Below are 57,127 nucleotides of genomic sequence, written 5' to 3'. Positions count from 1 at the left end.
AACCGATCTCCGACGTCATCTCCCTCGTCGCGCCGGGCGACCCCGCAACAAGCCTGATCAACCTGGACACAGCGCTGAACCTCGGACACCACGATTCGTCGGTACTGCGTGTGATCATCTGGCGGGAGGCAGAAACACACACCGACGTACGCACCCACGTGCGGACCCTCCGCGCGCACCTCCACGACACGACGATGCGCGTGCTCCAGGCGAGTTCACCGGTGCCCGTGTCCGTCAGCGCCGTGCGCACTGCGGCAACGACATGGGTGTCGGCGATGCTCTCCGCCGCCACGACCGACCGCCTGTTCGGACGCGACGGACTACCGCGGGCCCACGAGGAACTGCAGAACATTGCACGGCTGATCGCGGCAGGCATGTCGGGGATGACACCGTTGCCGAGGATGCTGGCCCCCGCGTGGACGTGACGAGGCATCGGGCACGGAACACGAGTCAACCGATCGGGTTCGGCGCCGGCCCGAGCAACTCACGACCGGCCGCGAAGGCGCGGGCGCCGGCCGGAAGGGTCCCGCGCTCGCCGCTGAGGAACACCTCAACCCGCCCCGATCCCGTCGATTCACGGCCGAGTGCGTCGATGCGTCGGAGCGTCTGCTGCGCGACCGCTTCGGCGCTGTCGAACAGACGCACCCCCGCCGGAAACTGCGCGGCAATCGTGTCCGCGACCAGCGGATAGTGCGTGCACCCGAGGACGACGCCCTGGACATCGTCGGGTGTGCGCTCGACGGCCGACGCGATCGCAGCGGATGCGCCGGCGCGGTCGCCGCGATCGATCGCATCGGCGAGACCGTGGCACGCGACCCCGACGACCTCGCTGCCGTTCGCGAACTGTGCGATCAGATCTGCCTGGTACCGGCTCGCGGTGGTCGCCGCAGTCGCCCAGATCGCGACCGATTCACACGCGGCAGCTGCCGGTTTGATCGCGGGAACCGTGCCCACAACGGGCACACCGGCCCCGAGATCGGCGCGGACATGCTCGAGAGCGGTGACCGACGCCGTGTTGCACGGCAACACCACGACCTCCGCGCCCCGCTCAACTGCCCGCCGCGCCGTCGTGACCACACGCTCGATCACCCAATCGGACGGCTTCGGACCCCATGGTGCGCCTGCGGGATCCATCGACAACATCAGATCGAGGTCGGGACGCAGGCGTCGCAACCACGCTGCCGTCGGCAGCAGCCCGAAACCCGAGTCGATGGAAGCAACGATCACCCCACGAATCTAGCGGGTACGGGCCACCGGGCTCACGCCATGGTGGCGAGCAACTCCTCGATCGGTGCGCCCGCCGCGATCTTCATCCGATTCTTCATCACCTGAGCCGGCATCCCACCACCGACGACACCGACGAGCCGCCCGTCGCGTTCATAGAAGGCGAGGAACTTACGGCCGTCGTCGCGCACGACGTGCACCGTGTCGTCGCCGCGTACCGCGCCGAGCCCCTGGATCTTGATCTCGTACTGGTCGCTCCAGAAGTAGGGCACCGCAGACGCGACACCCACATCTCCCGAGACCAGAGCCTTGACGAGCACTGTGGCCTGCTCACCCGCGTTGGTCCAGTGCTCGATGCGCTTGCGTGCCCCGTCGGGAAGCTGCCACGACGCAACGTCGCCGACCGCCCAGACATGAGGAGCCGACGCGCGACCCACCTCGTCGCACACGACGCCGTTGTCGAGTTCGATGCCCGAACCGTCGAGCCACTCGGTGACCGGGATCGATCCGATACCCAGCACCACCAGATCGACGTCGACCTCGGAACCGTCGCCGAGCACTGCGGAGGTGACGCGCTCACCGCCGCGCAGTTCGGACAGACCGATTCCTGCCCGCACATCGACACCCTCTTCGGCATGCAGCCGCGAGACCAACGAACCGACCTCGGTGCCGAGAACGGACGCGAGCGGAGTCTCCTGGGGCTCGACGAGCACGACCTCGACGCCCTTCGCACGCAAGCTGGCCGCCACCTCGCACCCGATGAACCCCGCCCCGACCACGAGAGCACGTGCTCCCGACACCACCTCGTCACGCAGCGCACGGCTGTCGTCCATCGATCGCAGGACATGCACACCCGCGAGTGCCTTCAGACCCGGAATCCGGCGCGGCCGCAGTCCCGTGGCGATCACCAACTCGTCGTACCGCAGCTCGGACCCGTCGGCCAGCGTGACCGTCTGCGCACCCGTGTCCACGGACGCAGCCGGGCTGTCGAGCCGCAGATCGATCGCCTGTTCCTCGAAGAACTCCCGCGGGCGCAACGTGGTGTCGTCGCGGTCGCCACGGAGGACGTCCTTCGACAGCGGAGGACGGTCGTACGGCAAGTGCGCCTCGTCGCCCACCAGGACCAGCTCCCCCTCGAACCCTGCGCGGCGCAATTCTTCCGCGGTTCGCACACCGGCGAGCCCCGCTCCGACAACGACGATCCGATCAACTGCCACCTGAGTCCATCCTCCTGATTTCGTGACATGTGCCACGCGAGTGCTTCGGGTCTTCATACCAAATACAGGTGACGGTGAACAGAGCGTCGATCCTTCTGCGCGGCACATCACGTCCGGTCCGGCGGATAATTAGAGTCGAACGTACAACGCAGACCCCCACACGCGACCGGCACAGCCTCACGCGACACAGCCACGAGGGAGTTTTCATGACGAGCGACAGCGGCGCAGGACTCAGCCGCGTGCAATTCGGAGCCGGTTCGTCTCCCGGCCCCGTCGACACCCAGGGACGGACGATCATCGCGGACGCCGTCGTCGCCAAAATCGCGGGAATCGCAACCCGCGAGATCAGCGGGGTGTTCGACGTCGGAGCCGGTACCGCACGCGTCGTCGGCGCCCTGCGCGACCGGATTCCAGGCGCTCGGATCAACCACGGTCAGGGCGTCGCAGTCGAGGTCGGCGAGAAGCAGGCCGCGATCGACATCGGCATCGTCGCCGAATACGGGGTCGCGCTTCACGAACTGGCCGTCGCCATCCGCCACAACGTGATCGTGGCCGTCGAGCGCATGACCGGACTCGAAGTCACCGAAGTCAACATCACGGTGTTCGACGTCGTCCTCCCGGACGAAGCAGCAGACGCCGCAGCAGAACAGAAACCGCGCGTGCAGTGACCTCGAACGGCGGGACCTCGAACGGCGGGACCTCGAACGGCGGGACCTCGAACGGCGGGACCTCGAACGGCGGGACCTCGAACGGCGATGCCCCCATCCGGGCCGGCCGCGACACCGCCGATCTCGTCGACGACATCGCGAACACGGTGCTGAGCATCGCCGGAATCGCCGGTCTGCACGGTGGCGAGTTCGGTGAAATCGCCACGTACCTGCCGGGTCGCCGCGTCACCGGTATCCGGCTGGGCCCCGGTGGAAACGAGATCCACGTGACCGCCTTCTACCCCGCCGACCTTCCCGCACTCGGAGAAGCAGTGCGACGATACGTCGAACCCATCGTCGACGGTCCGGTCCGCGTGGTGTTCCAGGACATCCGGCGGCCCCACGCCGACCCGGTCTCCGCAGAGAAACAGGTGCCATCGTGAACCACACCCCAACGACCAACACCGTTGTCGGACTCATCGCAGGCCTGCTGCTCGCCCTGGCCGGAATTCTGGGCGGATTCAGCGGGCTGCTGTTCGCGGTACTGCTGGGTGCCCTCGGCGCTGCCATCGGTGCACACCGCGACGGCATCCTCGATCTGGGTGCGCTGCTGCGAAGCCGTGGCCGTGGCTGATCCTGCAACACCGACTGCGCCCGCCGACCCGGAATCGGTCGATCTCGCAGGATCACGCGGCAGCCTCACCATCAAGGACCGTGCCATCGAACGGATCGCCGCCGCTGCCGCGCTGCAGGTACCCCACGTGGTCCGGCAAAGCAGCAACCTGAGCCTGCTCACAGGTCGCGAACTACCCCGCGCCGAGGTGAGCACCGCGGGCAGCGCCGTCGCGGTCAACCTCTACATCGCGGCGGAATGGCCCTACGATGCCGCTGCGCTCACGCGTCGTGTGCACGACGCCGTCGCGTGGCATCTGCACGAGTACACCGGTCTCGTGGTGCACGAACTCAACGTGCTGATCGTGTCGACCGCGCGAGCCGTCGAAGACGAGCAGAGCGAGCAGTCCGTGCCCGTCGAATACCTGGAATCAGACATCGTCGCCGGGCACACCGGGCCCCGATCCGACATCCCCGTGGTGTCGCCGCTTCCGCCGCTCGCCACACCTGCCGCAGCCCCCGCCGCGGCGCTCATCGCGATCGGGGCCCTCGGTCTCGCATTCGTCGCGGCACGGGAACTGCTCATCGTCCGCGGCACCTACGACGGTGCGCCGTGGATCCGCAACTCCTTCGAATGGTTCGGCCGGCTCCACTGGCATCCGTGGATCGCACCTGTGGCCGTGGTGCTCGTTGTGCTCGGTCTCGCCGCGATCGTGGTGGCGTTGAAGCCGCGCAGGCGAACCCACCTGCCGTTGAGGCTGTCCGGCGAAGTTCCGACCGTCTGGATGCGGCGGACCGATATCGCCCGGATGTGCAGCGCACGCGCATCCGCATTGCCCGGTGTGCTCCACGCACGGACCGTCGTCGACCGCAGGCGAGCGCTGATCCGTGTGGTCGCGGCGTCAGACAGTGCACTCGACGATCTGAGCGCCACCATCCGCACCGAAGTGGAACCGCGGCTGGCGCTGCTGGCAGATCCGATTCCGCTGGTGCTGAAGGTGTCGCGCCACGACGCGCACACCCCCACCACCGAAACGGGAACCCTGCCGTGAAACTCCGCACCGTACTCGTCAACCGGTTCTTCGCCTTCGCCGTGGGGTGTGCACTCCTCGGCACAGGTACGTTCGCACTGGCATGGGTGTGGCGGGTGCCGTTCGCACGCGAGCGACTCGCCGACCTCGACCGGCCGCTCATCATCGACCTGCCCGAGCAGCCGTGGTGGACGCCGGCATTGTGGACCGTCGTGGCCGCGGGATGCGCGATCGGGATCGTGCTGCTGGTCGTGAACCTGTCGCGGCGACGGACCTCGACTGTGGAACTGTACGACGAGGTCACCGACGCGACGCTCGGCGTCGACCTCGGCCCGGTCGCAACCGGAGTCGCGAGAGAACTCGAGACATTTCCCGGTGTCCGGTCGGTGCGTGGCCGTGCGGTCGTGGAACGGCACCTGCCGACGCTGTCGGTGACCGTCCACGCCGAGTCCGGCATCGATGTCTCCGAATTCACGGCCGCCGCTGAGGACGCCGCGCGCCGTGCCGCCGCCGCGGTCGGCGGTGCTCGTGTCGCGACCCAGGTGCTGCTGCATCTGGACCCGGCCGGCGAGATTCGCTGAGCTGCCGTCCGGGCCGACTGCCCGCTGCGGAACAACTCTTCTGCTCTTGAAACGCCGAACGGCGTCCACCCCGAAGGGTGGACGCCGTTGGGCGTCAGTGAGTACTAACTCACGCGATGATCTTCGTGACGCGACCGGCGCCGACGGTGCGGCCACCTTCGCGGATCGCGAAGCGGAGGCCCTCATCCATGGCGACCGGCTGGATCAGCTTGACGGACATCTCGGTGTTGTCACCGGGCATGACCATCTCGGTGCCCTCGGGAAGGGTCACAACGCCCGTCACGTCCGTGGTACGGAAGTAGAACTGCGGACGGTAGTTGTTGAAGAACGGCGTGTGACGGCCGCCCTCTTCCTTGTTGAGGATGTAGGCCTGGCCCTCGAACTCCGTGTGGGGAGTCGTGGTGCCCGGCTTGATGACGACCTGGCCGCGCTCGACGTCCTCACGCTTGATGCCACGAACCAGCAGGCCGACGTTGTCGCCCGCCTGGCCCTGGTCGAGCAGCTTGCGGAACATCTCGATGCCCGTGACCGTGGTCTTGGTGACGGTCGGCTTGATGCCGACGATCTCGACCTCTTCGTTGACGTTGACCACGCCACGCTCGATACGGCCGGTGACGACCGTGCCACGACCCGTGATGGTGAAGACGTCCTCGACGGGCATGAGGAACGCCTTCTCGGTCTCGCGGACCGGATCCGGGATGGAGTCGTCGACGGCCTGCATGAGGTCGACGATCGACTGGACCCACTTCTCGTCACCCTCGAGAGCCTTGAGAGCAGAGATCGGGATGACCGGAGCGTCCTCGTCGAACTCCTGCGAAGCGAGGAGCTCGCGGACCTCCATCTCGACGAGCTCGAGGATTTCCTCGTCGTCGACCATGTCGGCCTTGTTCAGGGCGACGAGGATGTAGGGCACGCCGACCTGGCGAGCGAGCAGCACGTGCTCGCGCGTCTGCGGCATCGGGCCGTCAGTGGCGGCGACAACGAGAATCGCGCCGTCCATCTGAGCAGCACCGGTGATCATGTTCTTGATGTAGTCCGCGTGACCCGGAGCATCGACGTGCGCGTAGTGGCGCTTGTCGGTCTGGTACTCGACGTGGGAGATGTTGATCGTGATACCACGAGCCTTCTCCTCGGGAGCCTTGTCGATCTGGTCGAACGCGAAGCTCTCGTTGAGATCCGGGTACTTATCGGCCAGCACCTTGGTGATCGCAGCCGTGGTCGTCGTCTTGCCATGGTCGACGTGACCGATGGTGCCGATGTTCACGTGCGGCTTGGTCCGCTCGAACTTCGCCTTCGCCACTGGAATGTCCTCCTGGACTGTTGTTGCGTGCAGTATGCAGCAGTGCGGTTTTGTATTACTTGGTCGTGCAGACGACCGGTTCCAACCCGAAGGTTACTCGCCGGTGGCCTTGGCGATGATTTCCTTCGAGACGTTCGACGGAACCTCTGCGTAGGAATCGAACACCATGGAGAAGTTCGCGCGGCCCTGGGTCTTCGACCGCAGGTCCCCGATGTAACCGAACATCTCCGAGAGCGGAACCAGCGCCTTCACGACACGGGCACCACTGCGTTCCTCCATGGCCTGGATCTGGCCACGGCGGGAGTTGAGGTCGCCGATCACGTCACCCATGTACTCCTCGGGTGTCGTGACCTCGACGGCCATGAGCGGCTCGAGGATCACCGGGGCAGCCTTGCGGGCCGCTTCCTTCAGTGCCTGAGAGCCGGCAATCTTGAACGCCATTTCGGACGAGTCGACGTCGTGGTACGCACCGTCGAGGAGCGTGACCTTGACGTTCACCAGCGGGTAACCCGCGAGCACGCCGTACTGCAGGGCGTCCTGCGCACCGGCGTCGACCGACGGGATGTACTCGCGCGGGACGCGACCACCGGAGACCTTGTTCTCGAACTCGTAGGTCGCGCCGTCCTCGCCCTTGAAGGGCGCGAGGGCGATGATGACCTTCGCGAACTGGCCGGAGCCACCCGTCTGCTTCTTGTGGGTGAACTCGTGCTTCTCGACAGCCTTGGTGATGGTCTCGCGGTACGCGACCTGCGGCTTGCCCACATTGGCCTCGACCTTGAACTCGCGACGCATGCGGTCGACGAGGATGTCGAGGTGAAGCTCGCCCATGCCGCCGATGACGGTCTGACCGGTCTCTTCGTCGAGCTCGACGGAGAACGTCGGATCCTCTTCGGCGAGCTTCTGGATCGCGGTGCCCAGCTTCTCCTGGTCGGACTTGGTCTTCGGCTCGATGGAGACCTGGATGACCGGGTCCGGGAACGTCATCGACTCGAGAACGATCGGGTTCGCCTGGTCGCACAGGGTATCGCCGGTCGTGGTGTCCTTCAGGCCGATCATCGCGTAGATATGGCCGGCCACGGCCTCCTCGACCGGGTTCTCCTTGTTGGCATGCATCTGGAAGAGCTTGCCGATGCGCTCCTTCTTGCCCTTGGTGGCGTTGAGCACCTGGGCGCCCGGCTCGACCCGGCCGGAGTACACGCGGACGAAGGTCAGCTTGCCGAAGAACGGGTGCGCAGCGATCTTGAAGGCGAGGGCCGAGAACGGCTCTTCCTTGCTCGGCTTACGCGTGAGGACGGTTTCCTCGTCGTTCAGCTTGTGGCCGACGACCTCACCGATGTCCAGCGGGGTCGGCAGGTAGTCGATGACCGCGTCGAGCATGGGCTGAACGCCCTTGTTCTTGAACGCGGTGCCGCAGAGCACGGGGTACAGCTCGGAGTTCACGGTCAGCTTGCGGATGGCGCCCTTGATCTCGGCGACCGTGAGCTCCTCACCGCCGAAGTACTTCTCCATGAGCTCTTCGTCGGACTCGGCGACGGTCTCGAGCAGCTTCTCGCGGTACTCGGCGGCCTGGTCGACGAGATCGGCGGGGATCTCCTCGACCGTGGCCTCGGTGCCGATCGGGGTGACGCCACGCCAGGTGAGCGCCTTCATCTCGACGAGATCGACGACACCGTCGAAGTCGTCCTCGGCACCGATCGGAATCTGCAGGACCAGCGGCTTGGCGCCGAGACGATCGATGATCGTCTGCACGGTGAAGAAGAAGTCCGCGCCCATCTTGTCCATCTTGTTGACGAAGCAGATGCGGGGGACGTCGTACTTGGCAGCCTGGCGCCAGACCTGCTCGGACTGGGGCTCGACGCCCTCTTTACCGTCGAACACGGCGACGGCGCCGTCGAGGACGCGCAGCGACCGCTCGACCTCGACGGTGAAGTCGACGTGGCCGGGGGTGTCGATGATGTTGATCTGGTTGTTGTTCCAGAAACAGGTGACCGCAGCGGAGGTGATGGTGATACCACGCTCCTTCTCCTGCTCCATCCAGTCGGTGGTGGAAGCACCGTCGTGGGTCTCACCGATCTTGTAATTGCGACCGGTGTAGAAGAGGATGCGCTCGGTAGTGGTGGTCTTACCGGCATCGATGTGCGCCATGATGCCGATGTTGCGGACCTTGTTCAGGTCGGTCAGCACTTCCTGTGCCACAGGTAAACCCCGCTCGTAGCTCGTGTCGGTCCTTGGGTGCGGACCACATGTTCTTATGTTGTCAGCCGGCCTTTACGGGACCGACACAGATGTGCGAGCAGCCGGCCGGGGGATCATACGACGATCCACCCGACCGGCGTCGACTCACCAGCGGTAGTGCGCGAACGCCTTGTTGGCTTCAGCCATCTTGTGCGTGTCCTCGCGACGCTTGACAGCGGCACCGAGGCCGTTGCTGGCATCGAGAAGCTCGTTGGCGAGACGCTCGACCATGGTCTTCTCACGACGCTGACGCGAGAAGGTGACCAGCCAGCGCAGGGCCAGCGTGGTGGAACGACCGGGGCGAACCTCGACCGGCACCTGGTAGGTGGCGCCACCGACACGACGGCTGCGCACCTCGAGGGCAGGCTTGACGTTGTCGAGCGCGCGCTTGAGGGTGACGACCGGATCGGTGCCGGTCTTCTCGCGAGCCTGCTCGAGCGCCTGGTAGACGATGCGCTCGGCAGTGGACTTCTTGCCGTCCATGAGGATCTTGTTCACGAGCTGGGTGACCAGCGGCGAACCGTAGACCGGATCGGCGATGAGGGGGCGCTTCGGAGCGGGTCCTTTACGTGGCATCAGCCCTTCTCCTTCTTCGCTCCGTAGCGGCTACGTGCCTGCTTGCGACCCTTGACACCCTGGGTGTCGAGCGAGCCGCGGATGATCTTGTAACGCACACCGGGGAGGTCCTTCACACGACCGCCACGCACGAGCACCATCGAGTGCTCCTGGAGGTTGTGACCCTCACCCGGGATGTATGCGGTGACCTCGACCGAAGTGGTCAGGCGCACGCGAGCGACCTTACGAAGTGCCGAGTTCGGCTTCTTCGGGGTGGTGGTGTAGACGCGGGTGCACACACCACGACGCTGCGGGCTGCCCTTCAGGGCCGCGCTCTTGACCTTGGCGGTCTTGTCGCGGCGACCCTTGCGGACCAGCTGATTGATAGTTGGCATCTATCGGCTTTCTCGTTGTCTGGAGCTGCTCAGGCGAGCAACACTGGCTGTTCTGAAATTAGGGATCCATCGGTTGGGACAAGGAAGCAACTGTCCCGCACTCGCACCCCGTACGTACACGAGGTCGGGTGTGTCGCGTACCCCCACACAGGCAGCCGGGGACTCGCACCTGCAGATATCTACAGACCGCGCGTACGGCATCGCCTCGCATAGGCACACAGATCGGCCCGGGCATGCCGGACACGACCCACAACGATACCCGGCGGCGGCGCATCCGGTCAAAGCGAGACGCGACGAATGACCGCGCACGTCAGCGCGGCATGAGCGAGAAGTCAACTGCTGAGGTTGAGGGTGAGCCGTGCCAACGTAGCAGCAGCCTCACACGGGTCGGCGCCACCGGTCGTGTACTGGACCCACCATCCGAAGATCCCCGTGGTCGCCGCACCGGCGGAAACACCACAGGACAACGGGTCGTTCGGTCGACGCATCTGCAGTGCCCGCCTACCTTCGACGGTAGTGTTCTCGACCGTGTAGCCCAGCTCTTCGCCCGCCTTGCGCTCATGATCGAGCGACCCGGTCTCGAACCAGTTGAACGTGACCTTCACTACTCCCGCCGGGCCGTCTCCCTCCCAGCGACAGATGGCGCCGAAGAACCCTCGGTACACCGCCGCGGCACCCACCGTCTCTGCGATCTTCTCGTCGGCGACGGCGTCGCACTCGGTGAGCAGTTTCGTGAACTCCGCCGACAGCCCCGGCCCGCCGCCCGCTCCCTGCGGCACCGCGCGGCCTTCGATGCTGCGCGCACATCCGGCGACCATCAGCAGAGCGGCGCAGAGCGCCACGACGCTCACGACGATGCGACGCGACCTGGACTGCACGGCAACGGTCTGTGTGCCCGGCGTGTGGGTGCCTGCTCTCATGACTGCGCCCTCTCCACGCTCAGTTCGGCGAGATCCCGCGCTACTGCGCACGAATCTGCCGTCGGCGTGAAGTTCGCGTAGGTCACCGACCAGTGGATGAAATCGCCACCGAAATCCACACCGATCTCGCACAGAACGGTCTGGCCGAGTTCGTTCTGAGCCGACCCCATGAATCCGGGATGACCACCGACCTCGACGTCCGCGGCGGGGCGGCCGATCAGATCCGAACCCGCACGCTCACGGCCGATCGGGCTGCCTCGGTACCACGAGAAGCTCACGCTCGGCCCTCCGACGTACGTCTCCCACTCGCATCCCACCGAGTTCCGGGTGACCATGGAGAATTCGCCCAGCGCAAAGGCCGCTTCGACCTCGTCGTCCGAGATCGAAGCACATTCGCCGAAGAACGGCCCGGGTTCGGTGACCTGTAACGCAGTCGTGTCCGGGCCACCACCCGCGTCGTCTTCCGGTGATCCGCACCCGGCCACCCACACCGCGGCGAGCGCGGTCATCGCCACGATCGCCGACATCCTCCCGGTGCGCCCGGACCCCTCGACAGGCATGTGCACAGACACTACCCAGCCGTACGTCCGCTCGCTTGTCGACTACGCGTATCGACCAGGATGGTGTCGAGCTGAGCCGCCCAGTGCCGGACGATCTCGGCGCGGCGACGCGAATCGTCGGTCAGGACATCTGCAAGACCCAGTCCCCGCGCAAGGTCGAGTGTCGCCTGGACCATGCGGTGGACGACAGGGTCGGAGTCGTCGGCTCCGAGTTGCTCGATCGCGGCGCGGTGCGCAACCCGGCCGAACCGCTCTTCGAGGGGGACGATGCGTTCACGCAGGGCGGGATCGGCCGCGGCCGCCGTCCACACCTGCAGCGCCGCCTTGAACAGGGTTCCGGAGTACTGCTCGATGATGCCCGCGACGACCCGCTCGGTGCGTGCGACGCCGGAGACAAGGTCGAGGTTCTCGTCGCGGATCTGATCCATACGACCGTCGAACATGAACTCGAGCGCCGCGGTGATGAGGTCCTCCCGGGTCGGGAAATGGTGTTGCGTCGCACCGCGTGAGACACCTGCACGCTGTGCGACGACACCGACCGTCGTCTCGCTCCAACCGGATTCGGCCAGGGTGTCGATGGTGGCCTCGAGCAGACGTCGACGTGTCGCTCTGCTTCGGTCCTGCTTCGGTTCGCGCGTCATCCGTACCCTTCCTCCGGTCCCGAGACCGTCTCTACATATCGCGGGTCCGTACACTCGTACCCCAGGACGAGACAGAAGGGCAGTTTCACTGTGGCAACGTTGGTGAGACGCGAAGATTACTTCGACGCTGCGATCGAGCTTCTCTCGTCGGACGATCACGGGGCTCTCAAGCAAGCGCAACTGTGTGCGCACCTCGACGTCACCACGGGCTCTTTCTACAACTACTTCGCCAGCTGGGCGCAGTTCCGCAAGGAGTTCCTCGAGAACTGGCTCGAACGGCAGACTATCCGGCTCGTCGCGACTGCGCGCCTCGAAGCCTCCCCCGCCCGACGTCTCGAGATCTTGATCGAATTCGCGTGCGGTCTCCCCCACAGCGCCGAATCGTCGATCCGCGGCTGGGCGCACACCGACGCAGAAGTCCGTGTGGTGCAGGCCACCGTCGATTACCAGCGGTATCTGGTGGTGGTGGAGGCGACGTCGGCGATCCTGGGCGCCGGTAGTGTCGCCGAGGGCTTCGCCCGCACCTCGCTCTACTGCCTCGTCGGTTATCAGCAGACAGTTCCGCTGCCCGAACCGGACACGCTGAGGTGGGGACTCGAACGGATACTGCGCGAACTGCTGGACACAGCGGAACGCTGACTCGGACGGTCCCGGTCCAGGTCCCGACGACCGGTCCGTCACGGCCCGGCCCACGACGGCGGGCGTCGCTGCAGGAAGGCCGTCACCCCCTCGACTGCGTCGACCGAACCGAACAACCGCGCCGATTGCGCGGCAAGGTCTGCGCCGTGCCGTTCGAAATCCTCGAGGATCTGCCGCGTGAGCAGCTGCTTCGACTCCGCGAGCCCCTGAGGTGAGCACTCGCGGAACTCTGCGAGCAGTTCCGCGACTGTGCCGGAAGGGTCGTCGGCGGTGATCGTCACCAGCCCGTACGCGAGGGCCTCCTCCGGACCGAACCGCTCCCCGGTGAGGAAATACCGTGAGGCGGCCCGCGGCGAGAGTCGCGGCAACACCGTGAGGGAGATGATCGAGGCAGCCAGCCCCAGACGCGCCTCGGTGAGCGCGAAGGTGGTTCGCGGACCCGCTACGACGATGTCGCAGGCACCGACGATCCCCATCCCTCCGGCCCGGACATGGCCGTCGATCTGTCCGACAACGGGTTTGGGTGTTTCGAGGATCTGTCGCAGCAGATCGATCATCGTGCGGGTCCGGTCGGCGGCCGCGTCCGCCGGCGTCCCTCCCGAGTCCGCCCCTCCGGCCTCGCGTAGATCCGCTCCGGCACAGAACGTTCCGCCGGCATGCGTGAGTACGATCGAGCGCACGTGTGGATCCGTGGCCGCGTCGTCGAGCCCTTGCCGCAGCTGTTGCAGCAGGGTCGACGACAGGGCATTACGGTTGTGCGGCGAGTCCAACGTCAGTGTCGCGACACCGTGCGCGACGTCGTAGCGTACGAACGGCTCGGCAGATTCGGTGTGCGTCATGACATTCCTGTCCTAGTAGGAGCGCGGCAGTCCCAGCGAGTGCTGCGACACGAAGTTCAGGATCATCTCGCGGCTGACCGGGGCCACCCTCGCGATCCTGGCGGCGCCGAGCATCGCGGCGAGTCCGTATTCCTGGGTGAGCCCCCCTCCGCCATGCGTCTGGATGGCCTGGTCCAGGCTTGCTATGGCAGCCTCACCCGCAGCGTATTTGGCCATGTTCGCGGCTTCGGCTGCGCCGAAATCGTCGCCACTGTCGTAGAGCGAGGCGGCCTTCTGCATCATCAGCTTTGCGAGTTCGACCTCGATCTTGCGCTGCGCCAGTGGGTGCGCGATGCCCTGATGCGCGCCGATCGGTTCCTTCCACACGGCGCGTTCGTTGGCGTACTTCACCGCGGCATCGAGGGCGAAGCGACCCATGCCGACGGCCATCGCGGCACCGAGGATGCGTTCGGGATTGAGTCCGGCGAACAACTGCGCGAGCGCCGCGTCGGGTTCGCCCACGAGTGCGTCCGCGGGAAGGCGGACGTCGTCGAGGAAGAGGGCGAACTGGCGGTCGGGCTCGATGATGTCCATCTCCATCGGGGTCTTGACGAACCCGGGGGTCTCGGTAGGCACGATGAACAGTGCGGGACGGAGCTTTCCGCTGGTGGCGTCCTCGGTGCGCGCGACAATGAGTACCGCGTCCGCCTGGTCGACGCCGGAGATGAACACCTTGTTACCCGACAGGACCCAATCGTCGCCGTCGCGCTTGGCGACGGTACCGATCCGGTGGGAGTTCGAACCCGCATCGGCTTCGGTGATTCCGAACGCGATGATCTTCGATCCGTCGGCGAGCCCGGGCAACCACTGTTGTTTCTGGTCGGCGGTGCCGTACTTGGAGATGATGGTTCCGCAGATGGCCGGCGACACGACCACGAGCAACAGGCCGCAACCGTGCGCCGCGAGTTCTTCCTGCACCAGCGCCAATTCGTAGATTCCGGCACCGCCGCCGCCGTACTCCTCGGGGAGATTCACGCCGAGGAACCCGAGTTTCGCTGCTTCCGACCACAGTTCGGTCAGTGGTTCGTGCCTGCGTGATTTCGGCAGCACGTAGTCGACGTAGTTGTAGCGCTGCGCCAGAGCCGCTACGGACGATCGGAGTTCCTGCTGTTCTTCGGATTCGGTGACGATCATTCACGTACTCCTGAGGTTGCGGATTGTTCTTCGCCCGACTGCTGATCCTCGCTGGACACCACTGCCAACACTGCACCGACATCGACCTGAGAACCGACTCCGACGTTGAATTCGGTGAGGGTCCCCGCTCCTGGAGCGGTGACGGTGTGCTCCATCTTCATCGCTTCGAGCCACAGGATGGGCTGACCGGCGGCCACGGTGTCGCCGAGGGCCGCGCCGAGCCGGATCACCGAGCCCGGCATGGGGGCGAGCAGCGTGCCCACCGCGCGGTGCGATGCAGGGTCGGTGAATCGAGGAACCACCTCCAATCTCACCGGTCCGAGTGACGAGTCGACGTGGACGGTGTCGCCGTACCGGGCGACGGCGAACTCGCGGCGCACCCCGTCGCGGTCGAGGACGACGCGGCTGGGAGAGCACTCGACAGCGACGACGTCGGCGAAACTTTCGGCGACCAGCCCGTTCCGCATACGGCGATAGCGGATCGTGTGCTCGTCGTGGATCCCGGTGTACGTCTTCGACTGCGGCGCCGACGCCACGTTGCGCCATCCGGTGGGGAGTCCCGCATCGACCGTTGCGGCGGCGCGGTTGCGCTCGGAATCTGCGAGAGCGGCGGCCAGAGCGGAGATCGCCTCCGCTTCCGGGCCTGCGACCGGATCCGACAACGCGGCGAGACCGTGCGTGGTGAAGAATGCAGTGTCCGTGTCGCCCGCAAGGAATGCGGGATGCCGCAGGACGTTGACCAGCAGGTCGCGATTCGTGCGGATGCCGTGGATCTCCGCTCCCACGAGGGCCTTCGCAAGCAGCCTCGCAGCCTGCGTCCGGGTCGGTGCGTAGGAGATCACCTTGGCGAGCATCGCGTCGTAGTGGATCCCCACGTGCGATCCGTCGACGACACCCGAATCCAGACGGACCCCGCTGCTGCGCAGGACCCCGAACTCGGTGTCTGCTCCCGGAACGGCGATCCGACGCACGACTCCCGTCTGCGGCTGCCAGTCGTGAGCGGGATCTTCCGCATAGAGGCGGACCTCGATCGAATGTCCATGCACCGGGGGCGGCTCGGGATCGAGTCGGCCACCGGCAGCGACATGCAGTTGCAGATCGACCAGGTCGAGACCGGTCACGCACTCGGTGACGGGGTGCTCGACCTGCAGACGGGTGTTCATCTCGAGGAAGTAGAACTCCCCCGATTCACCGGAGGCGAGGAACTCGACGGTGCCCGCGCCTTCGTAACCGATGGCTTCGGCGGCGCGGCGCGCAGCGTCGAGCAGATTCTCGCGCATGCCGGGGACCACGCTGACGAGTGGAGAAGGCGCTTCCTCGACGACTTTCTGATGTCGGCGCTGGATGGAGCATTCCCGCTCACCGATGGTCCACACGGTGCCGTGCCGATCGGCGAGGACCTGCACCTCGATATGCCGACCGGTTTCGAGGTAGCGCTCGCAGAACACCGTCGGATCGCCGAACGCCGAGTGTGCCTCGCGGCGGGCGGCCTCGAGTTGCGCGGGTAACTCGTCCGCCGACCGCACGATCCTCATGCCGCGTCCGCCCCCGCCGGCGGAAGCCTTGATGAGCACCGGCAGATCGGCGTCGGTGATCCGGGCGGGGTCGAGTTCCGTGAGCACCGGAACCCCGGCGTCTGCCATGAGTTTCTTCGCCTCGACCTTCGATCCCATCCGGGAGATCGAGTCGGGGCTCGGTCCGACCCAGGCCAGGCCTGCGTCGAGGACAGCCTGCGCGAAATCGGCGTTCTCGGAGAGGAATCCGTATCCGGGATGGATCGTATCGGCCCCCGCGGCGTGCGCGGCCGCGATGACGGCGTCGGCCCGAAGGTACGTCTCGGCCGGTGCGACGCCGGGAAGTCGGACCGCGGCATCGGCATCGGAGACGTGCGGACTGTCGGAATCGGCGTCGGAGAATACCGCGACGGTGCCCAGTCCCGCGCGACGGCACGAGGCGAACACCCGGCGGGCGATCTCTCCCCGGTTGGCGACGAGCACGGTCTCGATGGTCGTGTCGTTCACTGTCTGCCTCACATCCGGAAGACGCCGAAGCTGTCGGCGCCTTCGATCGGTGCGGTGGCGATGGCCGACAGGCACATGCCCACCACGGTGCGGGTGTCGCGGGGGTCTATGATCCCGTCGTCGTAGATGCGTCCGGACAGGAACATCGGGAGCGACTCGGCTTCGATCTGATTCTCGATCGCGGCGCGCATCGCCTCGTCTGCAGCCTCGTCGAACGCCTGGCCGCGGGACTCGGCAGCGGCGCGGCCGACGATCGAGATGACACCGGCGAGCTGCGCGCCACCCATCACCGCCGATCTCGCGCTCGGCCACGCGAAGAGGAAGCGTGGGTCGAACGCGCGACCGCACATGCCGTAGTGCCCCGCACCGTACGAGGCACCGAGCAGGATCGAGATGTGAGGCACGGTCGAGTTGGCTACCGCGTTGATCATCATCGCGCCGTGTTTGATCATCCCGCGTTCCTCGTACTCCCTGCCCACCATGTAGCCGGTGGTGTTGTGCAGGAACAATAGTGGCGTGTTCGCACGATTGGCGAGCTGGATGAACTGGGCGGCCTTCTGCGATTCCTCGCTGAACAGGACGCCGCGGGCATTGGCGAGGATCCCGACGGGGAATCCGTGCAGTTGCGCCCACCCCGTGACGAGCGACGACCCGTACAGGGGTTTGAACTCGTCGAAGTCGGAATCGTCGACGATCCGGGCGACCACCTCGCGCGGATCGAAGGGGCGCTTGAGGTCGTCGGGGACGATCCCGAGCAGCTCCTCGGCGTCGTAGCGGGGTTCGAGCACGTTCGGCGCCGCCGCGGGACCCTGCTTGCGGTGGTTGAGCCGCCGCACGATGCCGCGCCCGATCCGTAGCGCGTCATGTTCGTCGACCGCGAAGTAGTCGGCGAGACCGGATGTGCGGGCGTGCATCTCGGCGCCGCCGAGCGCCTCGTCGTCGGATTCCTCACCCGTGGCCATCTTCACCAGGGGCGGCCCTGCGAGGAACACCTTGGACCGTTCCTTGATCATGACGACGTGGTCGGACATGCCCGGAATGTAGGCGCCACCTGCTGTGGAATTGCCGAATACGAGAGCAACGGTGGGAATACCGGCAGCAGACAATCGTGTGAGGTCGCGGAAGAGCCGACCGCCGGGAATGAACACTTCCTTCTGTGTGGGGAGGTCGGCGCCACCCGACTCCACCAGCGAGATCAGCGGCATCCGATTCTGCATCGCTATATCGTTGGCACGCAGACTCTTCCGTAGCGTCCATGGGTTGCTGGTGCCACCGCGTACGGTCGGGTCGTTCGCAACGATCACGCATTCGACACCTTCGACCACACCGATGCCCGTGACCACGCCGGCGCCCACGGGGAATTCGGTTCCCCAAGCGGCGAGAGATGACAGTTCGAGGAACGGCGAGTCGGGGTCGATCAGCAACTCGATCCGCTCTCGTGCCAGCAGTTTGCCGCGATCGTGGTGTCGTCGTACGTACTTCTCGCCACCACCCGCGAGCGCCTTGGAGTGCTCGGTGGCAAGTTCCGAGAGTCTCGAATTCATCGACGCCGCGGCGTCGCCGAACTCTGCGGATCCGTAATCGAGGGCCGATGCCAGTGTGCTCACCCGTGGTACCCCAATCGCTTCGCGGCGAGTTCGATGAGAATCTCGCTGGTGCCACCGCCGATGCCGAGAATACGCATGTCGCGGTATTGGCGTTCCACTTCGGACTCGGCCATGTAGCCGAGTCCGCCGAACAGCTGGACCGCCTGGTGCGCGACCCATTCCCCGGCTTCGACGGCACTGTTCTTCGCGAAGCACACCTCGGCGATGAGGTCCAGGTCGCCGTCGACGGCCCGTTCGACGAGGGCTCGCGAGTAGACGCGGGCGACGTCGATCCGCCGCGTCATGTCGGCGAGGGTGCGCTGGACCGCCTGGCGGCTGATCAGCGGGCGGCCGAAGGTCTCACGGTCGCGGCACCAGGCGATGGTCAGGTCGAGACATCGCTGGGCGCCGGAGTATGCCTGGGCGGCGAGGGCGATGCGCTCGGACACGAAGCCCTGAGCGATCTGGAAGAAACCGGTGTTCTCGGCGCCCACCAGGTTGGCTGCAGGGACACGGACGTCGACGAACGACAGTTCGGCCGTGTCGGACGCGCGCCAGCCCATCTTGTCGAGCTTGCGGGAAACCGTGAAACCCGGCGTTCCCTTGTCGATCACGAGCAACGAGACGCCACCCGCGCCCGATCCACCGGTACGGACGGCGGTGACCACGAAATCGGCGCGGCAGCCGGACGTGATGTACGTCTTGGCGCCGTTGACGATGTAGTGGTCGCCGTCGCGCACCGCGGTGGTGGTCAGGTTCCCGACGTCGGATCCGCCGCCGGGTTCGGTGATCGCGAGCGACCCGATGAGCTCGCCCGCGAGTGTGGGCTTCACCCATCGGTCGATCTGGTCGGGATCGCCTGCAGCGATCAGGTGGGGCAGGGCGATGCCGCAGGTGAACAGCGACGCGAACGCGCCACCGGAAGCGCCTGCCTCATGGAATGCCTCGCACACGATGAGGGTGTCGGCGCTGTCTCCCCCGGAGCCGCCGACCTCGTCGGGGAAACCCACGCCGAGTAACCCGAGTGCTGCCGCCTTCTTGTGGAGTTCACGCGGAAGTTCGCCGTCGCGTTCCCACTCATCGAGGTACGGCAGGACGTCCCGTTCGACGAAACCGGTCACGGTCTCGCGCAGTGCACGACGTTCGGGGGTGTTCCAGATACTCACGTGTGGTCCTCCAGGAAGGTGATCGGGATATCCAGGTAGCGGGCCCGCAGCCACTCGCCGAGCCCCTTGGCCTGCGGGTCGAACCTGGCCCGGGACGCGACACCGCGGCCGAGGATTCCTTCGATCACGAAGTTGACGGCCCGTAAATTCGGTAGCAAGTGGCGGGTGACGGTGAGCGGCGCAGTTTCGGGAAGGAGCGACTTGACGGTGTCCACTGTGAGAGTGTGTGCGAGCCAGCGCCACTCGTCGTCACTGCGCACCCACACGCCGATGTTGGCGTCGCCTCCTTTGTCTCCGCTGCGCGCACCGGCCACCGCACCGAGCGGTGCGCGGCGGGTGGGGCTGTCCGGCCATGGGGCGGGCAGGTCGGGGGTATCGAGCGGCTCGAGCGGCCTGCTCTGCGCAGCCGGGGGCACTTCGACGCGGGTACCGTCGGGTAGCGCCGCCACATGGGGAACCTGCGCGGCGTCGACATAGCCTGCGGTGTAGACCCCGTAGGCGCTGCCGGATCCGGGCGGCGCGGTCAGCGACAATCCGGGGTATCCGGCGAGTGCGAATTCCACTGCGGTGGAAGTGAACCCACGGCCCACAACTTTCGGGTCGGGGTCGCGGACCGTGCAACGCAGCAATGCACTCGCGGCTTCCTCGGTGTCGGCATCGGGGTGGTCGGTGCGAGCGAGGGTCCACTCCAGTTCAGCGGGGCGCGTCGGCAGATTCGCCTCGACCTGGCGTCGCACGAGTTGCGCCTTGGCCTCGATTTCGAGTCCGGTGAGAACGAACTCGGCCTGGTTGTGAAATCCCGCCAGCGCGTTGAGACACACCTTGAGTGTGGGCGGCGGGACCTCACCCCGGACCCCGGTGAGCTTCACGCGGTCGGGCCCTACCTGCTCGAGGTGGACGGTGTCGATGCGCGTGGTGACGTCCGGACCTGCATACCGCCCACCGGTGACCTCGTACAAGAGCTGTGCGGTCACGGTGCCCACCGTGACAGCGCCGCCGGTTCCGGGATGTTTGGTGATCGTCGACGAGCCGTCGGCCTCGATCTCGGCGATCGGGAACCCCGGGCGGTCGAGGTTGTCGAGTTCGGTGAAGAACGCATAGTTGCCACCGGTCGCCTGAGTGCCGCATTCGATGACATGTCCGGCGGCAACGGCGCCTGCCAGCACATCGAACTCGTCTCGGGCCCAGCCGAAGTGGGCGGCAGCAGGACCGACGATCACGGAGGCGTCGGTGACGCGACCGGTGACGACGATGTCGGCCCCCGCATTCAGGCACTCGACGATCCCCCACGCACCGAGATATGCGTTCGCAGTGAGCGACGGCGGGTCTGTGGTCAGGTCGAGTTCGTCGACGCGGCCGAGAAGGTCGTCGCCCTCGACGTGGGCGATGCGCGGTGCGAGACCGAGCCGGTCGGCGAGATCCTGCAGTGCGGTGGAGAGTCCCGCCGGGTTGAGGCCACCGGCATTCGCGACGATCCGCACGCCCTTGTCCAGTGCGAGACCCATGCACTCCTCGGCCTGGCGCAGGAAGGTCTTGGCATAGCCGGCGGCGGGATCCTTCATGCGGTCGCGACCGAGAATCAGCATGGTCAGTTCTGCAAGGTAGTCGCCGGTGAGGTAGTGGAGCTCGCCGCCCTCGAGCATTTCGCGCATCGCCGACAGGCGGTCTCCGTAGAAACCGGAGCAGTTGCCGATTCGTACGGGCATCAACGATCGCCCGCTTTCTGCACTCGCCCCGGTCCGGGAGGCCCGGCGAACGCCTGGGCGAGGTCGAGCCAGATGTCCGCATCGGAACCCTGTGCAACGAGAGAGGTGTCGGCGCGGTGCACACGTTGTGTGACGAGCCTGCAGAAGTCGAGGGCCGAACCGGACACCGATTGTGTGGCATCACCCGGGCCCCACTCCCAGATGCTGCCGTCGGGCGCGGTGAGTACTACCCGGAACGGTTCGGCCGGCACTGCGCGGTCATGAATGACGAAGGCGAAGTCTCGTGTCCGGACGCCCAGGTGCGCGATGTGGCGGAGGCGAGGTGTCGCGGGCTGCGCGACTCCGAGGGCAGCCGCGACGTCGCCGCCGTGCGCCCAGGTCTCCATGATCCGCGCGGTCGCCATCGAGGCTGCGGACATGGGCGGGCCGTACCAGGCGATCTTCGTGCCCACGGGGACTCCCGCGAGCGCAGCCGCGAGTTCGCGACGGGCCGCGCGCCAGTGGGCAAGGAGTTCACCTGGCTCACGGACAGCGTGTTCCGCGGCGCCGACGTCGACGAAACCGTCGAGGTCGGTGATGCCCTCGACTCCGGCTGCGAACGCGTCCGGGTCGGTGATCGCGGTGAGGGCGGCGAGGTCGGTCCACAGCAGGTGACCAATCTGGTGGGCGACGGTCCACCCCACTGCCGGCGTGGGGCGACGCCAGTCGCCTTCGGTCAAGTCAGCGACCAGACGATCGAGGGCATCGCCTTCGGCGCACAGATCGTCGAGGAGCTCGGGCAGGTCGGCCATGCGATCAGCGTCACACGCCCCGACCCAAGAATCAAGCACTCATGATTGTTTTATTCATTCGCTCTGCATCGCAATGACGAATCAGACCCCGTATCCGCCGTCCACGTCGAGCTTCTGGCCGGTGACGAACCCGGCCTTCTCCGAAGCGAGGAACAGCACGGCCTCCGCGATGTCGTGAGCCCTTCCGAAGCGGCGCAACGGAATATTGCGCTTGGCCACGTCGAGCGCACGCTCGTCGAGATCACCGGACGAGATCAACCGGTCCGCCATGCCGTCGACGAGCATCCCGGGACCCACACTGTTGAACCGCACACCGAACCGGCCCTCCTCCACCGCCAGCGCGCGCACCAGCGATTCGACAGCGGCCTTCGGCCCCGCAGAGAGTCCGTCTCGGACCGGAAAACGTGTCGTGGCCGCGGTGGTGACGGCAACGACCGACCCCGCAGAGCGACGCAGCTCCGGGAGAACTGCAGAAACGAGGTTGAAGAACGCCTTCGCCTCGCCGTCCACCGCCTCACCGAATTGCGCGGGCGACACTGCGGACAGGTGCACCATCGGAACGTGCGGCCCCGCCGCGTGCACGACCACCGCAAATCCGTCGAACTGCTCGGACACGGAACGGACCCAACAGGCCGTGGCCTCGGAATCGGACAGATCGAGGGCATCCGCTCGGGCGACTGCGCCCAGCTCCACAAGCTCTGCGGACAGCCGTTCGGCGGCGCCCTTCCGACTGCGATAGGTGAAGGCGACATCATGACCGGTGGCGGCGAATCTCCGGCAGATCTCGGCACCGATCCCTCCGGTACCCCCGGTCACCAGTACTGTCCCCCGTTCAGCCGACACTGATCCGCCGATGCGCCAGTTGCCAACCGTCTGCAGTGTGCACGAACCGATCCCGATAGATTCCGCTCGATCGGACGGCCGGGGTGCCGCCTACGCCCGTGACGAAATGCCAGTACGCCATCGATGTCGCCTCACCGTCGCCAGGAACGACGGACGCATTGGTGATCACGTGCATCGTTCCCGTACCCGGCCCCTGCACACCGGATTCCCTACGTTCACGGGCGCCGGCAAGTGCGTCCTCCCGGCCACGCCGGACCTGCGCCGCGAGCCCGGACCCTGTACCGCCCGGGAACTCCCACACGAGATCCTCCGCCAGGAGCGCGCCGTATTCCTCGAGTGTTCCGAAATCCGCTGCCTGGGCCAGACATGAGATCGCGTTCGTGACGAGTGTGATCCGGGCGGCTCGTTCGAGATCGTCCACGCGCGTCTTCCTCCTGTTATCGTCCGCATCAGCGAACTCTGCTCGTGTAGCACCGATTCCGCCTCTCCGTCCCGAGAGGTTGCCGTGACCGTACCGACCGGCGACCAGGGTGGGGCGGGCGATCCCGGACAGCGGTCATTCCGGCCGGCGACTCCGAACAGATCCGGCCTGACGATCCCGGACGATCAGACGAAGGAGTTCGCCCGCGGGCCCTTCGAGCTTGCGCGGAGGCCGCCACACCGCGCGCAGTACCCGAGACAGGTCCAGCCCGTCCACCTCGATCACTCGCAGGTGCCCCGACGCGACATGGTCGGCAACGGCCAACGTGCTCAACACCGCCGGCCCCACCCCGCCGAGCGCGCTGGTCCGCACTGCTGCCCCGCTTCCCAGTTCGAGCAGTGGCACCGGCCGCTGGTACTCCTGCAATGCGAGGTCGAGTGTGCGGCGCGTGCCGGATCCTTCCTCGCGCACCACCAGCGGCGTCGCGGCGAGCTCGGCGACGGTGAGGGAACGTCGTCGACGTGCCCACGGATGCTCGGGGGCCACGACGACCACCAGTTCGTCACGTGCGACGGCGACGCTGTGTAATCCGGAGGGAATGACGGGGCCCTCGACGAATCCGACATCGCACCCTCCGGCCACCGCGATGTCGCACACCTGCATCGAGTTGTGCACCTGCAATTGGATCTGCACGTCGTCGTGCACCGCACGGAAGTCGCCGAGCCATCGCGGGATCAGATGTTCGGCAACGGTCATCGATGCCGCGACGACAAGTTCGGGATGGTGTTCAGCGCTCAACGCCGCGGCCGCGCCGATCAGCCGTTGTGCGTCGGCGAGTACTTCTCGGGCCCAGTGCGCCACCACGGTGCCCTCGGGCGTCAACACCGATCCGGAGCGCCCGCGTCGAACGAGTACGGCTCCGAGCTGCTTCTCGAGCCGACGCACCGACCGTGTGGCATTGGGCTGGGCGACACCCGCGGCGCGCGCCGAGGCACCGAGGCCGCCGAGGTCGTCGATTCCGACGAGTAGCTGCAACGCGGCGAGATCGGGCCATTCCGTCATACGGAAACGATATGCCGGAGGAGTCGCTGGGGCAGAATGCGGGCATGTCGTCCTTCGGAATCGACCGTGCACGGGAAGTTCTCGCCGCGCAACCGTTCAGCGTCCTGATCGGCGCGCGCCTGTCTGCCTACAGCCCCCAGGAGGTGTCGCTCGAGATTCCGTTGAGACCCGAATTGCTCCAGCAGTTCGGGTTCGCACACGGCGGTGTCCTGTCGTATGCGGCAGACAACGCGATCACCTTCGCCGCCGGCACCGCACTCGGCCCGTCGATCGTCACCACCGGATTCACGATCGATTATCTACGTCCCGCGCAGGGAACACTCCTACGCGCCGATGCCCATGTGGTCGAATCCACCAAACGTCAGGCACTGTGCCGGTGTGAGATCGTCGTCGTCACCGACGACGGCTCCGAGAAGGTCTGCGCGGCGGCGCAGGGAAGCGCCCGACTGATCGAACTCTCACGCTGATCCGGCAACGACGACCAGGACCAGCGCCGCGGATCCGAGTACGACGACAGTGCCCGCGAGGGTGATGTAGCGCCACCAGAAAGAGGTACCTCCGCCCGCCACCAACCCACGGACTCTCGCCCGGTGTCCCTCCGTCGCCGTGAACAACAGAACGACGACCGGCACCAGACACACGAGGCCGATCGCCGCGACGACGATCCTCGGCCCCGGCGCGAATCGCATGAATGCCAGCACGATCGCACCGAGCACGGCTTCGGTGCGCAGCCATGCGAGTGAGGTGCGTTCGGGTTGCAGCCCGGGGTCGTCGTGCCGCACGTCCGATCACACCACGATCGCGATGGCCAGCACGATCCCCGCGATCGACAGCAGAGCTGCGAGCAGATAGGCGATCCAGGGGAACGGCAACGGCTGTTCCGAGCGCATCGCCCTCTCCACTCCGACCCAGCGCACGACCGCGACCACGGCGAGCACCACTGCGAACAACAGGAGCACCGACGCGAGTACGGTCCGCAATACTGGGGCGACGATATCTCCGGCGAAGGTCTCGAAGCCGACCGCGGCGGCGATGAGGCCCAGCGAGGTACGGATCCACGCGAGAAACGTGCGCTCGTTTGCGAGCGTGAACCGAGGGTCCGGCTCGATGCCTTCACGCAGCACTCGTGGCCTTCGGTCTCGTCGCGTCGAACTCACACGGCGCACTCTAGTCCGGCCGGTTCCCGTTCACAGGTCTCGCGCTGTTTCATCCGGCAACCACATCTGTGCCACGCACCTCGACAGGACGTGCTTTCAACGGTTTCTTCGCGGGCCCCGCGACCGGTGCTCCGTCGAGCGCGAACCTACTGCCGTGGCATCGGCACACGATGAGGTCGCCCTCCACATCGGAGATGTTGCACCCTTGATGTGTACAGATCGCGATGAATGCATGGAAGTCGCCCTCCGTCGGCTGAGTGACGATGAGCCGCTTTCCCTCCAGAAGAACGCCGCTGCCGACGGGTACGTCGGCGACTGCGGCAACAACCTCGGCGTCCGGCCCCGGGGGCGCGGTGGTGGTCGCGACGGGCTCGGCCTCCGGTTCCTGCGACGTCGACGCTCCGCACGCAGTCAGCGCTCCCGCCGCCACCGCGGTACCTGCGCTCGAAAGCACTGCTCGCCGGGTCATCGGGGGGAGATTGCTACTCATCGACACTTCCGTTCGATCGCTGACACATCCCGCTCAGAGTAGTCCCGGAACGAGGCCGGGGCCGCGACCTCCGTCACGGCCCCGCCTCAGTCGAACGCCTCAGTGCATCGGGACTGTGCCCGGCTCGATCGGCTGCACCGACTTCCTGCGCGGCAGGAAGGCCGCCGGGATCAGAGCGAGCACCATGACGAGCATCGCCACAGTGAACGTGTCGCCGAAGGCGTCGGCAAGCGACCCTAGGACGGACTGCTGCACCTCGGGCGGAAGCTGCGCGAGCATCTCCGCGTCGGGCTGACCGGTCGTCCCTTCCGGCGCGCCCTCGGGTGCGATGATCCGGCTGGTGAGGATCACGGACATCGTGGCAGTGCCGATCGACCCCGACGCCTGCTGGACGATGTTCATCAGCGTCGAGCCACGCGCGATGCTGTGATCGGTGAGCGTCTGCAACGCTGCTGTCATCGTGGGCATCATGGTGCAGCCCATGCCCATTCCCATGACGAACAGTGCCCCGAGCAGGAGCGGATAGCCGGTGTCGACGCCGACCTGCGTGAACACGGACATGCCCGCGATGATGAGCACGAGACCGACCAGCACGATCTTGCCCGGCCCGATGCGGTCGACGAGCTGCCCGGCGATGGGCATCGTGAGCATCGCACCGAGTCCCTGCGGGGCCAACAACAGACCGGCCATCAGCGTCGACTCTCCGTGCACCTGCAGGAAGTAGCTCGGGAACAACAGACCGGCACCGAAGAAGCCGATCGCGAACACGGTCATCGTCAGCACCGCGAAGGTGAGCTGCCGGTTCTGGAACAGCTTCAGGTCGATGAGCGGATGGACGGCACGCAGGCCGTGGAACACGAAGGCGATGATGAGCACAATGCCGACGATGCCGGGAATGAGCACCCGCGCCGATGCGACCGTGCCGGTCTCCGGCAATGACGACACACCGAACAGGAACAGCGCGAGACCCGGCGACAACAGAAGCATGCCGACGAAGTCGAATGCTTCGGACTTCCGCGGTGAGTCCTTCGGCAGCACGACGAAGGCCGTGATCAGCGCGACGGCACCGATCGGGAGGTTGATGAGGAAGATCCAGTGCCAGCTCGCCACGTCGATGAGCCAGCCACCGAGGATGGGTCCGCAGATGGGGCCGAGGAGCATCGGGATACCCAGAACCGCCATGACGCGCCCGACCCGCTGCGGGCCTGCTGCCCGGGTCATGATCGTCATGCCGAGCGGCATCAGCATGCCGCCGCCGAAGCCCTGGACCACGCGGAAAGCGATCAGCGATGTGATGTCCCACGCGAAACTGCACAGGACGGACCCTGCGACGAACAGTACGAGCGCGGTGAGATAGAGACGCTTGGTGCCGAACCGATCAGCTGCCCACCCAGTGAGTGGAATCACACTGGCGAGAGCGAGGGTGTAGCCGGTCATCGTCCATGCGACCGTCGCGTACGAGGCCTGGAACTCCGACATGAAGGTCGGGAGTGCGACGGAAACGACAGTGACGTCGAGGATCGACATGATGGCGCCGAGCACCACCACGGAGGCGATCTTCAGGACAGCAGCGTCCAGTTTTGTACTCGGCTCGGAGGATGAATCCGCAGGTGGCGCTGTCATGGGTCACTCCAGTCGGTGCGCAGGCGTCGGCCCGCAGGATGATGAGAAGACGGACGGCCCCGAGCGGCCCATCGAAATCCGAATTCGGCACCGACAGCGTGGGCGCACCGCCCGATGATCTTATCGAGGATGCGCCGTGAGCCCCACTCCATTACCGTCGCATCGCGTCCAGGAGCGACAGCCGGCGGCGACCCAGACCGACGAGAGCCGCGCGGTCGGTGATCTTCACGCGCGGCCGGCCCTGCGCGCGGCCCGCCTCTCGTTCTACGGAGTCGATGCTGCGCCACCCGTGTAGGTCGATCCGGTCGGGGCGTCGCTCGGCCAGGAGTCTGCCGAGGCTCCGACGGTCGCCGCGCGGCCGCGTCAACCGTCCTGCATCGAAATCGGCGAACAGTGCGGCTACGGTCTCCTTCGCACACGCCTTGTTGGTACCGATGACTCCGCTGGGACCGCGCTTGATCCATCCCGTCACGTAGACACCCGCTTCGACGCGACCACCCACGCTGGGGACGATTGCGCGCTGTTCGTCGAACGGCAGCCCGGGAATCGGAACACCCTGATAGCCGATCGATCGGAGCACGAGGCCGGCGCTCACATCCTCGATATCGTCGGTCGCACGTGCGACGAGCGCGCCCTCGGGTGTCTCGACCAGCTCGGTCCGGGCGACGCGTGCACCGTCCACGTGGTCGTCGCCGACAAGTTCGGACGGCACGGCGTGGTAGCGGAAGACGATGCGGCGATTCCCTTCGCGTAGTTCGCGAGCCGCATACTCACGGGCGAGTCGGACGCGCATCGCCACGGCCGGGTCGCTCGCGACGGCGCGTTCGCTGGCCCGGTCGAGGACGAGTGCGGAGTCGTCGATGACGACGTCCACGCCGTTCAGGTCGCCGAGCGCAAGGAATTCGGGGTTGCTGTATGCGGCTTGGGCCGGCCCTCGGCGCCCGAGGAGGACGACCTCGCGGATATTGCTGTGGCGCAGCGCCTCGAGTGCGTGGTCGGCGATGTCGGTGCGCGCGAGTTCCTCGACGTCCATGGTGAGGATGCGGGCGACGTCGATGGCGACGTTGCCGTTGCCCACGATGACGGCGCGCTCGGCCGACAGATCGAAGGTGCGATCCGCATAGTCGGGATGGCCGTTGTACCAGGCGACGAATTCCGTAGCGGCGTGGCTGCCCGGGAGGTCTTCGCCGGGAACGCCGAGACGACGATCGGCAGAGGCACCCACCGCGTACACCACCGCGTGGTGGTGGTCGAGCAGTTCCGCGTGGGTGAGGTGGCGGCCGATCTCGGTGTCGAGGTGCAGCGCGAAGGCGTCGCGACGGAAGGACCACTCGAACGACTCGGTGACGGACTTCGTGCCGGGATGGTCGGGGGCGACTCCGGCACGGACCAGACCGAACGGTGTCGGCAGCCGCTCGAACATCTCGACCTCGACATCGGATCGATCGAGCAGTTCCTGCGCCGCATAGCAGGCTGCGGGCCCGGCCCCTACGACAGCAACCCGCAGGGTTCCGAGATCCCGCGGCGCGGCCGGTGTCGGCACGAGAGGGTCCCAGCCCTCCGGCATGGGGTGCGCGCGGTAATAGGCGGCGTTGATCTCGGCGAAGCGGGCCTGGGACGGTTCGAGCTTGTCGTCCGGAAGGATCGCTTCGACCGGGCATGCGTCGGCGCACGCACCGCAGTCGATGCAGGTCTGCGGGTCGACGTGCAGCATCTCCGTCGTGCTGAACTCACGTTCGGCGGGGGTGGGATGGATGCAGTTGACCGGGCAGACGGCGACGCAGCTCGCATCGTTGCAGCACGTCTGGGTGATGACGTAGGCCATGGCGGTGTCCTCCGAGGCAGGGCTGGGCAACCAAGTTTCATGTAACACTCAGTAACAGTTACCTTGACTGTAGTCGCGCATTCGCGTGCTTCGCAAGGCACGACCCGCCACGCGGATAGCAGGAAGTCGACGTCGGCGTTCCGGTTCGGGCACGTAGCCCCTACGGTGGGATGATGACCCGCACCCTGATCTTGCTGCGCCACGGGAAGTCCGCGTATCCGGACGACGTGGACGATCACGAGCGCCCCCTCTCTCCACGCGGCCGACGAGAAGCAGGTCTCGCCGGTCGATGGATACGAGCCAACCTGCCTGAGATCGACGCAGTGCTGTGCTCCGACGCGACACGCACGCGCAAGACTCTCGCCGAAGCGACGATCGACGCACCCGTCGACTACCGCGCGGCGCTCTACGGGGCCACTGCCGAGGGCGTCATCGCGGAGATCCGCTCGGTGGATCCGAAAATTCACACTCTGCTCGTGATCGGGCACGAGCCGTCGCTGTCCGAGACGGCGCTGAGTCTGGCCACAGACCACACCAGCGACATCGCCCAGCAACTCTCCGAGAAGTTTCCGACCTCAGCGCTCGCGGTCCTCACCGTTCGAGGCAACTGGGACGACCTCGAGTCCGGTCGCGCCGAACTGACCGACTTCCACATCCCACGCTGAGCGTCGCTTCTCCACGACGTACCCAGAAACCACAAAGGTCCCGCCCTGAAGAGAGAGGGCGGGACCTTTGTGACTACGGCAGCGAACTACCGGTAGTCGTTGGAGTAACCGTAGTCATCCAGAGGCACTGCAGCACCGGTGTTCTGGCCGAAGCCGTCCGGCGAGTAGTACTGATCGTCGTACGCCGGGATGGCGTACGCGGCAGCACGAGCCTCCTCGGTCGGCTGAACCTGGATGTTCCGGTACTTGTTGATGCCGGTACCGGCCGGGATCAGCTTGCCGATGATCACGTTCTCCTTGAGACCGATCAGCTTGTCCGAACGGCAGTTGATCGCCGCGTCGGTCAGCACACGAGTGGTCTCCTGGAACGATGCCGCCGACAACCACGAGTCGGTGGCCAGCGACGCCTTTGTGATGCCCATGAGGACGGGGCGACCGGCAGCCGGCTCGCCACCTTCCTGGACCACACGACGGTTCGCAGCCTCGAACTCGCTGCGCTCGACGAGTGAACCGGGCAGGAACTCCGTCGCACCCGAATCGATGATCGTCACGCGACGCAGCATCTGACGCACGATCGTCTCGATGTGCTTGTCGTGAATCGACACGCCCTGGCTCCGGTAGACCTCCTGGACCTCGTGGACCAAGTGGATCTGAACCTGACGGGGGCCCATCACACGCAGCACCTCGTGCGGATCGGCAGCACCTTCGAGGAGCTGCTGACCGACATCCACGTGGTCGCCGTCGCCGAGGACACCCTCGGTGCCGTCGGCCTTGCGGATGACGTGCAGACGCTGACGCTTCGACAGCTTGTCGTACACAACCTCCTCGCCACCGTCGTCGGGGATGATCGTGATCTTGTAGAAACGATCGTCGTCCTCGAGGCGGATACGTCCGGAGACGTCGGCGATCGGAGCCTTGCCCTTCGGGATACGGGCCTCGAACAGCTCCTGGACACGGGGCAGACCGCCGGTGATGTCCTCACCGACACCACCCTGGTGGAACGTACGCATCGTCAGCTGCGTACCGGGCTCACCGATCGACTGTGCGGCGACGATACCGACGGCCTCGCCGATGTCGACGAGCTTGCCCGTCGCCATCGAGCGGCCGTAGCAGGTCGCGCAGACGCCGGTGCCGGTGTCGCAGGTGAGGACCGAGCGGACCTTGACCTTCTGGATACCGGCCTCGAGGAGTGCCTCGATCGCCGGATCGCCGAGGTCGGAGCCGCGCTCGACGACGACATTGCCGGCCGCATCGATTGCATCCGTGGCCAGCGTGCGGGCGTACGTGCTCGTCTCGATGTGAGCATCGCGGACCAGCTTGCCGGTCTCGTTGCCCTGTGCGTCGCGCTCGGGCTCAGCGATGACCATCTCGATGCCACGCGGCGTGCCACAGTCGACCTCGCGCACGATGACGTCCTGCGAGACGTCCACCAGACGACGGGTCAGGTAACCCGAGTCGGCGGTACGCAGAGCGGTATCGGCAAGACCCTTACGCGCACCGTGGGTATTGATGAAGTACTCGGCGACGGTCAGGCCCTCGCGGAACGAGGACTTGATCGGACGAGGAATGAACTCGCCCTTCGGGTTCGTCACCAAGCCCTTCATGCCCGCCAGCGACCGGATCTGGGTCATGTTGCCCGCAGCGCCGGACTTCACGATCGTCGGGATCGGGTTGTCATCCGGGTAGTGCGCCTCCATGACCTGGCCGACCTCTTCGGTCGCCTCCTGCCACAGCTTGACGAGCGAATCGCGGCGCTCGTCCTCGGACAGCTTGCCTCGGTCGTACTGCCGCTGGATCGAGTCGGCCTGACCCTCGTAACGCTCGAGGATCTCCTTCTTCTCCGGCGGAACCAGAACGTCCGACATCGCGATGGTGACACCGGACCGCGTGGCCCAGTAGAAACCCGCATCCTTGAGCTTGTCGACGGTCTGTGCGACGACGATCATCGGGTAGCGCTCGGCGAGATCGTTGATGATCCCGGCCTGACGCTTCTTCGGCATGATGTCGTTGACGAAACCGTAGTTCACCGGCAGCAACTCGTTGAACATCACGCGACCGAGGGTGGTGTCGGCGAGCCATTCCTCGCCGTAACGCCAGCCGTCGGGGAACAGCTCGTTCTCGATCTCACGCGGCGGACGCTGCTGGGACAGACGCACCCGGATAGGGGCCTGCACCGAGAGCACACCGCGGTCGACGGCCATGATGGCCTCGGCAGGCGACGAGTACACGCCCTGCTCCGGTTCGTCGGCCGAGGAAGGCTTGTACGCGCCCACCGCGTCCTCGACGAGACGGGTCAAGTGGTACAGACCCGTCACCATGTCCAGACGCGGCATGGCCAGCGGGCGGCCCGATGCCGGCGACAGGATGTTGTTGGACGACAACATCAGGATGCGTGCCTCGGCCTGAGCCTCTGCCGACAGCGGCAGGTGCACGGCCATCTGGTCGCCGTCGAAGTCGGCGTTGAAGGCTTCACAGACGAGCGGGTGCAGCTGGATGGCCTTACCCTCGACGAGCTGAGGTTCGAAGGCCTGGATGCCGAGGCGGTGAAGCGTAGGTGCACGGTTCAGCAGGACCGGGTGCTCGTTGATGACCTCTTCGAGGACGTCCCACACCTGCGGGCGCTGACGCTCGACCATGCGCTTGGCCGACTTGATGTTCTGCGCGTGGTTCAGGTCCACGAGGCGCTTCATCACGAACGGCTTGAACAGCTCGAGAGCCATGAGCTTCGGCAGACCACACTGGTGCAGCTTGAGCTGCGGGCCGACGACGATGACCGAACGGCCCGAGTAGTCGACGCGCTTACCGAGCAGGTTCTGACGGAAACGACCCTGCTTGCCCTTGAGCAGATCGGACAGCGACTTGAGCGGGCGGTTACCCGGACCCGTCACCGGCCGGCCGCGGCGACCATTGTCGAACAGCGCGTCGACGGACTCCTGGAGCATCCGCTTCTCGTTGTTGACGATGATCTCGGGGGCACCGAGGTCGATCAGTCGCTTGAGGCGGTTGTTCCGGTTGATGACACGGCGGTACAGATCGTTGAGGTCGGACGTCGCGAAGCGGCCACCATCGAGCTGCACCATCGGACGCAGCTCCGGCGGGATCACCGGAACAGCGTCGAGGACCATGCCCATCGGCGAGTTGCCGGACTGCGCGAACGCCGCCACGACCTTGAGACGCTTGAGCGCGCGGAGCTTCTTCTGCCCCTTGCCACTGCGGATGATCTCGCGCAGCAGCTCGGCCTCTGCGTTGATGTCGAAGGTCTCGATGAGCTTCTGGATCGCCTCTGCGCCCATCGCGCCGGTGAAGTACTCGCCGTAGCGGTCCTGCAGCTCGCGGTAGATCATCTCGTCGACGATGAGCTGCTTGGGAGCCAGCTTCGTGAACGTCGTCCAGATCTCGTCGAGACGATCGAGCTCGCGCTGTGACCGGTCGCGCAGCTGACGCATCTCGCGCTCGCCGCCGTCCTTGACCTTGCGGCGGACATCGGACTTCGCGCCTTCGGCCTCGAGCTCGGCCAGGTCGGCTTCGAGCTTCTGTGCGCGGGCCTCGAGGTCGGCGTCGCGCTGATCGGCGACACCCTTCTTCTCGACCTCCATCTCGGCCTCGAGCGTCGAGAGTTCGTTGTGACGGAGCTCGTCGTCGACCGAGGTGATGACGTACGCAGCGAAGTAGATGATCTTTTCGAGATCCTTCGGTGCGAGGTCGAGCAGGTAACCGAGACGGCTCGGCACGCCCTTGAAGTACCAGATGTGGGTGACGGGTGCGGCCAGTTCGATGTGGCCCATCCGCTCACGACGCACCTTGGCGCGGGTCACCTCGACGCCACAGCGCTCGCAGATGATGCCCTTGAAGCGGACACGCTTGTACTTACCGCAGTAGCACTCCCAGTCCCGGGTGGGGCCGAAGATCTTCTCGCAGAAGAGGCCATCCTTCTCGGGCTTGAGCGTGCGGTAGTTGATGGTCTCAGGCTTCTTGACCTCGCCGTACGACCAATTACGGATGTCGGCCGCGGTGGCCAGACCGATCCGGAGTTCATCGAAGAAGTTGACGTCGAGCACGTAACTTCCTTTCCCCTGTGCGGGCTTTGTTGCTGCTAGTTGTCGCTATCGCTGCCGGGACCCGATGCGGTACGCGGCCGGTGTGACTCGGTGGCGCACCGCATCGGTCGGCTCCTAGTTCGCGAGGTCGTCGACCGTGGCCGACTCGTTGCGGGAAAGGTTGATGCCCAGGTTGGCTGCTGCCCGCTCCAGGTCCTCGTCGTCACTGTCTGCCATCGCGATGGCAGCGCCGTCGCTGGACAGCACCTCCACGTTGAGGCACAGGGACTGGAGTTCCTTGAGGAGCACCTTGAACGACTCCGGAATGCCGGGCTCGGGGATGTTCTCGCCCTTGACGATCGCCTCGTACACCTTCACGCGACCCACCACGTCGTCGGACTTGATGGTGAGCAGTTCCTGCAGCGTGTATGCGGCGCCGTATGCCTGCATGGCCCAGCACTCCATCTCACCGAAGCGCTGACCACCGAACTGGGCCTTACCACCGAGCGGCTGCTGCGTGATCATCGAGTACGGACCGGTCGAACGTGCGTGGATCTTGTCGTCGACCAAGTGGTGCAGCTTGATGATGTACATGTAGCCGACAGCCACCGGGTACGGGAACGGCTCACCCGAACGACCGTCGAACAGCGTCGCCTTGCCGTCGGGACCGACCATGACCTCGCCGTCGCGGTTCGGCAACGTCGACGCCAGCAGCCCCGTGAGCTCCTCTTCGCGAGCACCGTCGAATACCGGTGTTGCGATGTTCGAGTCGGACTCGGCGGCGAGCATCTCCTCGGGCAGGTTCTGCGCCCAGTCGGGACGCGACCCATCGTCGGCGATCTGTACGTTCCAACCGGCCTTGCCGATCCAGCCGAGGTGAGTCTCGAGGATCTGGCCGATGTTCATACGACGCGGAACACCGTGCGTGTTCAGGATGATGTCGATGGGAGTGCCGTCGGGCAGGAACGGCATGTCCTCCTGCGGGAGGATCTTGCCGATGACGCCCTTGTTGCCGTGGCGGCCGGCGAGCTTGTCGCCGTCCTGGATCTTGCGCTTCTGAGCCACGTACACCCGGACGAGTTCGTTGACGCCCGGAGGCAGATCGTCGTCGTCCTCGCGGGAGAACACGCGGACGCCGATGACCTTGCCGGTCTCGCCGTGAGGAACCTTGAGCGACGTGTCGCGGACCTCGCGGGCCTTCTCACCGAAGATCGCGCGGAGCAGGCGCTCCTCCGGAGTGAGCTCGGTCTCGCCCTTCGGGGTGACCTTGCCGACCAGGATGTCGCCGTCGCGGACCTCGGCACCGATACGGACGATGCCGCGCTCGTCGAGGTCTGCGAGGACCTCATCGGAGACGTTCGGGATGTCGCGAGTGATCTCCTCGGCACCGAGCTTGGTGTCGCGGGCATCGATCTCGTGCTCCTCGATGTGGATCGAGGTCAGGACGTCCTCTTCCACGAGGCGCTGCGACAGGATGATCGCGTCCTCGTAGTTGTGGCCTTCCCACGGCATGATCGCGAGGAGCAGGTTCTTGCCCAACGCCATCTCACCGTTCTCGGTGCAGGGGCCGTCGGCCAGAACCTGGCCGGCCTCGACACGCTGACCCTCGTCGATGATCGGACGCTGGTTGGAGCAGGTGCCCTGGTTCGAACGGTCGAACTTGCGCAGTCGGTAGGTGCGGCGAGTGCCGTCGTCGGCCATCACCGTGATGAAGTCGGCCGACACCTCCTCGACCACGCCGGGCTTCTCGGTGACGATGACGTCGCCGGCGTCCACTGCAGCGCGCAGTTCCATGCCGGTACCGACGACCGGGGCCTCACTGCGGATCAGCGGCACGGCCTGACGCTGCATGTTCGCGCCCATGAGGGCACGGTTGGCGTCGTCATGCTCGAGGAACGGGATCATGGCCGTCGCGACCGACACCATCTGGCGCGGCGAGACGTCCATGTACTCGACGGCGTCGGCGCCGACGTACTCGATCTCCGCGCCCTTCTTACGGACGAGAACGCGGTCTTCGGCGAACGTGTTGTCCGTGGCGATAGGCGAGTTCGCCTGCGCGATGAGGAAGCGGTCTTCTTCGTCTGCCGTGAGGTAGTCGACCTGGTCGGTGACGATACCGTCGACGACCCGGCGGTACGGCGTCTCGATGAAACCGAACGGGTTGACCCGCGCGTACACCGACAGCGAACCGATCAGGCCGATGTTCGGGCCTTCAGGGGTCTCGATCGGGCACATACGGCCGTAGTGCGACGGGTGGACGTCGCGGACCTCGAGGCCGGCGCGCTCACGCGACAGACCACCGGGGCCGAGCGCCGAGAGGCGACGCTTGTGAGTCAGACCCGACAGCGGATTGTTCTGGTCCATGAACTGCGACAGCTGCGAGGTTCCGAAGAACTCCTTGATCGCTGCCACCACCGGACGGATGTTGATCAGGGTCTGCGGCGTGATCGCCTCGACGTCCTGAGTCGTCATGCGCTCACGAACGACGCGCTCCATGCGGGAAAGGCCCACGCGGATCTGGTTCTGGATGAGCTCACCGACAGTACGCAAGCGTCGGTTACCGAAGTGGTCGATGTCGTCGACCTCGACCGGAACCTCGACGCCGCCCGGAGCGGTCATCCAGTTCTCGCCCGCGTGCAGACGCACGAGGTACTCGATGGTCGCGACGATGTCTTCCTCGGTGAGGGTCGACGCTTCGATCGGCTGGCCGATGTTCAGGCCCAGCTTCTTGTTGATCTTGTAACGGCCCACGCGCGCCAAGTCGTAGCGCTTGTCCTTGAAGAACAGGTTCTCGAGGAGCGTCTGTGCGCTCTCCTTCGTCGGCGGTTCACCCGGACGAAGCTTGCGGTAGATGTCGAGGAGAGCCTCGTCGGTACCGGCGGTGTTGTCCTTCTCGAGCGTGGACATCATGATCTCGGAGAAGCCGAAGCGCTCCACGATCTGCTCGGTGGACCAGCCGAGCGCCTTGAGCAGCACGGTGACGGGCTGACGGCGCTTGCGGTCGATGCGGACACCGACGGTGTCGCGCTTGTCGACGTCGAACTCGAGCCATGCGCCACGACCAGGAATGACCTTGACGCTGTGCAGGTCCTTCTCGGTGCTCTTGTCGACGGACTTGTCGAAGTACACACCGGGCGAGCGCACGAGCTGCGACACGACGACACGCTCGGTGCCGTTGATGACGAAGGTGCCCTTGTCGGTCATCATCGGGAAGTCACCCATGAAGACCGTCTGGCTCTTGATTTCGCCGGTGTTGTTGTTGATGAACTCGGCCGTGACGAACAACGGGGCCGCGTACGTCATGTCCTTGTCCTTGCACTCCTCGACGGAGGCCTTGACCTCGTCGAAGCGTGGGTCGGAGAAGGAGAGGGACATCGAGCCCGAGAAGTCCTCGATCGGCGAAAGCTCGGCGAGGATCTCCTCGAGACCACCGGCAACGCTGCCGTCACCGCGATCAGCAGCCTTCGCGCGCCAGCGCTCCGACCCGATCAACCATTCGAAGGAATCTGTCTGTAGATCGAGGAGCCCGGGAACTTCGAGGGGTTCGCGAATTTTCGCGAACGAAACCCTCTTCGGGGCTCCGGGGATTCCGGCAACTGCCTTGGTCTGGCTAGAGACTGCCAAGATGCGTCCTTCCAGCACCTCACGCGGGTCGCTCCAACCGGTGCGACCGCCGCTGTACCTGCTTCTTCATGTGGGGCGTTTCGGCTGGTCGCAACCCGAACTGAAACCTCGCCGAAGAATCCGATGAAATCGCTCTCGATGAACGATTCACGGGCTCACAGGTCGAGGGGTGGACAGGAGGCAGCCAGCGCAAAGAACCAACTTACACCGAACACACGAAAATGTCCACGGGGGTGCCTCAAAGAAACCTGGAGGCGACGTTACGGAGTCCGTATCGCACAGGCGTACCGATAGAGTGACGTCTCACGTCGTTCTCGTCAAGAGTCATCGGCCCCCGGTGACACACCCGCATCACGACCACCGGCCGGACGCGACGGGCCTACTGATCACGGATCTCCGAGACCAACCAGCGGCCATCTGCCTTCTCCATCCGCACCAGCAACGGCGCCGCCGCACTCCCCTGCGCCACTCCGTCACCGGTCGCGCTGACGTTGATGTACGCAGCGATCTCGGCGTGGGACTCATCGATCATCCGCGCGCCGATGTGCGCCACATTCACCTCCGTCACGGTACGGGTCTGCACCGCGGCATCCTTGGTGACCTGCGCGGTCGAGTCGAATTCCGCGCGACGTTCGTCTGTGAGCAGTTCGCGGATCTCGGCGAAATCCTCGTCGATCGTCTCGAAATCGTACCCGTGCATCGCCTCGATCGCGTGCGCGGCGGCCTCGGTCACCGCAGCAGTCTCCGCCTGGTCGACCCATGCGATATTGCTGTCGGACGCTCCGGGTCGGAGGGCCGCTACCACCGCGAGCGCACCCAGCACCACGGCGACCACTGCTACCGCGACCACCGGCATCCAACTCGGTCGTCCCGATCTCTCCTCGCCAACGGCCTGTGGAGGGAAGGCGGTCGCCTCAGGATCGACCGCCTCGACCTCGGACTTCTCGAGCGGCTCGGCCGTCGTATGGGCTTCGGCCTTCTTACTCAGCAGGACCGGCGCAGAGGGCTCGGTCTTCTCATCCGGCTCGGCCTTCTCGTCGACACCGACCGTCCGATCGGAGTCGATCGCGTCGACCTGATCGACGCGATCGGATTCACTGCTCCGAGAAACCTGGCTCGGGGCGGTCGAACCTGTGGTCGACTCCGTCCGGCGACGGGACTCGCCGGCGATCTTCGGTCGACGGCGCGGCGGCCCGGGGTTGCGTCGCTGCGGTGGCACTAGACGTTCTCCTTCGTCGGCTCGCTGTTACTGCTGTTCGAGCCGTCACTGCTGATCGAGATGTCGTTGCAGGTCACGGTGTCGCTGCACCCTCCGGTACAGGTTCGGCGGGCGCAGGTTCGGCGGGCGCCGACTGTGCACCCGGGACCGGCCCCTCCTCCATCCCGACCGACCCGAGGGGCTCGATCGTCACCGCTTTCCAGACGTCGCCGTCCTTTGCCATCGAGGCGTTCACCGACACCTTGTTGACGGTGAAGTACTCCGGGGTGTTCGTACGCACCGCGAGCACGACGAGCGCTTTCGCTTCGTCGTCGTCGGTGTTCAGTTCGGTCAACGACCCGAAGAGAACCTCAGCAGACATGCTGGTGCCGGTCGCGGCGACCTGGTCGCGGATCTGCTGCTCGGTAGCGGCGAGATCGTTGCGCAACGCATCACCGGTGATCGACGAGCGCATGTTGTCGAGCGAGGCATCGACATTCTGTGCATCGACACTGTTGAGGTTGATCGTCGCCTGGAACGCGCCTGCCAACGCGGCATCGCGTGTGTCGGCCACGGAACGATCGACGATCAGTGCCTTCGCCCAGCCGAATCCGAACCATACGACGGCCACCAAGGCGACCACCGCCAGCGCGCTCACGATCGACAGGGCGACGGTTCTTGCTCTCACTCCAATAACCTACTCACTGCTCACTTCGGGGTGACTCCGAGAAGCGGCGCCAGCTGCGTCGCCACCGGATTCAGATTGAGCTTGTCGGGATCCTTCTTCGGGGTGAAATCCCACGGCTGGATGGTCGCGGGATCGGCGAACACGATCCGGTTCGCGCTGCGCACGCCGGTCACGCTGCCTTGCGGTGCCTCACACGACGCTTCCGTGTTGAACGGGAAGTCCTGCGCATGATCATCGAAGTTCGGGTCTTCCGCGCGCATCTGCTCGATGATCTCGTGCGTTCCCTCGTATCCGAGGGTGCACGACGGCGGGTTGTTCGTCTCCAGCACGATGCCCTGCCTCACCGTACCGTCGCCCGGGGCCACGGTACCGGCGCTGGCCGCCACGGCCGGAAGGAACGCCAACAGCGGCTGCAGTGCGATCGCTTGAGGTGCGAGGGTCTCGCCGAGCGCGGCGAGGTTGGTCAGATTCGCGGTCAGTCCGGGACCCGAATCCGCAATCAGGCGGTTCAGCTCATCGCTCGCAGTGGTTCCCGTCTCGATGAGCCGGCGGATGTCGGGGTCGCTGTCGCGCAGTTGCGCGGTGATCAGGTCGAGATCGGAGCTGAATTGCATGATCGCGGACGCCTGCTCGGACTGTGTGTCGAGCACGGTCCGGCTGTCGCGGATCAACGTGACGGTCTGCGGCAGGTATTCGACACCCGAGTCACTGAGCTGCGCGAGCGAATCGACGAGAACCTGTAGTTCGTCGCCACGGCCGTCGAACGCGTCGCCGAGTTCGGTGACGACCGTGTGCAGTGCGTCCGTCGGCACCGACCGTGTCAGTTCGTTGGTGCTCACCAACAGGTCTTCGACGGGCACCGGAAGGTCGTCGGCCGTCGATTCGATGACCGAACCGTCGACGAGGTACGGACCTTCATCGGTGGGCGGTCGAAGATCGACGTACTGCTCGCCGATCGCCGATCGGTTCGCGACCACGGCCTGAGCTGATGCCGGGATCCTCGGTCCGCCGTCGTCGAGCTTCAATTCGACATCGATACCGTCGCTGGTCAGGGAGAGGGTGCCCACCCGACCGACAGGGACACCTCGGTAGGTGACTTCTGCATTCTTGAATACACCGCCCGAACTGGGGAATCGGGCGTTCACGGTGTACTGGCCGAACCCCATGAGATTGTCCAACCGGACGTAACGGGCACCGACGAAGACCACGCCGAGCAGCGCGATGACGACGAATGCCACGAGCTGAATCCTCACCAGCCGCGATCTCATCGGCCACCCCCGATTCCGAGCTGATCCATCAGGCCCTCCAGCGGGTTGGGCGGCGGGGGCGGTGCGGGCGCACGGTCTGAGCCGGCCTCACCGATACCGGGGATCTCGATGCCCTCCGGCAGCGCTACACCTTCGGGAAGCGTCAGGAGGTCGGGGAACGTCGGAGCGGGCAGTAGGGGCACCAACGACACCGTCGGCCACCCCACGCGCGGTCCGTTTCCGTCGTAGTACGGGTTGGACGGGTCGATGACAGGCTTCGGATTTCCGAACTTCGGCTGCCGATAGACCGGCTCGCCCTGACCCACGCCGAGTGAGGCGAGTGCGTCGCCGATCTGCAGGTCGACGATGAGGAACAGGTTCATGGAACCGCCCACGATGATGTCCTCGACACTGTCCGGGAACGGCACCGTCGGGATGAACGAGAGGGACTGCACGAGGTCGTCGCCCGACGCAGCGAGGGCCTGCAGAGTCGGGCGCAGCGCGAGCAGGTCGGCGATGAGATCGTCCTTCGACCGATCGAGAATATCCGTGCCGACGGTCCCGAGCCGATCGAGCTGCACCAGGAGTTGCGTGAGCTCCGGTCGCTGCTGTTCGAGCACCTCCGTCGCAACCGGTAGGTCGTCGAGGATCGCGGCGACCTGATCGTTCTGCGCTGCGACCCGCTCGGACAACGCGTCGAGGCCATCGATCGCGCGGGTGATGTCGTCGCGCTGTTGCTCGAGTCCGGTGATCAGGGATTCGGCCTCCTCGATGAGACTGCGCGTAGTGCCTTCCCGACCGTCGAACGCCGTCGACAACTCTTCGATCACGGGCGCGAGCTGCCCCACACCGCCACCGTTGAGCAGCAACGACAGGGCGCCGAGCACGGGTTCGATCTCGGTCGCGTGCCGTGTCCGTGCGAGGGGAATGGTGGCGCCGTCCACCAGTTCGCCCGTCGCCGGCTCGTCCGACGGCGGTGCGAGCTGCACGAATTTCTCGCCCAGCAGACTGCTCTGCTCGACGACGGCGAACGTGTTGGCGGGCAGGTCGGCCGCAGAATTGAGGACGATCTCGACGTCGGCGGTCCAGCCCTCCCCTGCCACATCGATCGACTCGACGCGACCCATCGGCACGCCGTCGACCTTGACGGTCGACTGCGGCACCAGATCGAGGACATCGTCGAATTCGATGCTGACCCGGATCGGATCGTCACCGAGATCGGCACCGCCGGGCAGCGGAACGTCGTAGATGCCACCGCAACCGGAGACCGTCACTGCGACGACGCATGCCCCCACACCGACGAGCGTCGAACGCGGCAGGCTCGTCCGTCCATGGGCCACCGTGCGCCTCACTGGCCGCCTCCCTCTCCGCTCACGTCCAGCCGCGGCGACACCACTCCCGGCACCGTGCCCGGGACGACCTGCCGCTGAATGTTCTCGCCGCTCATGATCCCGAACGGCAGGATCAGGTCGGGTGACCTCACGTCCTCGGTGATCTGCCCCATGATGTCGCCGCAGCGGTCGATCACGGGCTGCATCTGCCGTCCGAGCGCTTCGAACTCGGGGTCGCCGGGCATCAGCTTGCCCACGTCGATCAGCTTGCAGAGGACCGCGGCAGGGTCCTCGAGCTCGGGCAGGACCAGGCGCGACGACAACGAACCCGATTCCGCGTCGTACGAGTTGACGAGGTTGCTCACCGCGAGGGGAAGCAGCGTCAAGGAGTTCACAAGGGACTGACGATTGTTCGCCAGGTTCTCCGTGACAGGAACCAACGCGTCGACGTTGTCCTTGACCGCGTCCTGGTTGTCGCGCACAAACGTCGTGACGTCCCCGAGGCTCATGGAAAGCTGCTCGAGCGCCTCACCGAGGTTCTGGCGTTCCCCTGCGAGAAAGCCCGACAGGTCGGCGAGCTGAGTGTTGAACTGCCGTACCTGCTGGTCGTTGGCCGCGAGTGCACTCACGAAGATCTGCAGGTTCTCTATGGTTCCGAAGAGATCACCGCGCGATTCGTTGAGTGTGCGTGCGGCAGCGGACAACTCGTCGATGCTCTGACCGAGCGCCGCACCGTTTCCTTCGAGATTCTCGGCTCCGACCTCCACGAATTCGGTCAGCGCACCGTCGGCGTTCGCGCCCTGGGGCCCGAGCGCCCGCGCCAGTTCGTCGATGCTCGCATACAACTCGTCGACCTCGACGGGAGTGGCCGTGCGTTCGCGGTCGATGACCGCGCCGTTGCTCATCGTCTCGCCACCGGAGTACGCGGGGGTGAGCTGAACGTAGCGGTCGGCGACCACGGAAGGCGTGATCTGCACCGCCCTGGCGTCTGCCGGAATGTCCACCCCACGATCGACGCGCATGTCGACCTTGACGATCTCTCCCTGAGGTTCGACCGAGGTGACACTGCCGACCTCGACACCGAGAACCCGCACGTCGGATCCTTCGTAGATCCCGACGGCCTTGTCGAAATAGGCGGTGACCGTTGTCGTTCCGGCGCGGGTGAACACCCACCACAAGGCACCGGCGACCACGAGGGCCGCAGCTACCGCAAGGGCGATGAGCGCAATTCGCCGACGCCCGCCCTGGTTCGGGGATTCGGCGTTTTCTGCGTGTGCCATCAGTTCCCCCCTCCCAAGGTGCGACCCGGTTCGCGGTATCCCGGGATCTCGGGCAGACCCGGCGGAGTGAGGTTCACGACCACCTGGTCGAACCAGCGTCCGTTGCCGACCACATTGGAATACAGACGCACGAACGGCTCGTACAGCTTCATCGCCCTGTCGAGGTTGTCGTTGTTGTCCTGCAGGATCTGTACGACGCCGCGCAGGTTCTCGAGCGCAGGACCGATCTGTTCCTGGTTCTCGACCACGAGCGCCGAGAGCTCCGTCGAAAGCCGCTTCGTCCCGTCGAGCAGTTGCGAGATGGCCTGCTGACGGTTGTTGAGCTCGGTGATCAGCAAGGCTCCGTCGCTGAGCAGGCGATTGAACTCGACGTTCCGGTCGGCGAGGATCTGCGACACGTTGCCGGTGGCCTCGAGAAGCCGCTTGAGTTCCTTGTCGCGGCTCGAGATCGTCTCCGACAACCTGCTCACGCCGTCGAGCGACGCGCGGATGTCATCGGGGGTCTCTGAGAACGCGCCGGCCAAGGTTTCGAAACTCGTTGCGAGCTGGTCGGAATCGATGTCGCCGAGAGTCGTGGCCGCGGACGAGAACGCCTCGATCACGTCGTACGGCGAGACCGTGCGGTCCAGCGGAATCCGGTCGTCCGGGTCGAGGACCTCGGCGCCACTCGGATCCAGCGCGAGGTACTTCTGACCGAGGATCGTCTTGATCTGGATCGATGCCGACGTGTTGTCTCCGACCCATGCGTCCTGCACTCGGAACGACACGACGACGCGATCACCTTCGAGTTCGACTGCGCTGACCGTCCCGACTTTGACTCCGGCGATGCGGACCTCGTTGGTGGGTTTGAGTCCTGCGGCCTCGCTGAACTCGGCCTTGTAGGTCGCCCCGGCACCGATGATCGGCAGCGAGTCGAGAAAGAATGCGGACAGTGTCGCCAGCAGAATCACGACGATGCCCAGGGCACCGGCGGCTGCCGGACTGCGGCGTGTACTCATCGTCCCTGCAACTCCTGCATCCCCTCCTGCGTGCATCGCTGCGCCGCATTCGTGTATATGGGCTGGTTCACGGTGGGTAGCCCTGTGGGGAGGTTCAGGTAAGGCACCGAGCCTGGCCCGGCGATGATGTCGATACCGCACAGGTAGAACTGGAACCACGACCCGTAGCTGGCGACACGGCCGAGTTTCTCCAGCTTGACGGGCAGGTTCGCGAGCACGTCGTTCACCTCACCGCTGTTCGCGTTGAGGTTGCCGGTGAGCTCGTTCAGCGCGGTGATCGACTGCGTGACCGACGAGCGGGTCGGCTCCAGCACGTCCGCCACCGCATCGGTCAGGCCCGCGAGGGACTGTACCGACGAACCCACCGTGTCGCGATCCGCGGCGAGACCGCTGACGAGCGCCTGGGTGTTCACCAGGAGCGAGTCGAGTTGTTCGTCGCGCTCGTCGATCGTGGTGAGGACAGTGTTCAGATTGTCGATGACGGCACCGATCACCGCGTCCTTGTCGGCGATCGTGTTCGTCAGGCTTGCAGTGCTGCGCACGAGATCGTCGATTGTGCCCGTTTCACCTTGGAAGACCTGGATGATCTGGAATGACAGCTTGTTGACGTCGTCGGCGCTCAGCGTCTGGAACAGCGGGCGGAACCCGTCGAACAGTGTTGTGAGGTTGACGGCCGGCCGGGTCCGTTCGATGGGGATGGTGTCCCCTTCGGTCATGCGCAGACCCTGGTCACCCTCTCCCTGTCCCAACGCGATGTAGCGCTGACCGACCAGATTGCGGAAGCGAAGGGCCGCGGTCGACGTTGCAGGAAGCCAGTCGCGTTGCCCGACGGAGAACGTCACGCGGGCCTCGCGTTCGTTGACGATCGCGATCTCGTCGACCTGACCGACCTTGACACCTGCGATCCGCACGTCGTCGCCCTCGTTGAGTGAGGTCACGTCGGAGAACACCGCGTGGAACTTCGTTCCTCCGCTTCCTCCGACGCTCGCGATGGTAGCGGCGAGGACACCGGTCGCGAGGATGGTGACCACAGCGAACACGATCAGCTTGATCAGTGGTGAAGCAAGACCTCTCACTGGAAGCTCACCTCCGCGCCGCGAAGTGCAGGGGCGCCCAGCCGCGTCGTCCACGCCGGGACGTCCTGCGGTGCGATTCCGGTGGCCTGGCCGTAGATCACGTCGAGGGTGTCCTGCTCCGCACGTGAGCCCTCGTACGAGACCGGGGTCGCGGAGTCCGACCCGGAGAGTCCGATGATGGTAGCCACGTCGTCAGGCACGCCCGAATCTTCGGGCGCAGGGAACATCGGGATCGACGCAGGGCCCGGGTTACGGGACGGCACCTGGTAGGAACCGTCGTTGATCGAGCCTCCGGGATACTGCGGGAAGAACCGGCCCGGCTCGGTGACCTCGTCGTAGCATGCGGGACCACGGGTGTCGAGCAGACGCGGTTCGTCCTGATTGGGCAGGTAACGACCCTTGGGATTCGTGAACTGGATGTTCGCGCGCGCAGCGGGGAACGGGTCGTCGGCGGCGAGCAGTTCCACTGCGGCGGGCTTCGCTTCTGCGAAGCCCCGGAACGTGCACTGGAACGACGGCGAATACCGAGCGAGCAACTGCAACGCTTCCTTGGAATCCGCGGCGATGCTGATCAGAGAGTCCGCGTTGGTCTGCAAGAAATCTGCGGTCGAAGCGGAGGCGCTGGTCGCGCTGGCCAGCAGGGTCCGGATCTGGTTCTGCTCCTCGACGACGGTGCCGCCGGTGGTCCGGAGGTTGTCGAGTGCATTGATGAGATCCGGAGCTGCCTCGGAGTAGGTCTGGGTGAAATCGGCGAGCCCACGCAGATCTTCCTGCAGCGTCGGTAGTTCCACGTTGACCTCTCGGAAGATCCGCTCGAGGTTGTCGACGGTCCGGCCGAGCGTCTCGCCTCGGCCGCTGAGTCCCTGAGCGAGTGCACCGAGGGTGTTCGCGAGGTCTTGCGGTGGAATCGCCTGCAGCAGCGGGAGCAATCCATCGAGTACCTCGCCGAGCTCGGCGGTCTTTTCGCTGGTGTCCTGCACGAGAACGTCGCCGGCCTGCAACGAACGACCGGGATCGTCCGGGATGATCAGCGACACGTATCGCTCGCCGAAGAGAGTCTTCGGCAGGAGCTGGCCGGTTGCGTTGGCCGGGATGCGATCGGCCTGGCTCGGGTCGATCGCGAGATGCGCAGTGACCTGGTTGTCGGAGGCGCTCGTCGACCGCACCTCCCCCACGATCACACCGCGCACCTTGACGTCGGCATTCTTGGGTAGTGCGTTGCCGACGCTGTCGGTGAGGAGTTCGACCTCGACGACCGTTTTGAAGGCCTTGTTGTAGATCGCGATGGTACCGGCGACGAACAGCGCCAGAACGAGGAAGAAGACGAGACCGAGCGTGCGCCGCCGCAGAGTCGATGTGTCGCTCATCCGGCCACCCTGACCGTGGTGCTCGTGCCCCAGATGGCAAGACTCAAGAAGAAGTCGAGCACCGCGATGGTGACGATCGCGGACCGCACCGCACGCCCGACGGCCACACCGACACCCGCGGGTCCGCCGCTCGCGTGGAATCCGTAGTAGCAGTGGATCAGGATCAGCACGAACGCGAACACCAGCACTTTCGCGAACGAATAGAGCACGTCTTCCGGTGGGAGGAACAGGTTGAAGTAGTGGTCGTACGACCCCGGCGACTGTCCGTTGAACAGTGTGCTGATCACCCGTGTCATGAGATACGCCGCAAGCAGGCCGACGATGTAGAGCGGAATGACCGCGACGAAGCCGGCGATCATCCTGGTGGTCACGAGGAACGGCACCGACGGGACGGCCATCACCTCGAGGGCATCGATCTCCTCGCTGATCCGCATCGCACCGAGCTGGGCCGTGAAACCACAGCCGACAGTCGCCGACAGCGCGAGCGCCGCGACGATCGGTGCGAGCTCACGGGTGTTGACGTAGGCGGACAGGAAGCCGGTGAGTACCGACGATCCGAGCTGTTCGAGCGCCGCGTAACCCTGCAGACCCACGACGACGCCGGTGAATCCGGACATCATCGCGATGACGCCGATGGTGCCGCCGATCACGGCCAGGGCACCGCTGCCGAAGGTGACCTCGGCGAGGAGCCGAAGCACTTCCTTGCGGTAGTGCGTGATGGTGCGCGGAATCCACCCGACTGCCCGCGCGTAGAACGACATCTGCTCGCCCGCGCGGTCGAGCAGGTTCAGTGGTGCGCGCAGCACTCTCCGGCCACGGATCAGAACGAGATCACCGCGCCCCTTGGCGATTGTCATCGGTTCAGGACCCCTTCGCCGGCACGACCTGCAGATACACCATCGTCAGAATCAGATTTGCAAAGAACAGCAACAGGAACGTGATGACGACGGTCTGGTTCACCGCTTCGCCGACACCCTTCGGCCCGGGGCCCGGATTCAGTCCCTTGTACGACGCGACGACGCCGGCGATGATGCCGAAGATCGCCGCTTTGAGCTCCGCCACATAGAGATCGGGAAGCTGGGCAAGCGCGGAGAAGGACGCGAGGTACGCGCCAGGGGTTCCGTCCTGAAGGATGACGTTGAAGAAGTACCCGCCCGCGATACCGACGACCGAGACCAGTCCGTTGAGGAGCAGGGCAACCAACACCATCGCGAGCACACGCGGCACCACCAACCGCTGGATCGGGTCGATGCCCAGCACCTTCATCGCGTCGATCTCCTCGCGGATGGTGCGCGATCCGAGATCCGCCGTGACTGCCGAACCCGCCGCGCCCGCAATCAGCAACGCGGTCACGATCGGACTGCCCTGCTGGATCACCGCGAGCACACTCGCCGCACCGGTGAACGATTCCGCACCGAGCTGCTTGATCAACGATCCGGTTTGCAGCGATACGACAGCACCGAACGGGATTGCCACCATTGCAGTGGGGAGGATCGTGACACTGGCGATGAACCAGGCCTGTTCGATGAATTCCCGGAACTGGAACGGACGTCGGAAGGTGTTGCGGACGACATCGAGGAACAGCTCGAAGATGTTACCGGCCTGGGTGAGCGCGCCGTGCACAGGGCGCACGAGCGAGGTACTTCCCCCCATCTGTTCTCCTACTTCATGCCGTGAGGCTGGTCGTATCCTTCGGGCGAGTACGCGGGGATCACCTGGGTGTCGTCGTCGCGGTAGTCGTGCTCGCGGTAGTCATGCTCGGGGTAGGCCGTCGCTGCCCCTTCGCCGTCGAGCGATTCGACGATCGCGGCCTGAGCGGCCGGTGGAAGCGTGTGCAGGATCTGGCGGACGCGGTCCTGACGCCGCCCCACTGCCTGTCGCACCGGCATACCCGGCGTCGCCTGCATCTGCGGAACGATGCCCTCGACATCCTCGACACCACCAGCATGGTGCCCGGCGTCCACGAGCGCCTGCTCGTGAGCCATCTGAGCTTCGTCCTTCTCCTCCGACATCCCGATCGGACCGATCATCGTGCCGTTGAGGAACTGCTTGACCACCGGCTCGTCCGACGTGAGCAACACCTCACGCGGACCGAACATAACCAACTGCCGGCGGAACAGCATTCCGATGTTGTCCGGCACCGTACGAGCCAGATTGATGTTGTGCGACACGATCAGAATCGTCGCGTCGATCTCCGCATTGATATCGATCAACGTCTGCGAGATGTACGTCGTGCGCACCGGGTCGAGACCCGAGTCCGGCTCGTCGACCAGGATGATCTCCGGATCGAGCACCAACGCGCGGGCGAGCCCGGCACGCTTGCGCATACCACCGGAGATCTCACCGGGAAGCTTGTCCTCGGCTCCGAGCAGACCCACCAGCTCGAGCTTGCTCATCACGATCTTGCGGATGTCCGACTCGGACTTCTTGGTGTGCTCACGAAGGGGGAAGGCCACGTTGTCGTACAGGTTCATCGAACCGAACAGGGCACCGTCCTGGAACAGCACCCCGAACAACTTGCGGATCTCGTACAGATCCTTGCTCGAGCACTGCAGGATGTCGGTGCCATCGATGATGATCGAGCCCTGCTCGGGACGCAACAGCCCGATCAGGGACTTGAGGAACACCGATTTGCCCGTCCCGGACGGACCCAGTAGTGCACTGACCTCACCGGCGGGCAGCGTCAGCGACACGTCCTGCCAGATCCGCTGCGAGCCGAAGGACTTGGTCAATCCCTCGACAGAAACCTCTACGCCCACGATTACCTCCACACTGTTTCGACGCCATCCACCCCTGTGGGTTGGGCCACTCTATCGCATCGAAGTGTTACCTGTGACAGTGAATACTACTTGCGAGTAAGTTGGCAAATCAAGACCCCAGCATAGGAATACTTATGCGATGACCTGCACTGATACACAATGGGTACCGTATTCGACAACCTTCGCAAATGCTCCGGAACACGCGGACGATTCCGATTCGGGCAGCAAAGGGCGTGCACACGACAAAAGCCGCCCCCGCGGATTCGAAATCCGTGGGGGCGGCTCTGCGTTCGCGCCACTGCGCGGGAGCAACTCCCGCTGAAGTGAGGAAACCGTCCTACTTGACGGTGACCTTGGCGCCGGCCTCTTCGAGCTTGGCCTTGGCGGCCTCTGCAGCGTCCTTGGCAACCTTCTCGAGGATCGGCTTCGGAGCACCCTCGACGAGGTCCTTGGCTTCCTTCAGGCCCAGGCCGGAGACGAGCTCGCGCACGACCTTGATGACCTGGATCTTCTTCTCGCCGGCACCTTCGAGGACGACGTCGAACTCGTCCTGCTCTTCAGCAGCCTCGGCAGCAGCGGCCGGAGCGCCGGCAGCAGCAACGGCAACCGGAGCAGCAGCGGTGACCTCGAAGGTCTCCTCGAACGCCTTCACGAACTCCGAGAGCTCGAGCAGGGTCAGTTCCTTGAACGCGTCGAGCAGCTCTTCGGTGGTGAGCTTCGCCATGGTGGCGGTCCTTCCTGATAAGTCCCATGTCGCTGATCCGCGACCGATTGGGAGGGTGCATGCCGGAGCATGCGTGGATGTATCTGTTTCGCGGTGATGCAGATTCGCGGTGATGCGGATCAGCGTCAGGCGGCTTCTTCTGCCGCCTTCTTCTCCTGCAGGGCGGCCGCGAGGCGAGCCACCTGGGAAGCGGGAGCATTGAACAGGCCTGCGGCCTTTGCCAAGTTGCCCTTCATCGCGCCGGCGAGCTTGGCCAACAGAACCTCGCGGGACTCGAGGTCCGCGATCTTGTTGACCTGGTCCACGGACAGCACGTCGCCGTCCATGTACCCGCCCTTGATGACGAGTGCCTTGTTGTCCTTCGCGAAGGCCTTGAGAGCCTTCGCGGCATCCACCGGCTCGCCCTTGACGAACGCGATGGCGGTCGGACCGACGAACAGATCGTCGAGACCCTCGACGCCCGCCTCAGCGGCAGCACGCTTGACCAGGGTGTTCTTGGCGACGGAGTAGGTCGCACCCTCTCCGAGCGCGCGACGCAGCGCGGTCAGACTTCCCACCGACAGGCCACGGTATTCCGTGACCACAGCGGCCGTCGAGGTCTTGAACTGCTCGGTGATCTCCTCAACTGCGGAGACCTTCTCGGGCTTTGCCATACTTCGCCTCCTCTCAGTTTCAGTCGTTTTCCCGGCGTCCCGAACGGGACGTCCCACCTGCGACAGGCGTTGGGCCGAGAAACGACGAACGCCCCGGCGCAGGGCACACGGGGCGTAAAAGGAGAAGGCGGTGGAATCCGGTTCGAACTCGAAGGCTCGACGCGCACATTCTCTCGCATCTCCCCTAACCTCGTCCTCCTGCGTGGGTCGCCGGACAAATCCGGACCTTCAACCGATTCCGCACGCGGAAAAGGTGACCAACGGTCTTGGGTAGAACATGATCGGGGTGAAGATCGGCACAATGCCGAACTACGTGGTAAAGACTAGCGGATGGAACGGCCGGAATGCAAAACGGTCGGCACGGGGGAAACCCGTGCCGACCGCTCTCTGCGTTCGTCGAACGACCGAAGGTGCTACTGCAGCCTATTCGGCAAGCTCGAGGAGGTTACGCGTACGCGCCGGATCCACCGGGATGCCCGGACCGGAGGTCGTCGCGATCGTGACCTTCTTGATGTAGCGCCCCTTCGCGCTCGACGGCTTCGCACGAAGCACCTCATCGAGAGCAGCAGCGTAGTTCTCGACCAGCTTGGTCTCGCCGAACGATGCCTTGCCGATCACGAAGTGCAGGTTCGAGTTCTTGTCGACGCGGAAATTGATCTTGCCGCCCTTGATGTCCGTCACAGCCTTCGCGACGTCCGGCGTGACCGTACCGGTCTTCGGGTTCGGCATGAGACCACGCGGGCCCAGAACACGAGCGATGCGGCCGACCTTGGCCATCTGATCCGGGGTCGCGATGGCGGCGTCGAAGTCCGTCCATCCACCCTGGATCCGCTCGATCAGATCCTCGGCACCGACGACATCCGCACCGGCAGCCTCGGCCTCTGCGGCCTTCTCGCCGACAGCGAAGACGACGACGCGGGCGGTCTTGCCCGTGCCGTGCGGCAGGTTCACCGTGCCGCGGACCATCTGGTCCGCCTTGCGCGGATCCACACCGAGGCGCATTGCGACCTCGACAGTGGCGTCGTAGTTCTTGGACGTGGTCTCCTCGACCAGCTTCGCTGCATCGAGCGGGCTGTAGAGGGCGTCCGGATCGATCTTCTCGGCGGCGGCGAGGTAAGCCTTGCTGCGCTTTGCCATGTTGTTTCCTAACTTCTCACCGATAGGTGAATGGTTCGGGAGTGGTGCGGGCCTGGCCGGCCCTCCCACACGTGCTTTCGGAGGTCAGCCCTCGACCGTGATACCCATCGAGCGTGCCGTACCGGCGATGATCTTCGCTGCGGCCTCGATGTCGTTCGCGTTGAGGTCTTCCTGCTTGGTCTTCGCGATCTCGCGCACCTGATCCATCGTCACCTTGGCGACCTTGGTCTTGTGCGGCTCACCGGAGCCCTTCTGCACACCAGCAGCCTTGAGCAGCAGCTTGGCGGCCGGAGGAGTCTTCAGCTTGAAATCGAACGAGCGGTCTTCGTAGACCGTGATCTCGACCGGCACCACATTGCCGCGCTGCGACTCGGTCGCTGCGTTGTAGGCCTTGCAGAACTCCATGATGTTGACGCCGTGCTGACCCAGCGCGGGGCCGACCGGCGGAGCCGGGTTGGCCTGGCCGGCCTGGATCTGGAGCTTGATGAGCCCGGCGATCTTCTTCTTCTTGGGGGGCATCTCTATTCCTAGTTTCTTGCTCGGTGTGGTTCTTGCGTATTCCTACTGCAAGCTTTCGTGTGTCGAAAGGATCGGCGAATCAGAGCTTCGAGACCTGAGTGAAGGACAACTCCACCGGGGTCTCGCGACCGAAGATCGACACCAGGACCTTGAGCTTCTGCTGCTCGGCGTTGACCTCGCTGATCGACGCGGGCAGCGTCGCGAACGGACCGTCCATGACGGTGACCGACTCGCCGATCTCGAAGTCGACCTCGATGGCCGGCTTGCTGGTGGCTGCGGGCGCCTGCTCGCCTGCTGCGGATGCACCTGCGGCGGGCTTCTTCTTCGCCTGCTGCGGAAGGAGGAACTTCACGACCTCCTTGATCGTCAGCGGCGACGGCCGAGACGTGGCACCGACGAATCCGGTGACACCGGGCGTGTTGCGCACGGCGCCCCACGATTCGTCGTTCAGCTCCATACGCACCAGGATGTAGCCGGGCAGCACCTTGCGATTGACCTGCTTGCGCTGCCCGTTCTTGATCTCGGTGACTTCTTCGGTGGGCACCTCGACCTGGAAGATGTACTCGCTCAGGTCGAGGTTCTGCACGCGGGTCTCGAGGTTGGTCTTCACCTTGTTCTCGTAGCCTGCGTACGAATGGATCACGTACCAGTCGCCCGGCTCGAGGCGCAGCTGCTTCTCGAGCGCTTCTGCAGGATCGACCTCGTCGGCGGTCTCGGCATCGGCCGGAGCGCCCGCCTCCACCGACTCTTCGGTCGCGGGTTCGTCGACGACCGCCTGGTCGACGATTGCCTCGTCGACAACGACCTCGTCCGAAACGCTCTCGTCGGCCGAGGGCTCGTAGGAGTCGTTCTCGGGGGTGCTCACCGGGGCACTTTCCTCTCGTCGATCACAATTTGCCTGCGCACGTACGCGCTAGCCGAACAACCAGTTGACACCCTGAGCGAACGCCAGGTCCAATCCGAAGATGACGGCAGTCATGACTGCCACGAAAGCAATGACGACGAGCGTGTAGGTCGTCAGCTGCTTGCGATTCGGCCAGATCACCTTGCGGAGTTCCGCAATGACCTCTCGGAAGAATCGACGCAGGCGCTTGAAGATGTTCTCGGACTTCTGCTGCGAGGACCGGTCGGTCGATTGGACCGCGGCCCGACGGGCAGGCGAGTCCTCGGCGTCTACAGAAGCGGATGTCTGCGCTGCGCCGGACCGGCGAACTGCGCGCTTACCACTCGGACGCGAAACCGACGAGGAAGCGTCGGGGGTTGCGCCGGTTTCCGTTCCAGCGTCACCGGGTGCAAACCCTCCGGTGTCGCCGTCGCGCCTACCGCGCTCCTCGCTCACATCGTTCCTCTCGGTCGCTGGGCAGTCCGGGTGCAGGGGCGACAGGACTTGAACCTGCAACCTGCGGTTTTGGAGACCGCTGCTCTGCCAATTGAGCTACGCCCCTTTGACCGATCATCGGCGTCGAGTCTTCGACACCTCATAGATCGGCCGATCTGCGATCACATGACACGCGCGCCACCCCACCGGTACATCCAAGTACCGAAGAGCAGCGCGCTGCGCTATACGATCCCAGAAGCCCAAGTGTACTTCATTGCCCCGGGACTACCCAATCCGCTCGACCGTCAGGCCAGGCGGACCGTTGCCGTGGCCCGACCGAAGATCTTACGCCCTTCGGACTTCGCCACGATCGCGACCACTGCTGTCTTGCTGTCCGAGTCCACCGACTTGACCTTGCCGGTGAACTCGATTGCCGCGGCCTTGTCGGCCTCCACGAACACCGGGCTCGTGAAACGAACATTGTATTCGTTCACTGCGCCCGGATCGCCGAGCCAGTCGGTGACGAAGCCGGCGGCGATACCCATGGAGAGCATGCCGTGTCCGACCACGTTGCGCAAACCGGCAAGTTCGGCAACCTTGTCACTCCAGTGGATCGGGTTGGGATCACCCGACACACCGGCGTAGTTGACCAGGTTTCCACGCGTGAGCGTCACGACGCGCGAGGGAAGTTCCTCGCCCACCGTCACGTCATCGAAACTACGGAGCGTCATGCATCATCACACCCTTGACAGCCTCGGCGATATTCGCGTCGACCTCGCCACCTGTGCGACCCACAAGCGTGGTCCACGTGGTCAGCACAAGATTGTCGTACTGATCCGTGATGACGTTCTTGGTGGTGATGATGTCGCTGCCTGCCACCTGACGGAAATCGTCGAGGTACACGTCGCAGAACAACCGATCACCGACCTGGATCGGGCGGTGGAAAACCAACCGCTGATCGGTCTGCATGATCTGGCTGAGGTCGTATCCGGTGACGATCTCCTCGAACAGCTTGCGCTGCGCGATCATCCCGATGATCGATACGAAGGTCAGCGGCGCGATCAGGCCGTCGTACCCGAGACCTTTCGCTGCTTCTTCGTTGTGATGCGCGGGGTGAGGGTCGAGCACAGCGCGGGCGTATTCACGCACCTTCTCGCGGCCGACCTCGTAGAAATCATCGACACGATAGTGGTGCCCGACCATGGACGCGGCATGAGCGGCGGCATCGAACGGGATCCCGGCCCGTTCGGTCACGTCCACGGGTTGTTCATTCACAAGAATGTCTGTCATACGCAAAACCTCCGCAATTCCGCTCAACGCCTAACGGCGTGGGCGGTACTGCGGAGAGCTCACGCGTCGACGTCGATCCCGAACAGACTACTTCGACTCGCGATGCGCCTGGTGGGTGCCGCAGTTCGAGCAGAACTTCTTCAGCTCGAGGCGGTCGGGGTCGTTACGACGGTTCTTCTTGGTGATGTAGTTGCGGTGCTTGCACACCTCGCAGGCCAGAGTGATCTTCGGCCGAACGTCGGTGGAGGAGGCCACGGGATGCCTTCTTTCGCGTAAATCTGATCACGTCGGATCAGGGTGGTTCGTTCTACTTCGGTAGCGGTGACCGGACTTGAACCGGCGACGCAACGATTATGAGTCGTTTGCTCTACCAACTGAGCTACACCGCCTCGGTGTCGAGTGTCGCAGATAAAGAGCGCCACTCCAATCCAGCGAGCCCCCTGACGGAATCGAACCGTCGACCTTTTCCTTACCATGGAAACGCTCTGCCGACTGAGCTAAGGGGGCGCGGCCACCGTGAGCATCTCTGCTCCCTGCGGCCTCCAAAAGATTACACACACTCGCCGTGAGTACAAAATCTGCTGGTAGTTGCATGTAAACGCATCTTGCGGGCACCGACGCTCGATACCGTGAGCACCACCGAACCGCACGACCGGCAGCTCCACTGCGCTCTTCCCTCATACGAACGCCCCGGACGAACCACTCCCGGAATGCAGACGGCCCCGGTCCGAAGACCGGGGCCGTACTGTGTGGCAGATGTAGGATTCGAACCTACGTAGGCATAAGCCGACGGATTTACAGTCCGCTCCCATTGGCCGCTCGGGCAATCTGCCGGGTGCACTCGGGACGTGTCCTCGATGCGATTGGAACAATACAACGCATACCCCCCTCGATTGCAAACCGGGTGGTTATGGGGGTACGAACTGCTCGACATTCTGCGAACAGCGGTGCGCGCAGTCGTGCGATGCGGCCGGCCACTGCCACCACACAGGACATACCCGAACCGGAGGTCGCGTGATGGCTCGATCCGAGATCCCCGACGGCTGGACCGCGCAGGCCTACCAGTTCGCGCTCGATCCGACCCTGCGCAGGTGCGGGCATTCCGCTCGCACGCCGGCGGGGCCCGCACAGCGCACAACACGATGCTCGCCGCCGTGAAAGCGGTCATGAACCAGCGGCAGGCCGAACGCACCTACGGCATCGCCGAAGACGAGTTGACACCCGCCTTGGGATGGCCGCTGCCCGCATTGCGCAAGCAGTGGAACGCCCGTAAAGGCAAGCGGGCCGGGAAAACGATCGGGTTCCCTCGCTTCAAGACCGCCCGGTCCCGCCGATCGGTGCGATTCACCACCGGCACCATCCGAGTCGAGACCGACCGACATCACGTCACCCTGCCCCGGTTGGGGCGGATCCACACCTGCGAGTCCACCCGCAAACTCGCCCGCCGCCTCGAAGCGGGCACCGCCCGCATCCTGTCCGCCACGTTGAGCGAGGATTCGCCCGGTCGGTGGCACGTCGCCTTTCAGATCCTCGTGCACCGCACTGTCACCGTGCCGGAGCATGTCGGGGCCGGTGAACCGGTGGTCGGTGCCGACGTCGGCGTCAAGGCCGACTCGCTGATCGTGGTCGCCACGCCGGACGGACGCGAACTCGACCGGGTCCCGGCATCGAAGTCCCTGACCGCCGCCCAAGGACGGCTACGGGCCTTGCAACGCAGGGCCGCGCGGCAGCACAGCCGACCGGTATTCCTCTTCCAGCAAGACGTGTTCGGGATGTGGCAGGCGAAAACCGAACCTGACCCTCGCGGACCGAACATATGTGTGCGACCACGGAAGTGGTCGACGCCGCAGGCGATGAAGCGTCGACCCGGCACCAGCAGTCGCTGGGTGAGACCGGGACTGCCTCATCAGAAGGTGAGGCTGCCTGATGGGAAAGCAAGCACGGCATGTTTATGTT

At 65.2% G+C, this 57,127-nt stretch carries 56 protein-coding genes and 4 tRNA genes (2 of these 60 running past the window's edge); 10 read left to right on the top strand and 50 right to left on the bottom strand.

Features of this window, described 5'->3' with window-relative positions; translation table 11 throughout:
* Positions 1–425: the 3' portion of a TetR/AcrR family transcriptional regulator gene (locus ACZ46K_RS13705; protein WP_464748736.1), read on the top strand. It extends 241 nt beyond the left edge of the window; only the last 425 of its 666 coding nucleotides appear in the window; its start codon lies beyond the left edge, outside the window; its stop codon occupies positions 423–425.
* Positions 426–450: 25 nt separating this feature from the next.
* Here the strand turns inward: ACZ46K_RS13705 and ACZ46K_RS13700 are convergent, their stop codons facing one another.
* Positions 451–1,227: a glutamate racemase gene (locus ACZ46K_RS13700; RefSeq protein ID WP_464748734.1), complete on the bottom strand. Its 777-nt coding sequence runs from the start codon at positions 1,225–1,227 to the stop codon at positions 451–453.
* Positions 1,228–1,259: 32 nt separating this feature from the next.
* The gene (locus tag ACZ46K_RS13695; protein ID WP_054807551.1) at positions 1,260–2,441 is read right to left on the bottom strand and encodes an NAD(P)/FAD-dependent oxidoreductase; all 1,182 of its coding nucleotides are present in this window, start codon (positions 2,439–2,441) and stop codon (positions 1,260–1,262) included.
* Positions 2,442–2,647: 206 nt separating this feature from the next.
* Here ACZ46K_RS13695 and ACZ46K_RS13690 point away from each other — a divergent pair, with 206 nt between their 5' ends.
* From ACZ46K_RS13690 to ACZ46K_RS13670, 5 genes are read left to right on the top strand one after another with little or no spacing between them, the layout of a single operon-like run.
* Positions 2,648–3,109: an Asp23/Gls24 family envelope stress response protein gene (locus tag ACZ46K_RS13690; protein ID WP_054810735.1), complete on the top strand. Its 462-nt coding sequence runs from the start codon at positions 2,648–2,650 to the stop codon at positions 3,107–3,109.
* Entirely contained in the window at positions 3,106–3,531 is a 426-nt protein-coding gene (locus tag ACZ46K_RS13685) for a hypothetical protein (RefSeq protein ID WP_464748732.1), read from the top strand. The genes ACZ46K_RS13690 and ACZ46K_RS13685 overlap by 4 nt, the downstream gene beginning before the upstream one ends.
* Positions 3,528–3,722, top strand: coding sequence for a hypothetical protein (locus ACZ46K_RS13680; protein WP_054807548.1), 195 nt, complete (start codon positions 3,528–3,530; stop codon positions 3,720–3,722). Before ACZ46K_RS13685 ends, ACZ46K_RS13680 begins: the two co-directional genes overlap by 4 nt.
* Positions 3,715–4,752: a DUF6286 domain-containing Asp23/Gls24 family envelope stress response protein gene (locus tag ACZ46K_RS13675; protein ID WP_464748730.1), complete on the top strand. Its 1,038-nt coding sequence runs from the start codon at positions 3,715–3,717 to the stop codon at positions 4,750–4,752. The genes ACZ46K_RS13680 and ACZ46K_RS13675 overlap by 8 nt, the downstream gene beginning before the upstream one ends.
* The gene (locus ACZ46K_RS13670; protein WP_464748728.1) at positions 4,749–5,312 is read left to right on the top strand and encodes an Asp23/Gls24 family envelope stress response protein; all 564 of its coding nucleotides are present in this window, start codon (positions 4,749–4,751) and stop codon (positions 5,310–5,312) included. Before ACZ46K_RS13675 ends, ACZ46K_RS13670 begins: the two co-directional genes overlap by 4 nt.
* A 109-nt stretch (positions 5,313–5,421) precedes the next feature.
* Here ACZ46K_RS13670 and tuf read toward each other — a convergent pair whose 3' ends face one another.
* The 7 genes from tuf to ACZ46K_RS13635 form a co-directional block, all read right to left on the bottom strand.
* Positions 5,422–6,612, bottom strand: a complete 1,191-nt coding sequence (tuf, locus tag ACZ46K_RS13665) for an elongation factor Tu (RefSeq protein WP_054810648.1) — start codon at positions 6,610–6,612, stop codon at positions 5,422–5,424.
* A 93-nt stretch (positions 6,613–6,705) separates the two neighbouring features.
* On the bottom strand, positions 6,706–8,808 hold the full coding sequence (gene fusA / locus ACZ46K_RS13660; RefSeq protein ID WP_464748727.1) for an elongation factor G: 2,103 nt from the start codon (positions 8,806–8,808) through the stop codon (positions 6,706–6,708).
* 144 nt (positions 8,809–8,952) lie between these two features.
* Positions 8,953–9,423: a 30S ribosomal protein S7 gene (gene rpsG / locus ACZ46K_RS13655; RefSeq protein WP_464748726.1), complete on the bottom strand. Its 471-nt coding sequence runs from the start codon at positions 9,421–9,423 to the stop codon at positions 8,953–8,955.
* Positions 9,423–9,797 (bottom strand): 30S ribosomal protein S12, encoded by a 375-nt coding sequence (gene rpsL / locus ACZ46K_RS13650; RefSeq protein WP_440125610.1) that lies wholly within the window; start codon positions 9,795–9,797, stop codon positions 9,423–9,425. Before rpsL ends, rpsG begins: the two co-directional genes overlap by 1 nt.
* Positions 9,798–10,129: 332 nt before the next feature.
* Complete coding sequence (locus ACZ46K_RS13645; RefSeq protein ID WP_464749313.1) at positions 10,130–10,615, bottom strand: DUF3558 domain-containing protein; 486 nt, start codon at positions 10,613–10,615, stop codon at positions 10,130–10,132.
* Positions 10,616–10,713: 98 nt separating this feature from the next.
* A complete protein-coding gene (locus ACZ46K_RS13640) occupies positions 10,714–11,244 on the bottom strand; it encodes a DUF3558 domain-containing protein (RefSeq protein ID WP_464749312.1) in 531 nt (176 codons plus the stop codon).
* 44 nt (positions 11,245–11,288) lie between these two features.
* Complete coding sequence (locus ACZ46K_RS13635) at positions 11,289–11,918, bottom strand: TetR/AcrR family transcriptional regulator (protein ID WP_054806384.1); 630 nt, start codon at positions 11,916–11,918, stop codon at positions 11,289–11,291.
* Between the two features lie 102 nt (positions 11,919–12,020).
* On the opposite strand from ACZ46K_RS13635, the gene ACZ46K_RS13630 reads away from it, so the two are divergent.
* Positions 12,021–12,557, top strand: a complete 537-nt coding sequence (locus ACZ46K_RS13630) for a TetR/AcrR family transcriptional regulator (RefSeq protein ID WP_464749311.1) — start codon at positions 12,021–12,023, stop codon at positions 12,555–12,557.
* 38 nt (positions 12,558–12,595) lie between these two features.
* Here ACZ46K_RS13630 and ACZ46K_RS13625 read toward each other — a convergent pair whose 3' ends face one another.
* From ACZ46K_RS13625 to ACZ46K_RS13580, 10 genes are all read right to left on the bottom strand, one after another.
* A complete protein-coding gene (locus ACZ46K_RS13625; RefSeq protein ID WP_464748725.1) occupies positions 12,596–13,396 on the bottom strand; it encodes an enoyl-CoA hydratase family protein in 801 nt (266 codons plus the stop codon).
* Positions 13,397–13,408: 12 nt separating this feature from the next.
* Positions 13,409–14,569, bottom strand: coding sequence for an acyl-CoA dehydrogenase family protein (locus tag ACZ46K_RS13620; RefSeq protein ID WP_054810751.1), 1,161 nt, complete (start codon positions 14,567–14,569; stop codon positions 13,409–13,411).
* Positions 14,566–16,590 (bottom strand): acetyl/propionyl/methylcrotonyl-CoA carboxylase subunit alpha, encoded by a 2,025-nt coding sequence (locus ACZ46K_RS13615; RefSeq protein WP_464748723.1) that lies wholly within the window; start codon positions 16,588–16,590, stop codon positions 14,566–14,568. The genes ACZ46K_RS13620 and ACZ46K_RS13615 overlap by 4 nt, the downstream gene beginning before the upstream one ends.
* Positions 16,591–16,598: 8 nt before the next feature.
* A complete protein-coding gene (locus ACZ46K_RS13610) occupies positions 16,599–18,197 on the bottom strand; it encodes an acyl-CoA carboxylase subunit beta (protein ID WP_464748721.1) in 1,599 nt (532 codons plus the stop codon).
* Positions 18,194–19,342 (bottom strand): acyl-CoA dehydrogenase family protein, encoded by a 1,149-nt coding sequence (locus ACZ46K_RS13605; protein WP_054806382.1) that lies wholly within the window; start codon positions 19,340–19,342, stop codon positions 18,194–18,196. The genes ACZ46K_RS13610 and ACZ46K_RS13605 overlap by 4 nt, the downstream gene beginning before the upstream one ends.
* Positions 19,339–21,048, bottom strand: a complete 1,710-nt coding sequence (locus tag ACZ46K_RS13600; protein ID WP_464748719.1) for an acyclic terpene utilization AtuA family protein — start codon at positions 21,046–21,048, stop codon at positions 19,339–19,341. Before ACZ46K_RS13600 ends, ACZ46K_RS13605 begins: the two co-directional genes overlap by 4 nt.
* Positions 21,048–21,839: a TIGR03084 family metal-binding protein gene (locus ACZ46K_RS13595; protein ID WP_464748717.1), complete on the bottom strand. Its 792-nt coding sequence runs from the start codon at positions 21,837–21,839 to the stop codon at positions 21,048–21,050. Before ACZ46K_RS13595 ends, ACZ46K_RS13600 begins: the two co-directional genes overlap by 1 nt.
* Positions 21,840–21,920: 81 nt before the next feature.
* On the bottom strand, positions 21,921–22,682 hold the full coding sequence (locus ACZ46K_RS13590) for an SDR family NAD(P)-dependent oxidoreductase (protein WP_054807581.1): 762 nt from the start codon (positions 22,680–22,682) through the stop codon (positions 21,921–21,923).
* A complete protein-coding gene (locus ACZ46K_RS13585) occupies positions 22,672–23,103 on the bottom strand; it encodes a nuclear transport factor 2 family protein (protein WP_464748715.1) in 432 nt (143 codons plus the stop codon). Before ACZ46K_RS13585 ends, ACZ46K_RS13590 begins: the two co-directional genes overlap by 11 nt.
* A 135-nt stretch (positions 23,104–23,238) precedes the next feature.
* Complete coding sequence (locus tag ACZ46K_RS13580) at positions 23,239–24,165, bottom strand: LysR family transcriptional regulator (protein WP_464748713.1); 927 nt, start codon at positions 24,163–24,165, stop codon at positions 23,239–23,241.
* Positions 24,166–24,209: 44 nt separating this feature from the next.
* Between ACZ46K_RS13580 and ACZ46K_RS13575 the strand changes: the two genes are divergently transcribed.
* The gene (locus ACZ46K_RS13575) at positions 24,210–24,632 is read left to right on the top strand and encodes a PaaI family thioesterase (RefSeq protein ID WP_464748711.1); all 423 of its coding nucleotides are present in this window, start codon (positions 24,210–24,212) and stop codon (positions 24,630–24,632) included.
* On the opposite strand, the gene ACZ46K_RS13570 is transcribed toward ACZ46K_RS13575, so the two are convergent.
* The 5 genes from ACZ46K_RS13570 to ACZ46K_RS13550 form a co-directional block, all read right to left on the bottom strand.
* Positions 24,624–24,947, bottom strand: a complete 324-nt coding sequence (locus ACZ46K_RS13570) for a DUF202 domain-containing protein (protein ID WP_054807584.1) — start codon at positions 24,945–24,947, stop codon at positions 24,624–24,626. The genes ACZ46K_RS13575 and ACZ46K_RS13570 overlap by 9 nt on opposite strands.
* Positions 24,948–24,953: 6 nt before the next feature.
* Positions 24,954–25,322 carry a DUF202 domain-containing protein gene (locus tag ACZ46K_RS13565; protein WP_054807585.1) on the bottom strand — a complete coding sequence of 123 codons (369 nt, stop codon included), beginning with the start codon at positions 25,320–25,322 and terminating at the stop codon, positions 24,954–24,956.
* A 49-nt stretch (positions 25,323–25,371) separates the two neighbouring features.
* Positions 25,372–25,812 (bottom strand): Rieske (2Fe-2S) protein, encoded by a 441-nt coding sequence (locus ACZ46K_RS13560; protein ID WP_464748709.1) that lies wholly within the window; start codon positions 25,810–25,812, stop codon positions 25,372–25,374.
* A 99-nt stretch (positions 25,813–25,911) separates the two neighbouring features.
* A complete protein-coding gene (locus ACZ46K_RS13555) occupies positions 25,912–27,435 on the bottom strand; it encodes a DHA2 family efflux MFS transporter permease subunit (protein WP_464748707.1) in 1,524 nt (507 codons plus the stop codon).
* A gap of 151 nt (positions 27,436–27,586) precedes the next feature.
* Positions 27,587–29,260: an FAD-dependent oxidoreductase gene (locus tag ACZ46K_RS13550; protein WP_464748705.1), complete on the bottom strand. Its 1,674-nt coding sequence runs from the start codon at positions 29,258–29,260 to the stop codon at positions 27,587–27,589.
* Positions 29,261–29,433: 173 nt separating this feature from the next.
* Between ACZ46K_RS13550 and ACZ46K_RS13545 the strand changes: the two genes are divergently transcribed.
* A complete protein-coding gene (locus ACZ46K_RS13545; protein WP_054805079.1) occupies positions 29,434–29,925 on the top strand; it encodes a SixA phosphatase family protein in 492 nt (163 codons plus the stop codon).
* An 86-nt stretch (positions 29,926–30,011) separates the two neighbouring features.
* Here ACZ46K_RS13545 and ACZ46K_RS13540 read toward each other — a convergent pair whose 3' ends face one another.
* The 26 genes from ACZ46K_RS13540 to ACZ46K_RS13415 form a co-directional block, all read right to left on the bottom strand.
* Positions 30,012–33,983 carry a DNA-directed RNA polymerase subunit beta' gene (locus ACZ46K_RS13540; RefSeq protein ID WP_464748703.1) on the bottom strand — a complete coding sequence of 1,324 codons (3,972 nt, stop codon included), beginning with the start codon at positions 33,981–33,983 and terminating at the stop codon, positions 30,012–30,014.
* A gap of 114 nt (positions 33,984–34,097) precedes the next feature.
* A complete protein-coding gene (gene rpoB, locus ACZ46K_RS13535; protein WP_464748701.1) occupies positions 34,098–37,604 on the bottom strand; it encodes a DNA-directed RNA polymerase subunit beta in 3,507 nt (1,168 codons plus the stop codon).
* 361 nt (positions 37,605–37,965) lie between these two features.
* Entirely contained in the window at positions 37,966–38,805 is an 840-nt protein-coding gene (locus ACZ46K_RS13530; RefSeq protein ID WP_054805074.1) for a hypothetical protein, read from the bottom strand.
* Between the two features lie 73 nt (positions 38,806–38,878).
* Entirely contained in the window at positions 38,879–39,445 is a 567-nt protein-coding gene (locus tag ACZ46K_RS13525; protein ID WP_054809503.1) for a hypothetical protein, read from the bottom strand.
* Positions 39,446–39,492: 47 nt separating this feature from the next.
* Positions 39,493–40,740 (bottom strand): MCE family protein, encoded by a 1,248-nt coding sequence (locus ACZ46K_RS13520; RefSeq protein ID WP_054805072.1) that lies wholly within the window; start codon positions 40,738–40,740, stop codon positions 39,493–39,495.
* Positions 40,737–42,038: an MCE family protein gene (locus ACZ46K_RS13515; protein ID WP_054809504.1), complete on the bottom strand. Its 1,302-nt coding sequence runs from the start codon at positions 42,036–42,038 to the stop codon at positions 40,737–40,739. The genes ACZ46K_RS13520 and ACZ46K_RS13515 overlap by 4 nt, the downstream gene beginning before the upstream one ends.
* A 29-nt stretch (positions 42,039–42,067) precedes the next feature.
* A complete protein-coding gene (locus ACZ46K_RS13510; RefSeq protein WP_464748700.1) occupies positions 42,068–43,330 on the bottom strand; it encodes an MCE family protein in 1,263 nt (420 codons plus the stop codon).
* The gene (locus tag ACZ46K_RS13505; RefSeq protein WP_054805071.1) at positions 43,330–44,328 is read right to left on the bottom strand and encodes an MCE family protein; all 999 of its coding nucleotides are present in this window, start codon (positions 44,326–44,328) and stop codon (positions 43,330–43,332) included. Before ACZ46K_RS13505 ends, ACZ46K_RS13510 begins: the two co-directional genes overlap by 1 nt.
* Positions 44,325–45,404: an MCE family protein gene (locus ACZ46K_RS13500; protein WP_054805070.1), complete on the bottom strand. Its 1,080-nt coding sequence runs from the start codon at positions 45,402–45,404 to the stop codon at positions 44,325–44,327. Before ACZ46K_RS13500 ends, ACZ46K_RS13505 begins: the two co-directional genes overlap by 4 nt.
* On the bottom strand, positions 45,401–46,771 hold the full coding sequence (locus tag ACZ46K_RS13495) for an MCE family protein (RefSeq protein ID WP_464748698.1): 1,371 nt from the start codon (positions 46,769–46,771) through the stop codon (positions 45,401–45,403). The genes ACZ46K_RS13500 and ACZ46K_RS13495 overlap by 4 nt, the downstream gene beginning before the upstream one ends.
* Positions 46,768–47,628 carry an MlaE family ABC transporter permease gene (locus ACZ46K_RS13490; RefSeq protein ID WP_054805069.1) on the bottom strand — a complete coding sequence of 287 codons (861 nt, stop codon included), beginning with the start codon at positions 47,626–47,628 and terminating at the stop codon, positions 46,768–46,770. Before ACZ46K_RS13490 ends, ACZ46K_RS13495 begins: the two co-directional genes overlap by 4 nt.
* 4 nt (positions 47,629–47,632) lie before the next feature.
* The gene (locus ACZ46K_RS13485) at positions 47,633–48,424 is read right to left on the bottom strand and encodes an MlaE family ABC transporter permease (RefSeq protein ID WP_054809495.1); all 792 of its coding nucleotides are present in this window, start codon (positions 48,422–48,424) and stop codon (positions 47,633–47,635) included.
* 8 nt (positions 48,425–48,432) lie between these two features.
* Positions 48,433–49,533 (bottom strand): ABC transporter ATP-binding protein, encoded by a 1,101-nt coding sequence (locus ACZ46K_RS13480; protein ID WP_464749310.1) that lies wholly within the window; start codon positions 49,531–49,533, stop codon positions 48,433–48,435.
* 334 nt (positions 49,534–49,867) lie between these two features.
* Positions 49,868–50,254, bottom strand: coding sequence for a 50S ribosomal protein L7/L12 (gene rplL / locus ACZ46K_RS13475; RefSeq protein ID WP_054805067.1), 387 nt, complete (start codon positions 50,252–50,254; stop codon positions 49,868–49,870).
* 125 nt (positions 50,255–50,379) lie between these two features.
* Positions 50,380–50,907 (bottom strand): 50S ribosomal protein L10, encoded by a 528-nt coding sequence (rplJ, locus tag ACZ46K_RS13470; protein ID WP_054805066.1) that lies wholly within the window; start codon positions 50,905–50,907, stop codon positions 50,380–50,382.
* Positions 50,908–51,330: 423 nt separating this feature from the next.
* Positions 51,331–52,044, bottom strand: coding sequence for a 50S ribosomal protein L1 (gene rplA, locus ACZ46K_RS13465; protein WP_464748695.1), 714 nt, complete (start codon positions 52,042–52,044; stop codon positions 51,331–51,333).
* Positions 52,045–52,128: 84 nt separating this feature from the next.
* Positions 52,129–52,563 carry a 50S ribosomal protein L11 gene (gene rplK / locus ACZ46K_RS13460; protein ID WP_006552290.1) on the bottom strand — a complete coding sequence of 145 codons (435 nt, stop codon included), beginning with the start codon at positions 52,561–52,563 and terminating at the stop codon, positions 52,129–52,131.
* Positions 52,564–52,642: 79 nt separating this feature from the next.
* Positions 52,643–53,428, bottom strand: coding sequence for a transcription termination/antitermination protein NusG (gene nusG, locus ACZ46K_RS13455; RefSeq protein ID WP_054805063.1), 786 nt, complete (start codon positions 53,426–53,428; stop codon positions 52,643–52,645).
* 48 nt (positions 53,429–53,476) lie between these two features.
* On the bottom strand, positions 53,477–53,902 hold the full coding sequence (secE, locus tag ACZ46K_RS13450) for a preprotein translocase subunit SecE (protein ID WP_054805078.1): 426 nt from the start codon (positions 53,900–53,902) through the stop codon (positions 53,477–53,479).
* Between the two features lie 33 nt (positions 53,903–53,935).
* Positions 53,936–54,008: transfer RNA gene (locus tag ACZ46K_RS13445), tRNA-Trp, on the bottom strand.
* A gap of 178 nt (positions 54,009–54,186) precedes the next feature.
* Positions 54,187–54,612: a (3R)-hydroxyacyl-ACP dehydratase subunit HadB gene (gene hadB, locus ACZ46K_RS13440; RefSeq protein ID WP_054809498.1), complete on the bottom strand. Its 426-nt coding sequence runs from the start codon at positions 54,610–54,612 to the stop codon at positions 54,187–54,189.
* Positions 54,599–55,171, bottom strand: a complete 573-nt coding sequence (gene hadA, locus ACZ46K_RS13435; RefSeq protein WP_054805062.1) for a (3R)-hydroxyacyl-ACP dehydratase subunit HadA — start codon at positions 55,169–55,171, stop codon at positions 54,599–54,601. The genes hadB and hadA overlap by 14 nt, the downstream gene beginning before the upstream one ends.
* A gap of 87 nt (positions 55,172–55,258) precedes the next feature.
* The gene (rpmG, locus tag ACZ46K_RS13430; RefSeq protein ID WP_054713313.1) at positions 55,259–55,426 is read right to left on the bottom strand and encodes a 50S ribosomal protein L33; all 168 of its coding nucleotides are present in this window, start codon (positions 55,424–55,426) and stop codon (positions 55,259–55,261) included.
* Between the two features lie 61 nt (positions 55,427–55,487).
* Positions 55,488–55,560 (bottom strand) — tRNA-Met (locus tag ACZ46K_RS13425).
* A gap of 45 nt (positions 55,561–55,605) precedes the next feature.
* A tRNA-Thr gene (locus tag ACZ46K_RS13420) sits at positions 55,606–55,678 on the bottom strand.
* 243 nt (positions 55,679–55,921) lie between these two features.
* A tRNA-Tyr gene (locus ACZ46K_RS13415) sits at positions 55,922–56,004 on the bottom strand.
* Positions 56,005–56,262: 258 nt separating this feature from the next.
* Here ACZ46K_RS13415 and ACZ46K_RS13410 point away from each other — a divergent pair.
* Positions 56,263–57,127 carry the 5' portion of a hypothetical protein gene (locus tag ACZ46K_RS13410; protein WP_054805061.1) on the top strand. It continues 92 nt past the right edge of the window, so the window shows 865 of its 957 coding nt (coding positions 1–865); its start codon is at positions 56,263–56,265; the stop codon falls past the right edge of the window.

It is taken from the genome of Rhodococcus sp. JCM 9793, assembly GCF_055380405.1.
This window is presented reverse-complemented; position numbering and strand designations above follow the sequence as displayed.

What these genes read in the sequence shown, in the direction of transcription:
- ACZ46K_RS13690 (WP_054810735.1), top strand. Translation starts at nt 2,648, where the DNA reads ATGACGAGCGACAGCGGCGCAGGACTCAGCCGCGTGCAATTCGGAGCC.
- rpsG (WP_464748726.1), bottom strand. Translation starts at nt 9,423, where the DNA reads ATGCCACGTAAAGGACCCGCTCCGAAGCGCCCCCTCATCGCCGATCCG.
- rpsL (WP_440125610.1), bottom strand. Translation starts at nt 9,797, where the DNA reads ATGCCAACTATCAATCAGCTGGTCCGCAAGGGTCGCCGCGACAAGACC.
- ACZ46K_RS13645 (WP_464749313.1), bottom strand. Translation starts at nt 10,615, where the DNA reads ATGGTCGCCGGATGTGCGCGCAGCATCGAAGGCCGCGCGGTGCCGCAG.
- ACZ46K_RS13640 (WP_464749312.1), bottom strand. Translation starts at nt 11,244, where the DNA reads ATGTCGGCGATCGTGGCGATGACCGCGCTCGCCGCGGTGTGGGTGGCC.
- ACZ46K_RS13635 (WP_054806384.1), bottom strand. Translation starts at nt 11,918, where the DNA reads ATGACGCGCGAACCGAAGCAGGACCGAAGCAGAGCGACACGTCGACGT.
- ACZ46K_RS13625 (WP_464748725.1), bottom strand. Translation starts at nt 13,396, where the DNA reads ATGACGCACACCGAATCTGCCGAGCCGTTCGTACGCTACGACGTCGCG.
- ACZ46K_RS13620 (WP_054810751.1), bottom strand. Translation starts at nt 14,569, where the DNA reads ATGATCGTCACCGAATCCGAAGAACAGCAGGAACTCCGATCGTCCGTA.
- ACZ46K_RS13600 (WP_464748719.1), bottom strand. Translation starts at nt 21,048, where the DNA reads ATGCCCGTACGAATCGGCAACTGCTCCGGTTTCTACGGAGACCGCCTG.
- ACZ46K_RS13595 (WP_464748717.1), bottom strand. Translation starts at nt 21,839, where the DNA reads ATGGCCGACCTGCCCGAGCTCCTCGACGATCTGTGCGCCGAAGGCGAT.
- ACZ46K_RS13580 (WP_464748713.1), bottom strand. Translation starts at nt 24,165, where the DNA reads ATGACGGAATGGCCCGATCTCGCCGCGTTGCAGCTACTCGTCGGAATC.
- ACZ46K_RS13575 (WP_464748711.1), top strand. Translation starts at nt 24,210, where the DNA reads ATGTCGTCCTTCGGAATCGACCGTGCACGGGAAGTTCTCGCCGCGCAA.
- ACZ46K_RS13560 (WP_464748709.1), bottom strand. Translation starts at nt 25,812, where the DNA reads ATGAGTAGCAATCTCCCCCCGATGACCCGGCGAGCAGTGCTTTCGAGC.
- ACZ46K_RS13555 (WP_464748707.1), bottom strand. Translation starts at nt 27,435, where the DNA reads ATGACAGCGCCACCTGCGGATTCATCCTCCGAGCCGAGTACAAAACTG.
- ACZ46K_RS13550 (WP_464748705.1), bottom strand. Translation starts at nt 29,260, where the DNA reads ATGGCCTACGTCATCACCCAGACGTGCTGCAACGATGCGAGCTGCGTC.
- ACZ46K_RS13545 (WP_054805079.1), top strand. Translation starts at nt 29,434, where the DNA reads ATGACCCGCACCCTGATCTTGCTGCGCCACGGGAAGTCCGCGTATCCG.
- ACZ46K_RS13520 (WP_054805072.1), bottom strand. Translation starts at nt 40,740, where the DNA reads ATGAGATCGCGGCTGGTGAGGATTCAGCTCGTGGCATTCGTCGTCATC.
- ACZ46K_RS13510 (WP_464748700.1), bottom strand. Translation starts at nt 43,330, where the DNA reads ATGGCACACGCAGAAAACGCCGAATCCCCGAACCAGGGCGGGCGTCGG.
- ACZ46K_RS13505 (WP_054805071.1), bottom strand. Translation starts at nt 44,328, where the DNA reads ATGAGTACACGCCGCAGTCCGGCAGCCGCCGGTGCCCTGGGCATCGTC.
- ACZ46K_RS13495 (WP_464748698.1), bottom strand. Translation starts at nt 46,771, where the DNA reads ATGAGCGACACATCGACTCTGCGGCGGCGCACGCTCGGTCTCGTCTTC.
- ACZ46K_RS13490 (WP_054805069.1), bottom strand. Translation starts at nt 47,628, where the DNA reads ATGACAATCGCCAAGGGGCGCGGTGATCTCGTTCTGATCCGTGGCCGG.
- ACZ46K_RS13485 (WP_054809495.1), bottom strand. Translation starts at nt 48,424, where the DNA reads ATGGGGGGAAGTACCTCGCTCGTGCGCCCTGTGCACGGCGCGCTCACC.
- rplL (WP_054805067.1), bottom strand. Translation starts at nt 50,254, where the DNA reads ATGGCGAAGCTCACCACCGAAGAGCTGCTCGACGCGTTCAAGGAACTG.
- rplJ (WP_054805066.1), bottom strand. Translation starts at nt 50,907, where the DNA reads ATGGCAAAGCCCGAGAAGGTCTCCGCAGTTGAGGAGATCACCGAGCAG.
- rplA (WP_464748695.1), bottom strand. Translation starts at nt 52,044, where the DNA reads ATGGCAAAGCGCAGCAAGGCTTACCTCGCCGCCGCCGAGAAGATCGAT.
- rplK (WP_006552290.1), bottom strand. Translation starts at nt 52,563, where the DNA reads ATGCCCCCCAAGAAGAAGAAGATCGCCGGGCTCATCAAGCTCCAGATC.
- hadB (WP_054809498.1), bottom strand. Translation starts at nt 54,612, where the DNA reads ATGACGCTCCGTAGTTTCGATGACGTGACGGTGGGCGAGGAACTTCCC.
- hadA (WP_054805062.1), bottom strand. Translation starts at nt 55,171, where the DNA reads ATGACAGACATTCTTGTGAATGAACAACCCGTGGACGTGACCGAACGG.